At 67.0% G+C, this 57,308-nt stretch carries 49 protein-coding genes and 1 riboswitch (2 of these 50 cut by a window edge); of the genes, 22 read left to right on the top strand and 27 right to left on the bottom strand.

Annotated elements, in window-relative coordinates:
* Together BW38_RS02300 and BW38_RS02305 are read left to right on the top strand one after the other, a co-directional pair.
* A protein-coding gene (locus BW38_RS02300; protein ID WP_032978141.1) for a carboxyl transferase domain-containing protein crosses the window boundary here: on the top strand, positions 1-928 show its 3' portion. 683 nt of this gene lie to the left of the window's left edge; 928 of the gene's 1,611 nt are visible here — the last part of the coding sequence; its start codon lies beyond the left edge, outside the window; the stop codon is at positions 926-928.
* A 26-nt stretch (positions 929-954) separates the two neighbouring features.
* Entirely contained in the window at positions 955-2,937 is a 1,983-nt protein-coding gene (locus BW38_RS02305) for an acetyl/propionyl/methylcrotonyl-CoA carboxylase subunit alpha (protein ID WP_032978138.1), read from the top strand.
* A gap of 45 nt (positions 2,938-2,982) precedes the next feature.
* Here the strand turns inward: BW38_RS02305 and BW38_RS02310 are convergent, their stop codons facing one another.
* Positions 2,983-4,158 (bottom strand): putative peptide maturation dehydrogenase, encoded by a 1,176-nt coding sequence (locus BW38_RS02310; RefSeq protein ID WP_032978135.1) that lies wholly within the window; start codon positions 4,156-4,158, stop codon positions 2,983-2,985.
* A 147-nt stretch (positions 4,159-4,305) separates the two neighbouring features.
* Between BW38_RS02310 and BW38_RS02315 the strand changes: the two genes are divergently transcribed.
* Entirely contained in the window at positions 4,306-4,602 is a 297-nt protein-coding gene (locus tag BW38_RS02315; RefSeq protein ID WP_025875803.1) for an NHLP-related RiPP peptide, read from the top strand.
* Positions 4,603-4,609: 7 nt separating this feature from the next.
* Here the strand turns inward: BW38_RS02315 and BW38_RS02320 are convergent, their stop codons facing one another.
* The 4 genes from BW38_RS02320 to aceB form a co-directional block, all read right to left on the bottom strand.
* Positions 4,610-7,105 (bottom strand): putative peptide modification system cyclase, encoded by a 2,496-nt coding sequence (locus BW38_RS02320; RefSeq protein WP_032978132.1) that lies wholly within the window; start codon positions 7,103-7,105, stop codon positions 4,610-4,612.
* Between the two features lie 15 nt (positions 7,106-7,120).
* The gene (locus tag BW38_RS02325) at positions 7,121-8,161 is read right to left on the bottom strand and encodes a GGDEF domain-containing protein (protein ID WP_025875806.1); all 1,041 of its coding nucleotides are present in this window, start codon (positions 8,159-8,161) and stop codon (positions 7,121-7,123) included.
* Between the two features lie 366 nt (positions 8,162-8,527).
* Entirely contained in the window at positions 8,528-9,829 is a 1,302-nt protein-coding gene (aceA, locus tag BW38_RS02330; protein ID WP_025875808.1) for an isocitrate lyase, read from the bottom strand.
* Between the two features lie 69 nt (positions 9,830-9,898).
* Positions 9,899-11,521, bottom strand: a complete 1,623-nt coding sequence (gene aceB / locus BW38_RS02335) for a malate synthase A (RefSeq protein WP_032978130.1) — start codon at positions 11,519-11,521, stop codon at positions 9,899-9,901.
* A gap of 109 nt (positions 11,522-11,630) precedes the next feature.
* Between aceB and BW38_RS02340 the strand changes: the two genes are divergently transcribed.
* Positions 11,631-12,599: a LysR substrate-binding domain-containing protein gene (locus BW38_RS02340; RefSeq protein WP_025875812.1), complete on the top strand. Its 969-nt coding sequence runs from the start codon at positions 11,631-11,633 to the stop codon at positions 12,597-12,599.
* 325 nt (positions 12,600-12,924) lie between these two features.
* Complete coding sequence (locus BW38_RS02345) at positions 12,925-13,833, top strand: LysR family transcriptional regulator (protein ID WP_032978127.1); 909 nt, start codon at positions 12,925-12,927, stop codon at positions 13,831-13,833.
* 82 nt (positions 13,834-13,915) lie between these two features.
* Here the strand turns inward: BW38_RS02345 and BW38_RS02350 are convergent, their stop codons facing one another.
* Entirely contained in the window at positions 13,916-15,172 is a 1,257-nt protein-coding gene (locus BW38_RS02350) for an MFS transporter (RefSeq protein ID WP_032978124.1), read from the bottom strand.
* A gap of 120 nt (positions 15,173-15,292) precedes the next feature.
* Positions 15,293-15,919 (bottom strand): signal peptidase I, encoded by a 627-nt coding sequence (lepB, locus tag BW38_RS02355; protein ID WP_032978122.1) that lies wholly within the window; start codon positions 15,917-15,919, stop codon positions 15,293-15,295.
* A gap of 233 nt (positions 15,920-16,152) precedes the next feature.
* Between lepB and BW38_RS02360 the strand changes: the two genes are divergently transcribed.
* Positions 16,153-16,554: a hypothetical protein gene (locus tag BW38_RS02360; RefSeq protein WP_032978120.1), complete on the top strand. Its 402-nt coding sequence runs from the start codon at positions 16,153-16,155 to the stop codon at positions 16,552-16,554.
* Positions 16,555-16,557: 3 nt separating this feature from the next.
* Complete coding sequence (locus tag BW38_RS02365) at positions 16,558-17,004, top strand: hypothetical protein (RefSeq protein ID WP_025875822.1); 447 nt, start codon at positions 16,558-16,560, stop codon at positions 17,002-17,004.
* A gap of 358 nt (positions 17,005-17,362) precedes the next feature.
* On the opposite strand, the gene dcp is transcribed toward BW38_RS02365, so the two are convergent.
* From dcp to arfB, 3 genes are all read right to left on the bottom strand, one after another.
* Positions 17,363-19,519, bottom strand: coding sequence for a peptidyl-dipeptidase Dcp (gene dcp / locus BW38_RS02370; protein ID WP_032978118.1), 2,157 nt, complete (start codon positions 19,517-19,519; stop codon positions 17,363-17,365).
* Between the two features lie 111 nt (positions 19,520-19,630).
* Positions 19,631-20,233: a lysophospholipid acyltransferase family protein gene (locus tag BW38_RS02375; protein WP_025875827.1), complete on the bottom strand. Its 603-nt coding sequence runs from the start codon at positions 20,231-20,233 to the stop codon at positions 19,631-19,633.
* Between the two features lie 4 nt (positions 20,234-20,237).
* Positions 20,238-20,669 carry an alternative ribosome rescue aminoacyl-tRNA hydrolase ArfB gene (gene arfB / locus BW38_RS02380; RefSeq protein ID WP_025875829.1) on the bottom strand — a complete coding sequence of 144 codons (432 nt, stop codon included), beginning with the start codon at positions 20,667-20,669 and terminating at the stop codon, positions 20,238-20,240.
* Between the two features lie 134 nt (positions 20,670-20,803).
* On the opposite strand from arfB, the gene BW38_RS02385 reads away from it, so the two are divergent.
* On the top strand, positions 20,804-21,322 hold the full coding sequence (locus BW38_RS02385; RefSeq protein WP_032978115.1) for a DUF2059 domain-containing protein: 519 nt from the start codon (positions 20,804-20,806) through the stop codon (positions 21,320-21,322).
* A gap of 84 nt (positions 21,323-21,406) precedes the next feature.
* Here BW38_RS02385 and BW38_RS02390 read toward each other — a convergent pair whose 3' ends face one another.
* From BW38_RS02390 to BW38_RS02405, 4 genes are all read right to left on the bottom strand, one after another.
* Positions 21,407-22,144, bottom strand: coding sequence for a pseudouridine synthase (locus BW38_RS02390; RefSeq protein ID WP_032978112.1), 738 nt, complete (start codon positions 22,142-22,144; stop codon positions 21,407-21,409).
* Positions 22,145-22,290: 146 nt separating this feature from the next.
* A complete protein-coding gene (locus tag BW38_RS02395) occupies positions 22,291-22,878 on the bottom strand; it encodes a class I SAM-dependent methyltransferase (RefSeq protein ID WP_032978317.1) in 588 nt (195 codons plus the stop codon).
* On the bottom strand, positions 22,875-24,530 hold the full coding sequence (gene ubiB, locus BW38_RS02400; RefSeq protein ID WP_032978109.1) for a ubiquinone biosynthesis regulatory protein kinase UbiB: 1,656 nt from the start codon (positions 24,528-24,530) through the stop codon (positions 22,875-22,877). The genes BW38_RS02395 and ubiB overlap by 4 nt, the downstream gene beginning before the upstream one ends.
* Positions 24,527-25,162 (bottom strand): SCP2 sterol-binding domain-containing protein, encoded by a 636-nt coding sequence (locus BW38_RS02405; protein WP_032978107.1) that lies wholly within the window; start codon positions 25,160-25,162, stop codon positions 24,527-24,529. Before BW38_RS02405 ends, ubiB begins: the two co-directional genes overlap by 4 nt.
* A gap of 370 nt (positions 25,163-25,532) precedes the next feature.
* Here BW38_RS02405 and ddlA point away from each other — a divergent pair, with 370 nt between their 5' ends.
* A complete protein-coding gene (gene ddlA, locus BW38_RS02410) occupies positions 25,533-26,630 on the top strand; it encodes a D-alanine--D-alanine ligase (protein ID WP_032978105.1) in 1,098 nt (365 codons plus the stop codon).
* Between the two features lie 85 nt (positions 26,631-26,715).
* Here ddlA and BW38_RS21625 read toward each other — a convergent pair whose 3' ends face one another.
* From BW38_RS21625 to oleC, 3 genes are all read right to left on the bottom strand, one after another.
* A complete protein-coding gene (locus tag BW38_RS21625) occupies positions 26,716-26,871 on the bottom strand; it encodes a DUF1328 domain-containing protein (protein ID WP_025875842.1) in 156 nt (51 codons plus the stop codon).
* 121 nt (positions 26,872-26,992) lie between these two features.
* Entirely contained in the window at positions 26,993-27,979 is a 987-nt protein-coding gene (gene oleD, locus BW38_RS02420; protein WP_032978103.1) for a 2-alkyl-3-oxoalkanoate reductase, read from the bottom strand.
* Positions 27,976-29,634 (bottom strand): olefin beta-lactone synthetase, encoded by a 1,659-nt coding sequence (oleC, locus tag BW38_RS02425; protein WP_032978101.1) that lies wholly within the window; start codon positions 29,632-29,634, stop codon positions 27,976-27,978. Before oleC ends, oleD begins: the two co-directional genes overlap by 4 nt.
* Positions 29,635-29,736: 102 nt before the next feature.
* On the opposite strand from oleC, the gene BW38_RS02430 reads away from it, so the two are divergent.
* Positions 29,737-30,162 (top strand): YkgJ family cysteine cluster protein, encoded by a 426-nt coding sequence (locus BW38_RS02430; protein ID WP_025875849.1) that lies wholly within the window; start codon positions 29,737-29,739, stop codon positions 30,160-30,162.
* A gap of 100 nt (positions 30,163-30,262) precedes the next feature.
* Here BW38_RS02430 and BW38_RS02435 read toward each other — a convergent pair whose 3' ends face one another.
* The 4 genes from BW38_RS02435 to BW38_RS02450 all read right to left on the bottom strand — a co-directional run bounded on the left by BW38_RS02435 (position 30,263) and on the right by BW38_RS02450 (position 35,760).
* The gene (locus BW38_RS02435) at positions 30,263-31,153 is read right to left on the bottom strand and encodes an alpha/beta fold hydrolase (protein ID WP_032978099.1); all 891 of its coding nucleotides are present in this window, start codon (positions 31,151-31,153) and stop codon (positions 30,263-30,265) included.
* Positions 31,154-31,278: 125 nt separating this feature from the next.
* Entirely contained in the window at positions 31,279-32,295 is a 1,017-nt protein-coding gene (locus BW38_RS02440) for a 3-oxoacyl-ACP synthase III (RefSeq protein WP_025875853.1), read from the bottom strand.
* Positions 32,296-32,397: 102 nt separating this feature from the next.
* On the bottom strand, positions 32,398-32,715 hold the full coding sequence (locus tag BW38_RS02445; RefSeq protein WP_025875855.1) for a DUF4156 domain-containing protein: 318 nt from the start codon (positions 32,713-32,715) through the stop codon (positions 32,398-32,400).
* 195 nt (positions 32,716-32,910) lie between these two features.
* Complete coding sequence (locus tag BW38_RS02450; RefSeq protein WP_032978097.1) at positions 32,911-35,760, bottom strand: pitrilysin family protein; 2,850 nt, start codon at positions 35,758-35,760, stop codon at positions 32,911-32,913.
* A gap of 405 nt (positions 35,761-36,165) precedes the next feature.
* Between BW38_RS02450 and BW38_RS02455 the strand changes: the two genes are divergently transcribed.
* A complete protein-coding gene (locus BW38_RS02455; protein WP_025875859.1) occupies positions 36,166-36,642 on the top strand; it encodes a hypothetical protein in 477 nt (158 codons plus the stop codon).
* A 70-nt stretch (positions 36,643-36,712) separates the two neighbouring features.
* Entirely contained in the window at positions 36,713-37,192 is a 480-nt protein-coding gene (locus BW38_RS02460; protein ID WP_032978095.1) for a tRNA (cytidine(34)-2'-O)-methyltransferase, read from the top strand.
* Between the two features lie 866 nt (positions 37,193-38,058).
* On the opposite strand, the gene BW38_RS02465 is transcribed toward BW38_RS02460, so the two are convergent.
* Positions 38,059-39,222, bottom strand: coding sequence for an acyl-CoA dehydrogenase family protein (locus tag BW38_RS02465; protein ID WP_032978094.1), 1,164 nt, complete (start codon positions 39,220-39,222; stop codon positions 38,059-38,061).
* A gap of 307 nt (positions 39,223-39,529) precedes the next feature.
* Here BW38_RS02465 and BW38_RS02470 point away from each other — a divergent pair, with 307 nt between their 5' ends.
* Together BW38_RS02470 and BW38_RS0120945 are read left to right on the top strand one after the other, a co-directional pair.
* Positions 39,530-41,206 (top strand): electron transfer flavoprotein-ubiquinone oxidoreductase, encoded by a 1,677-nt coding sequence (locus BW38_RS02470; RefSeq protein ID WP_032978093.1) that lies wholly within the window; start codon positions 39,530-39,532, stop codon positions 41,204-41,206.
* A 66-nt stretch (positions 41,207-41,272) separates the two neighbouring features.
* Positions 41,273-41,674, top strand: coding sequence for a c-type cytochrome (locus BW38_RS0120945; protein WP_032978091.1), 402 nt, complete (start codon positions 41,273-41,275; stop codon positions 41,672-41,674).
* On the opposite strand, the gene BW38_RS02475 is transcribed toward BW38_RS0120945, so the two are convergent.
* On the bottom strand, positions 41,668-45,276 hold the full coding sequence (locus tag BW38_RS02475) for a transporter substrate-binding domain-containing protein (protein WP_032978089.1): 3,609 nt from the start codon (positions 45,274-45,276) through the stop codon (positions 41,668-41,670). The genes BW38_RS0120945 and BW38_RS02475 overlap by 7 nt on opposite strands.
* A 75-nt stretch (positions 45,277-45,351) precedes the next feature.
* Between BW38_RS02475 and BW38_RS02480 the strand changes: the two genes are divergently transcribed.
* The 7 genes from BW38_RS02480 (at position 45,352) to pnuC (ending at position 54,249) form a co-directional block, all read left to right on the top strand.
* The gene (locus BW38_RS02480) at positions 45,352-45,990 is read left to right on the top strand and encodes a response regulator transcription factor (RefSeq protein ID WP_025875871.1); all 639 of its coding nucleotides are present in this window, start codon (positions 45,352-45,354) and stop codon (positions 45,988-45,990) included.
* Positions 45,991-46,194: 204 nt separating this feature from the next.
* On the top strand, positions 46,195-47,130 hold the full coding sequence (locus tag BW38_RS02485) for a hypothetical protein (protein ID WP_032978087.1): 936 nt from the start codon (positions 46,195-46,197) through the stop codon (positions 47,128-47,130).
* Positions 47,131-47,237: 107 nt separating this feature from the next.
* Positions 47,238-49,265 carry a peptidoglycan-binding protein gene (locus tag BW38_RS02490; RefSeq protein ID WP_032978086.1) on the top strand — a complete coding sequence of 676 codons (2,028 nt, stop codon included), beginning with the start codon at positions 47,238-47,240 and terminating at the stop codon, positions 49,263-49,265.
* A gap of 248 nt (positions 49,266-49,513) precedes the next feature.
* Complete coding sequence (locus BW38_RS02495) at positions 49,514-49,912, top strand: glycine zipper 2TM domain-containing protein (RefSeq protein ID WP_025875877.1); 399 nt, start codon at positions 49,514-49,516, stop codon at positions 49,910-49,912.
* Between the two features lie 129 nt (positions 49,913-50,041).
* Positions 50,042-51,169 carry a phosphotransferase gene (locus tag BW38_RS02500; protein WP_032978084.1) on the top strand — a complete coding sequence of 376 codons (1,128 nt, stop codon included), beginning with the start codon at positions 50,042-50,044 and terminating at the stop codon, positions 51,167-51,169.
* 155 nt (positions 51,170-51,324) lie between these two features.
* Positions 51,325-51,420, top strand: a riboswitch (TPP riboswitch).
* A gap of 70 nt (positions 51,421-51,490) precedes the next feature.
* Positions 51,491-53,668 carry a TonB-dependent siderophore receptor gene (locus BW38_RS02505; RefSeq protein WP_032978083.1) on the top strand — a complete coding sequence of 726 codons (2,178 nt, stop codon included), beginning with the start codon at positions 51,491-51,493 and terminating at the stop codon, positions 53,666-53,668.
* Complete coding sequence (gene pnuC / locus BW38_RS02510; RefSeq protein ID WP_025875884.1) at positions 53,665-54,249, top strand: nicotinamide riboside transporter PnuC; 585 nt, start codon at positions 53,665-53,667, stop codon at positions 54,247-54,249. The genes BW38_RS02505 and pnuC overlap by 4 nt, the downstream gene beginning before the upstream one ends.
* Before the next feature lie 108 nt (positions 54,250-54,357).
* On the opposite strand, the gene BW38_RS02515 is transcribed toward pnuC, so the two are convergent.
* The 4 genes from BW38_RS02515 to BW38_RS02530 all read right to left on the bottom strand — a co-directional run bounded on the left by BW38_RS02515 (position 54,358) and on the right by BW38_RS02530 (position 56,618).
* Positions 54,358-54,774 carry a TonB C-terminal domain-containing protein gene (locus BW38_RS02515; protein WP_032978314.1) on the bottom strand — a complete coding sequence of 139 codons (417 nt, stop codon included), beginning with the start codon at positions 54,772-54,774 and terminating at the stop codon, positions 54,358-54,360.
* A 160-nt stretch (positions 54,775-54,934) separates the two neighbouring features.
* Positions 54,935-55,909, bottom strand: coding sequence for a Dyp-type peroxidase (locus tag BW38_RS02520; protein ID WP_032978080.1), 975 nt, complete (start codon positions 55,907-55,909; stop codon positions 54,935-54,937).
* A gap of 105 nt (positions 55,910-56,014) precedes the next feature.
* Complete coding sequence (locus BW38_RS02525) at positions 56,015-56,284, bottom strand: hypothetical protein (protein WP_032978077.1); 270 nt, start codon at positions 56,282-56,284, stop codon at positions 56,015-56,017.
* A gap of 7 nt (positions 56,285-56,291) precedes the next feature.
* Positions 56,292-56,618 carry a hypothetical protein gene (locus BW38_RS02530; RefSeq protein WP_032978074.1) on the bottom strand — a complete coding sequence of 109 codons (327 nt, stop codon included), beginning with the start codon at positions 56,616-56,618 and terminating at the stop codon, positions 56,292-56,294.
* Between the two features lie 145 nt (positions 56,619-56,763).
* On the opposite strand from BW38_RS02530, the gene BW38_RS02535 reads away from it, so the two are divergent.
* Positions 56,764-57,308, top strand: partial view of a DUF6624 domain-containing protein gene (locus tag BW38_RS02535; RefSeq protein ID WP_051585134.1) — the 5' portion only. Its footprint extends 385 nt past the window's final position; only the first 545 of its 930 coding nucleotides appear in the window; its start codon is at positions 56,764-56,766; its stop codon lies beyond the right edge, outside the window.

The following is a 57,308-nucleotide window of genomic DNA, read 5'->3' as shown; positions in this document are numbered from 1 at the left end:
GGCCGAAGAACTGGGCGGTGCCGACGTGCACACACGCATCTCCGGTGTGGCCGACCACATGGCCGACAACGACCTGCAGGCGTTGGCACGGGTGCGCGCGATCATCGCCCAGCTCAACTGGCGCAAGCCCGAAGCGGCGATGGCGCTGCAGCCGGTGGAAGAACCGCTGCTGCCGGCGCACGAACTGTACGGGGTGATCCCGGCCGATACGCGCAAGCCCTACGACGTGCGCGAAGTGATCGCGCGACTGGTCGACGGCTCGCGCTTTGACGAGTTCAAGCCGCGCTATGGCGCAACGCTGGTCACCGGCTTCGCCCATCTGCACGGCTATCCGATCGGCATCATCGCCAACAACGGCATCCTGTTCTCCGAGTCCGCGCTGAAGGGCGCGCACTTCATCGAGCTGTGCACCCAGCGCAACATTCCGCTGGTGTTCCTGCAGAACATCACCGGCTTCATGGTCGGCCGCAAATACGAACAGGGTGGCATCGCCAAGGACGGGGCCAAGCTGGTGATGGCGGTGGCCTGCGCCAAGGTACCCAAGTTCACCGTGGTGATCGGTGGTTCGTTCGGTGCCGGCAACTACGGCATGTGCGGCCGTGCGTACTCGCCCAATTTCCTGTGGATGTGGCCGAACGCACGCATCGGCGTGATGGGCGGCGAACAGGCCGCCAGCGTGCTGGCCACGGTCAAGCGTGATGGCATCGAAGCCAAGGGCGGGCAGTGGCCGGGCGAGGAAGAGGATGCGTTCAAGGCACCGATCCGCGACCAGTTCGAGCAGCAGGGCCACCCGTACTACGCCAGTGCGCGCCTGTGGGACGACGGCGTGATCGATCCGGTCGATACCCGCCGGGTACTGGCCCTGGCCCTGTCGGCCAGCCTCAACGCTCCCCCGCAGCAGACGCGCTTCGGCGTGTTCCGCATGTGACCTGTGCCATGACCGAGTCTGTTGCCATGTTCAGCAAAGTCCTGATCGCCAACCGCGGCGAGATCGCCTGCCGCGTCATCGCCACCTGCCGCCGCCTCGGCATCGCCACCGTGGCGGTGTATTCCGATGCCGACCGCAATGCGCGCCACGTGCGGCTGGCCGACGAAGCCATCCACATCGGCCCGGCGGCCGCGCGCGAGAGCTACCTGCGCAGCGATGCCATCCTCGACGCCGCACGCCGCAGCGGCGCGCAGGCCATCCATCCCGGCTACGGCTTCCTGTCCGAGAACGCCGACTTCGCCGACGCCTGCGTGGCGGCCGGCATCGCCTTCATCGGTCCGCCGGCCAGTGCGATCCGCGCGATGGGCGACAAGAGTGCTGCCAAGGCACTGATGGCCAAGGCCGGCGTGCCGTTGACGCCGGGCTACCACGGCGACCAGCAGGCGCCGGAGTTCCTGCGCGCCCAGGCCGACGGCATCGGCTATCCGGTGCTGATCAAGGCCAGCGCCGGCGGCGGCGGCAAGGGCATGCGCAAGGTCGAGCGCAGCGAGGACTTCGTCGATGCGCTGGCCAGCTGCCAGCGCGAGGCGGCCTCGGCGTTCGGCAACGACCACGTGCTGGTCGAGAAGTATGTCGAGCGCCCGCGCCATATCGAAATCCAGGTATTCGGCGGTGGCCATGGCGAGGCGGTGTATCTGTTCGAGCGCGACTGCTCGGTGCAGCGCCGCCACCAGAAGGTGCTGGAAGAAGCGCCGGCCCCGGGCATGAGCGCCGACCGCCGCGCCGCGATGGGCAAGGCCGCCGTCGATGCCGCGCGCGCAGTGGGCTACGTCGGTGCCGGCACGGTGGAGTTCATCGCCGGCCCGGACGGCGATTTCTACTTCATGGAAATGAACACCCGCCTCCAGGTCGAACACCCGGTCACCGAGTTCATCACCGGTACCGACCTGGTGGAGTGGCAGCTGCGCGTGGCTGCTGGCCAGCCGCTGCCCAAGCGCCAGGACGAACTGGCCATCCACGGCCACGCTCTCGAAGCGCGCCTGTATGCCGAAGATGCCGACCGCGGCTTCCTGCCCTCCACCGGCACCCTGCGCCGCCTGCGCCTGCCGACCCCGTCGGCCAACGTGCGGGTGGACACCGGTGTGGAAGAAGGCGACAGCATCACCCCGTACTACGACCCGATGATCGCCAAGCTGATCGTCTGGGACGTGGACCGCGACGCCGCGCTGCGGCGCATGCGCCAGGCCCTGGCCGACTGCCAGGTGGTGGGCGTGACCACCAATGCCGGTTTCCTGCGGCGCCTGGTGCAGACCGATTCGTTCGCCAACGCCAAGCTGGATACCGCGCTGATCGAGCGCGAGCAGGCCGCACTGGCGGTCACCGGTGACGGTGAGCAGGCGCTGTGGGAACTGGCAGCGATCGCCGCCGTAGCAAGCACACCTGCCGCTGCCGCCGATGCACGCGACCCGCATTCACCGTGGCAGGCACAGGATGGCTGGCGGCTGGGCGTGCCTGCCGCGCGCTCGGTGCCGCTGCAGCAGGCAGAGCGGGCACGCACGCTGAAGGTGTGGACCACTGCCGATGGCTGGCGCGTGCAGTGCGGTGACGCCGCGCCGAAACAGGTGGTCGGCCATGCCGATGGCCAGACCCTGTCGGTGCAGATGGACGAGCGTCGTTGGCGGCTGCAGCTGCAGCGCGACGGCGATCAGCTGTACCTGTTCGCCAGCGATGGCCAGCACCGCTTCACCCTGCACGACCCGGTGGGCGAATCCGAGCAGGCCAGCGCCGATGCCGGCAGCCTGCTGGCACCGATGCCCGGCAGGATCGTCGCAACGCTGGTGGCGGCGGGCACGCAGGTCAAGCGCGGCACGCCGCTGGTGGTGCTGGAAGCGATGAAGATGGAGCACACCCTGCAGGCACCGGCCGATGGCACGGTGAAGGGCTATCGGGCCAAGGCCGGCGACCAGGTGGGCGACGGCGCGGTGCTGGTGGATTTCGAAGCAGCGTGATGGAGGGTGGGCCGGGCGCTGCCCGGCCTACCTGCTGCCACGAGGTCAAGGTTGCGGAGCCGGATTCCCGCGCCAGACCTGCTGCAGCGGGTCGAATTCACTGGTGATCTGGGCGTCCGCGCGCCACCCCAGGCCGCATATCATCACCGGGCTGGCATCGATGCCATCCAGCCCCAGCGCCTTCTCCACGTCGATCTCGTTGATCGCCGCGGTCACATAAGCGGCCAGTCCAAGCTCGGTGGCTGACAGCATCCATTGTTGCGACAGGTGCCCCGCATCAAGCAGCACCGCCCGGTAGGCCTTTGGATGGTGGCGGTATTTCCAGAAGCTGCGTGGGAAGCGTGCCACCTGGATGAGGTGCAGCGGGGCGTCGGCGAACCAGTCCTGCCCGGAAACAAAACCCAGCATCAAGGTGCGCAGGTCGTCGGTGGCAACGGCGACCGGTCGCAACGCGTGTTCCATCGGGTGGTAGTGATAGACGCCCGGCGCAAGACCATCGACAGCCAGAGCGACCACATAGGTTTCCAACGGATGCAGACCGCCGCCGGAAGGAATGTGCTTCTTCAGGAACTCCATGCCATCCCCCGGCCGCAATGCGGCGTGTGCCTGCACGGTACGCTTGAGTACCTGCGCCAACAGCGGCAGCGCCAACGTGCGCTGCGCGTCGAAGTTTCGGCAGGTTGCACGCTTTCGCAGCAGCTCGTCGCGCGCATCGTCAGGTGTATAGGGCAACATCAAGGGGTCGGTACCGGGCGCATCCACTGCGGCGGGCGGTGCACCGAACCTGGCATGCAGATCCTGCGCCGTGACCAGCTTGTGCTCGCGCATCTCACGCGCGCTGTTGATGCCGCCCCAGCGTCCCATCCGGTGCTGCAACGCCGACAGCGGCCACCAGTTGGCGTCGCGCACGCGCTGGTCGCGGTCACGATGCGAAGCCTCACCTGGCTCCTGGCTGATCACCAGACCGATCTCCAGCAGGCGTGCCAGCGCGGCGCCTTCGAGGCCGACCTGTGCAGGCTCCACCCAGCGATCCGGCTCGATGCGGCCCAGCACATCGATTTCCTCGATGCTCACCTCCACGGGTGCGTCCAGATGGGCGGCAAGGGCCTGCCAATGCATGCGCGTTACCAGTCCCGCCTGGCCCTGCAGCAGCAGGGAGAGGTCCAGCGAGACCTCGCTGCGGGGTTCGAACATCACGATAGCGCAACGTCGGATCTGCATCTTTCATCATCCACCAGTGGAAACCGTAGTATGCGGGTTGCCCGCAACGGCCGCGGTACTGTGGAGGCGCTTCTGTGCAATGCACACATCGCCCTAAATGCCGAGCGTTGGTGGCCGATACCGTAAGTTCTACTCTGGATGATCGACATGGCTACCGACCCTCGCCTTTCCGCTGAAGATGCCGGCGTACTGCTGGACAACCTCATCAACGATACAGCCTTCCGCGAACGCTTCGCCGAATCGCCGGCCAAGGCCCTCTCCAGCATCGGTCTGGATGCTGCCTTGGGTGAGAAGGACTGCATGAAGATCGACTCGCTCGCCCCGGTGGAGGAGCTTCGCCGCGTTCGCGACGGCCTGCAGAAACACCTCGCCAGCTCGCTGACCGCGATGAATGTGGTGTTCTGCTTCGAAGCGGGCAAAGTCGACGATTGCATCGGCGGCTGATACCGGCTCAGGGCGCGCCGCCCGCCTTCACCGGCGCGGCCCAGCTCGATACATCGTGCACGTTCAGCGGCTGCCAGACCTGCATCGCCGAGACTTCGGCAATGGCCTGGCCACGGTGGCGGGCCAGCCATTCCTGCTCGCGGCGCACGCCTGTTTCATCGCTCTGCGCACGTAGCGCATGCAGCAGTACCACGTGCGCCTGCACCGGCTCGCTGCCATCTAGCATCGGCTCGATCAGGGCCCGCGCAGCGTCCGGCCGTTGCCTCTGCAGTTCGCCCATCGCCGCAACCACGCGCATCCATTTACCGACCATCGGGCTGCGCTGGGCGCGCAGCAGCGCCTCGTTGGCATGCAGCCAGGCTTCGGCAACATCGGTCTGTCCCTGCCGCTGAGCCAGATAGACAAGGGCCAGCCACTGCAGGCTGCGGGCCTGCTGCATGGGATCGTCGCGATCTTCCAGCAGCGGCTGCAGCTGCGCTGCGATGGCCTGCAGTTCGGCTTTGTCGCCCGCCGCGCACAACGTGGTCACGCTGGCGTGCTGCAATCGCTGCTGTACCTGCATGTCCGCAAGCTCAGGTGCCGGTGCGTCCGCGCGCACGGCCGCCTGCATCGACGCGCAATCACCTTGGTCGGCAGCCAGCAGCAGCTGTGCACGCAGCCGCATCCGCTGCGCCAGCGCATCTCCGGTGCGCAGCTTCACAAGCAGCTGGCCGGCCTGTACGTAACGGCGCTGCGCCACAAATACATCGACGCCAGTGTCATCGGGATCATCGCGGCCGCGCAGCCCTTGTGCCTGCATCAGCGTTTCGGCGGCCAGCTGCGGTTGGTTGTGGGCGATCTGGATGCGTGCCAACTGCACCATCGGATACAGCCGCAGCGGATCCTGCGGTACGGACGCCGCATGTGCGTAGGATTCGGCTTCGCTGAAACGATTGTCCTGCAACAGAAGCCAGGACGTATTGGACAGCCCGGCGAAGGAATCGGGATAGACCTTGGCCAGCGTCCGCCATTGCTCCAGGGCCCAGCCGCCCGGTTCCAGTTCTTCCTGCCAGGCCTTCAGGTACAGGCGCTCGCGCGGTGGCAGGCGTTCCTGCTGGGCGAGCGCATGCTGCATCGCCTCGCGGGCCTGCCGCCCTTCTTCGGTGCGCGCCAGCAGCTTGGCCACGCCCATGTAGGCCAGCGCGAAACCGGGATCGATGTCGATCGCAGCCTGGTAGAGATTGCGTGCTTCCTCGAAGCGGCGCTGGCCCAGGGCATTCTCGGCCAGGGCATAGGCGCGCAGAGCACGCAGGTCACGGGTAGAGGCTTTCGGCAGCGGCAAGGACTGCTCCAGGCTGGCCACCGATTCGCCCAGGCCACGGCGCAGACGACCGACGACATCGTCCACCGCGAACATCATCTGGTCGGGGCCGTCGGCGGCGACGGTGAAGCTGCGCACCACCTGCCCGCTGCCGGGGGCCACCACGTCGATTCCCAGCTGATAGCCCCCTGCCTTGGGGCGTACGGTCGGCAGCAGGACCGCTCGGGCGCCTTCGCGCATGGCCACATCGATCGCTGCACTGCGGTTCAAGCGGGTATCGCCGGACAAGCGCGCCATTTCCAGGCTTTCGCGGATCTTGCCTTCGGACAGCACATTCACGTAGCGCGACTGTTCCAGTGCGATCAGGATCGCGTGGCGTGTCGATTCATCGAACACCGGCTCACCGGTGAAATTTTCAAGGTCGGCCAGCACCACCCAATCGCGCTCTGAGAATGCGATGGCCGGCTCCGGGCGCAGCAGGAACCAGCCCCCCACCACCACAGATGCCAGGATCAGGCTTTCCGCCAGCAATACCACCGGCTGCCGCCACAATGGCAGATCACGCCGTGCCTTGGCGTTGGCGCGCGGCGGGCGCAGCGGAGCAAAGCCGATCTCGCCAACTTCAATCACTTCCTGGACGGTCGGCATGCCTTTGAACCGCCAACGCCCGTGCGACTTCCATAGCAAGCGTTGGCCACGCTCGCCCAAAGCATCCGTGGCGCGTCGGGTCAGTGACTCGGCAACTGCCGACATCAGGATCTGGCCTGGGCGCGCCAGGGTCATCAGGCGCGCGGCCATCGGCTTGGCCAGGCCTTCGACTTCCATCGACTTGGCGCCGACCTTGACCGCTTCGGGACTGTTTTCCCAGGTCAGCACATCACCCACATGCAGGCCCGCTCGTGCGCGCAGCTCGACCCTGCGTTGTTCGCCCAGTGCCTGCAGGTCGCGCTGGTAATCCAGTGCAAAGCCGAGCGCATCCACCGGGCGTTCGAACAGCAGGAACAGACCGTCGGAACGGTCGATCAACTGCCCATTCCAGCGATGCTGCAACACCAGCACCAGACGGTCGTGCTCCTGGAACAGGGTGGCTGCGGCAGCGTCGCCGATACGCTCCACCAGTTGCAGCGAATCACACAGGTCGGTGAACAGCAGCGCCCGCAGCTGGGCGTTATGCGGGGCCGACGTTCCGTTGTCGCCATTCATCGCCAGGATCTCCGCTCAGTGTCCATCCGGGCCATTGGCCCACCGCAGGCAGTTGCCGCCTGCGCGCTTGGCTTGGTACAGCGCACGATCGGCGCGAGCGTACCACTCGCTCCAGTCCGCGTCAGGGGCCAGCAGGCTGGCACCGATGCTGGCCAGGCTGACGTGCGGGGTGCCATGGCTGCGCTCGAGCAGGCCGTGCACCGCGCTGAGGATGAATTCAGCCGCGTGCTGCACGATCTCGACATTGGCCCGGCGCAGGATCAGGCAGAACTCGTCGCCGCCCAAGCGGCAGGCCAGGTCATGTTCGCCGGCCATCGAGCGCAGGATGTTGCCCATGCTCTGCAGCACCCGGTCGCCGGCCTGGTGGCCGTGGCGGTCGTTGATCTGCTTGAAGCGGTCACAGTCGATCAGCAGCAGCGCCTGCGGCGGCCCCTCTTCCTGCGTGCGGCATTCCTGCAGGAACAGGGCCAGGCCACGGCGGTTGTGCAGGCCGGTCAGTTCGTCGGTGCGCACCAGCTCACGCGTGTGGGTCAGCTGGTGGGTGGTGATGTACAGGTTGTCCAGCGCGGCTTCCAGGTCATGGTTGCGCCGCCGCAGCTGGCTGATCAGGGCCTGCTCGTTGGTCAGCACACGCAGGATCGTGCGCCGCAGGAAGTAGGCCACCAGCCCCGGGTCGGACTCGACCAGGCGATGGAAATCAGCCGGTCCCAGTTCCAGCACGTGGCAGTCGGCCATCACCCGCGCGCTGGCGCTGCGCGGATGGTCGCCCATCAACAGGCCGAGCTCACCGAAGAACTCATGCCGGCCGAGTGTCTTGAGCACCAGGTCCTCGCCGAAATCCAGCTCGATCAGGCCTTCGAGGATGATGTACATGCACTCGCCGCGATGGCCGCGGTGGAACAGCCACTGGCCCGCCTGCAGACGGCAGGGCTGGGCAAACCGGGCAAACAGGGCGACCTCTTCGTCGGAAAGCAGCGCATGCACGATCTCGGCCATCGCCACCTTGGCGATACCGGTTGTCGTGTCGATGTTCTCGGCCGCACCCCTGCCGGTCATTCCCTGCACCCGCCGCCAGCGTCCCCTGGTGAGCCGCGGAGCATATCAGTGAATCAAACTGTGCGCCGCTTCTCATTTTTGTGAAGACGCGGTGCCCCGCCCTGCATGACTCAACCGTGCCCATTCACACGCGTTGGGCGCAGGAAGAAAGAAAGCCATATCAATAGCTTACGGTGACCGCGACGCCGATTGTCGCAGCAGCCGCAGATACAACAACGCCGGCAGATCCCCCGATCTGCCGGCGTCGTCTGGCCCTTCCCTGGCCACCCTGATCAGTCCGAGCCCTGGTCGCGCCGGCCGCTGGCCGACAGCATCAAGGACTGCGGGAACACAAAGGGTTGCCGGCCAGCGGCCGGCACGACCAGATCACGCAGCCCGTTCGCTGCGCTCGCCATGGAACTGCTCTTCCTCGGTCGAGCCGGTCAGCGCGGTGGTCGAGGACTGCCCCTGCTGGATCGCCTGGGTCACCGCATCGAAGTAGCCGGTGCCGACTTCGCGCTGGTGCTTGACCGCGGTGAAGCCGCGCTCGGCCGCTTCGAACTCGGCTTCCTGCAGCTCCACGAAGGCGCTCATCTGCCGGCGCGCATAGCCGTGGGCCAGATTGAACATGCCGTAGTTCAGCGCGTGGAAACCGGCCAGGGTGATGAACTGGAACTTGTAGCCGTAGCTGCCCAGCTCCTTCTGGAACCTGGCAATGGTGGCGTCGTCCAGGTTCTTCTTCCAGTTGAAGCTGGGCGAGCAGTTGTAGGCCAGCAGCTTGCCCGGGAACTTCGCATGGATCGCCTCGGCGAACTTTCGCGCGAATTCCAGGTCCGGCTTGCCGGTCTCGCACCACACCAGGTCGGCATACGGTGCGTAGGCCAGGCCGCGGCTGATGGCCTGGTCCAGGCCGTTGCGGGTCTTGTAGAAGCCCTCCACGGTGCGCTCGCCGGTGGCGAACGGCTTGTCGTTGCCATCGATGTCGCTGGTCAGCAGATCAGCCGCCTCGGCGTCGGTACGCGCCACCAGCAGGGTCGGCACGCCCAGCACGTCGGCGGCCAGCCGCGCGGCGTTGAGCTTCTCGATCGCCTCGCGGGTCGGCACCAGCACCTTGCCACCCATGTGCCCGCACTTCTTCACCGAGGCCAGCTGGTCTTCGAAGTGCACGCCGGCGGCACCGGCTTCGATCATCGCCTTCATCAGCTCGAAGGCGTTGAGCACGCCGCCGAAACCGGCTTCGGCGTCGGCCACGATCGGCTGCAGGAAGTCGATGTCATCCTTGCCTTCGGCATGGTGCAGCTGGTCGGCACGCAGCAGCGTGTTGTTGATGCGCTTGACCACCGCCGGCACCGAATCGGCCGGGTACAACGACTGGTCCGGGTACATCTGCCCGGCCAGGTTGGCATCGGCCGCCACCTGCCAGCCGGACAGGTAGATCGCCTTCAGCCCGGCCTTCACCTGCTGCATGGCCTGGTTGCCGGTCAGCGCGCCGAGCGCGTTGACGAAGTCGCGCTCATGCAGCGACTTCCACAGCTTTTCCGCGCCCAGCCGGGCCAGCGAATGCTCGATATGGACGGTGCCACGCAGGCGCACCACGTCGGCGGCGCTGTAGTTGCGCTGGATGCCTTCCCAGCGCGGATTGGTGTCCCAGTCATGCTGGATCTGTTCGGCAGTGGGCAGCGTGCTCATGTCTATCTCCAGTTCGGTTCGTGCGGATGCAGCGGGGAAGGAAGCGGCGGGAAAACCGGCATGCAGCGGTCAGTCGATGCGCGCGTACGCCGGCAGGGTCAGGAAGTCGGTCAGTTCGTTGCTGCGGCTCAACTCGGCCAGCAGGGTGATGGCTTCTTCGATGCGGCCGCCACCGGGCAGCGCCGAGGTGTCGCCGAGGCGCGCCGGCAGCTGCGCCAGGGTGGTATCGAGCAGCGCCAGATCGATGGCAGTGCCGTCGTCCAGCTGCTGGCCCGGGGTATGCAGCCACTGCCACAGCTGGCTGCGACTGATCTCGGCGGTGGCCGCGTCCTCCATCAGGTGGTGGATCGGCACGCAGCCGTTGCCATCCAGCCATGCGGCCAGGTAGCGCACGCAGACTTCGACATTGCCTTCGAAGCCAGCGCGGGTGATCGTGCCCGGCGGCCGCGCGATCAGTTCATCGCGACCCACGCGCACATCCTGGCGCAGCACGTGGTGCTGGTTGGGCGTTGGCATGTGCTCGTCGAAGATCGCCATCGCCACCGGAATCAGCGCCGGATGGGCGACCCACGTGCCATCGTGGCCAGCGCTCACTTCGCGCAGCTTGTCGGCACGCACCCGCGCCATCGCCTGCTCGTTGGCGGCGGCATCGTTGTTGATCGGAATCTGCGCGGCCATGCCGCCCATCGCATGTGCGCCGCGGCGATGGCAGGTCTGGATCAGCAGTTCCGAATACGCCTTCAGGAACGGCTGGGTCATGGTCACTTGGCCACGCTCGGGCAGCACGCGGTCAGCGTGGCGGCGGAAGGTCTTCAGGTACGAGAAGATGTAATCCCAGCGCCCGCAGTTGAGGCCGACGATGCGATCGCGCAGGGCGTGCAGGATCTCATCCATCTCGAACACTGCCGGCAGCGTTTCGATCAGCACGGTCACCTTGATCTGCCCGTGCGGCAGGCCGAGCATGCCTTCGATGTGCGACAGCGCGGTCTCCCACAGCGCCGCCTCTTCCATGCTCTGCAGCTTCGGCAGGTAGAAGTACGGACCGCGGTCCCTGGACTGCAGCGCGCGCGCATTGTGGAAGGCAAAGACCGCCGCATCGAACAGGCCGCCGGCGAGGAACTGGCCATCCACGCGCACATGCTTTTCGTCCAGGTGCCAGCCGCGCGGACGCACGATCAGCACCGCCTGCTCCTCATAAGGGCGCAGTGCGTAGTGCTTGCCATTGGGTGCGGTGTACTGCAGGTCGCCGCGCACCGCAGCGGCCAGCGACTGCTGACCGGCCAGCAGGTTGCGCCAGGTCGGCGAGGTCGAATCCTCGAAGTCGGCCATGAACACCTTGGCGCCGGAGTTCAGCGCGTTGATGACCATCTTCGGATCGGTCGGGCCGGTGATCTCGACGCGACGGTCCTGCAGCGCGGCCGGCAGCGGCGCCACGGTCCAGTCACCGCTGCGGATCGCGGTGGTGTCCTGGCGGAAGTCCGGCAGGCCGCCCTGGTCGAAGAATGCCTGGCGCTCGCGACGGGCCTGCAGCCGCGCCTGCCGGCCGGGTTCCACTGCCCGGTGCAGGGACACCAGCAGGGCCAGCAACGGCGCCGGCAGCACGGTGGCCTGGCCCGCCACCTGGGTCGCCAGGGCAATGCCCGGCGTGGCCTTGGCGGCGGTGGAGGGAACAGCGGAAGCGACGGCGGACATGGCAGAACTCCAGCGTGGGGGAACGACTCCACCGTGCGGCCGCAGCCCTGTATTTGGCAAAACAGTTTTTGCAATGCTTTACATAATTTGTGCTAATACTTGTGACGCCATGACCACGCGTAGCCCGCCAAGTCCTCGTTTTTCCTACAAATCCGATCGGCTGAAGCCGCTGCGCGCGTTCTGCCAGACGGTGCGCCTGGGCTCAGTCTCACGGGCGGCTGAGGCACTTTTCGTCAGCCAACCGGCCATCAGCCTGCAGTTGCAGGCGCTGGAGCGTGAGCTGGGGGTCCCTCTGTTTGAGCGCAGCGGCCGGCGCCTGGTGCCCAGTCGCGAGGGCCAGCTGCTGTATGAAATGGCGCAGCCGCTGGTGGAGAGCCTGGACGGCCTGGAAGCGCGCTTCCGCGACAAGGTGCGCGGGCTGGACGCGGGCGAGCTGAACATCGCTGCCAACAGCTCGACCATCCTGTACCTGCTGCCGAAGATCGTCGAACGCTTCCGCCAGCATTACCCCGACGTACGCCTGACCCTGCACAACGCCATCAGCGCCGACGGCACCGACCTGCTGCGCGAGGATGCCGCCGACCTGGCGATCGGCTCGATGACCGATGTGCCGGCCGACCTCAGCTATGCGCCGGCCTACCGTTTCGAACAGGTGCTGATCGCCCCGCACGACCATCCGCTGGCCAGCGGTGGCGAGCTGGAACTGGCCGACATCGCCCGTTACCCGCTGGTGCTGCCGCCGAAACGGCAGATCACCTACCGGCTGGTGGACCAGGTGTTCCAGCGTCACCGCATCGCCTACACCGTTGCGCTGGAAGTGGGCGGCTGGGAGGTGATCAAGCAGTACGTGGCGATGGGCATGGGTATTTCCATCGTGCCGGCGCTGTGCCTGAACGATGCTGACCGCGAACGGTTGGCCGCACGGTCGATGAAGCGCTGGTTCCCGGAGCGGAGTTACGGGGTGATCGTGCGGCGCGGCAAGGCGCTGTCGGCGCAGGCGCGGGCGTTCATCGAGCTGATCCAGCCAGAGTTGTTCAGCCCACGCGATTACGACCAGAGCGGGCATTCGGAGCGGTGAGGGGTTGTCGGCAGGGCTGCGCCCTGCACCTGCCGAATCTACGGCAACGGCAACGGCAACGGCAAAGGCAACAGCGGGGATTCCATGGGATGGCGGGACGGTGTGGGTGGGCAGGACACGCCGTAAACCCGTCCTTGGGGGCTCGATGGCGCCATCCATGGCGCCAACGGTCCTGCCCACCCACACCGCCCCACCTCTGACAGATTTCCGCGATCTGTCAGAACGGCATGGCCTGCTCTTGGTGGGTGTCGACCTTGGTCGACACGGTTGATCCACGCCATGCGTGGATGACGATTCCCGGCGTCGGGCTGGATAGACTGCATCCATGTCCATCGAACTTCGCCACCTGCGCTACTTCCTTGCCGTTGCCGATACCCTGCACTTCGGCCAGGCGGCCGAGCGGTTGGGGATGTCGCAGCCGCCGCTCAGCCAGCAGATCCGGCAGCTGGAGGAACTGATCGGTGCGCGCCTGTTCGTGCGCAGCCATCGGCGTGTGCAGCTGACCGCTGCAGGGGAACTGCTGCAGGAACGTGCGCGCAGCATCGTGCAGCAGGTGGAATCGGCGGTGGATGAAGTGCAGCGCGCGCAGCGTGGCGAGCAGGGTGAGCTGCGTATCGGCCTGACCCGGGCCACGCCGTTGTCACCGCAGATTCCGCGTTCGATCCTGCAGTACCGCCAGCAGTATCCGCAGGTGCGGCTGCAGCTGAGCGAGATGAACACCCTGCAGCAGATCGATGCGCTGCTCGATGGCAGCCTGGATGTGGGCATCATCCGCAAGCGCACGCTGCCGGCCGAGCTGGTGGCGCACAGCCTGTTCGTCGACCCGCTGGCGTTGATCGTGCATGCCGACCACCCTGCCCTGCGTCGCCTGTCGAAAGGCGGGACGCTGGCGTTGCGTGATCTGGCGCAGGAACCGTTCGTGGCGTTCCGCCGTAGCGCCGGGGCGGGCATCCATGACCACATGATCGCGCTGTGCGCGGCAGCGGGTTTCACCCCGCGCATCGTGCAGGAAGCCGGTGAGGCTTCAACGCTGATCAGCCTGGCCGCTGCGGGACTGGGTGCGGCGATCCTGCCTTCGTCGTGCGACCACATCCGGGTGGAAGGTGCGCGCTTCGTGCCGCTGGCCGATGCCGGCGCGCATTCGGAAGTGCAGTTGGCGTGGCGCCGCGAGGGGGTGACACCGTTGATCCGCAATTTCGCCGGGCTGCTTCGCGAGGCGTTTGCGGAAGCGTGAGGTGCATCTCGCCCGGTAGTGGCCAACCTTGGTTGGCCCAGGGCCACAACGCCGACCAAGGTCGGCATCTACCAGGGCAGGATCAGGCGGTCACCGGCTGCGGCGCGCGCTGCTGCAGCGCCCACACGATGCCACCGCCGATCAGGGTCAGCAGCGCGGCGAACGCGCACACGCCCAGCCAGTCCCACGCGGCATAGGCCAGACCACCCACGCCGCCCAGCACGCTCGAGCCCAGGTAGTAGGCAAACAGGTACAGCGCCGACGCTTCCGCACGCATGGAGCCGGCACGGCTGCCGACCCAGCTGCTGGCCACCGAATGGCCACCGAAGAAACCGAAGGTCACCAGCGCGATGCCCACTGCCATCGCCGGCAGCCACGGCATCGCCAGCAGCACGATGCCGGCGGCGATCAGGCCGAAGGAGATCGCCAGGATGCGACCGCGCCCATGGCGCGTGGCCTGCTGGCCCATCCACGCCGAACTGAAGGTGCCGACCAGATACACGCTGAAGATCAACCCGACCACGGTCTGGCTGAGGTGGTAAGGCGGCGCCAGCAGGTGGTAGCCGAGGTAGTTGTAGAGGGTGACGAACACACCCATCAGCACGAACGAGGTGGCGAACAGCCACGGCAGGCCGGGATCGGCGAACAGCGTGCGCCAGCGCGCGGGCAGCTGGCGCAGGCCACTGCGACTGGCCTGGAAGTGACGCGACGGCGGCAGCTGCAGCCACAGCAGCACGGTGCTGGCGATGGCGATGATCGAGACCACGCCGATGCCCCAGCGCCAGCCCCAGTGGTCGGCGATGATGCCGGCCAGCAGGCGCCCGCTCATGCCACCGATGGCGTTGCCGCCGATGTACAGGCCCATCGCCAGGCCCAGCGCGCGGCTGTCCATCTCTTCCACCAGGTAGGTCATCGCCACCGCCGGCACGCCGCTCAATGCCAGCCCCAACAGGGTGCGCAGCACCAGCAGGGTGGCCCAGTCGTCGACCAGTGCGGTGCACAGCGACAGCGTGGCCGAGGCCAGCAACGCAACGATCATCAGCGGGCGCCGGCCGACCGCATCGGACAGCAAGCCCGCCAGCAGCATGGCCACGGCCAGGGTGCCGGTGGTCAGCGACAGCGACATCGCGCTGCCGGCAGCGGACACGCCGAAGTGGCGACTGAACTCGGGCAGCAGTGGCTGCACCGTGTACAGCAGGCCGAAGGTCGAAAAGCCAGCCAAAAACAGCGCCAGCGCGGTGCGGCGGAAGGCCGGCGTTCCCTGCTGGATGCGGGTGTCGACGGGAGCGTGGTCAGTACGGGGACGGTCGGCGAGGGCCGCCGGGGTATCGCCAGTCATGGGAGCGGTGGGCCGTGGGGGCGGCCGGATTGGAGGGGACGGGCCCCAGACTAGGCCCGTCCATCCAGTCGATCCATAACCCGATAGGTCATGATTGATACTTCTGGCATATCGATAAGCTTACAGCTGCTGCCACTCAAAGCCGTCGCCACGGCGGTAGTACACCGCGACTGCGCGGCCATAGATCTTGTCCGCATCGACAAAGCCGAAGAAGCGACCGTCGAAGCTGTTGCCACGATGGTCGCCCAGCACCAGCACCTTGCCGGCGGGCACCTGCAGATCCGCGATGTCCGGGCCACCGCCGCTGTCCAGATCGAGGCTGGCGCGGCGCTCTCCGAAAGCTTCGGTGTCGGCCAGGTCGGCGATCTGCAGCGGCTGGCCGTTGATGCTCAGGTGGCCATCGCGCAGCTGCACGTGGTCGCCGGCCACGGCGGCGACGCGCTTGATCAGGCGGGTGCCATCGGCCGGCGAATCGAACACCGCCACCTCACCACGCTGCGGCGTGCCGGCAGCCAGCAGCTCCTGGCTGGTGAACGGCAGGCGCAGGCCGTAGGCGCGCATGTCCACCACCACCCGGTCACCCGGTTGCAGCGTCGGCTGCATCGAACCGCTGGGCACGACGTAGTGGTTGGCGAGGGTGTCGCGGGCGGCAGCGAGCAGGCCCAGCATCACCAGCAGCGGCAGTGCCTCCTTCTTCAGCCAGGTGAGCGCGCGCTCTGGGAACGGCGGACGGGCTACAGCATCCATGTCAGGCTCCGGGTGGTGGGTGGGCATCAGACCGCAAGGGCAGGCGTGAGGTTCCCGGGCATCATGCCGGTCTCCATGCCCGTGCCGATCAACAGTCGGCAGCCACCGGGTGCATTCCGGCCGGACGTTATGAAGGTTTTACGCCCGGGCCGGGCACTGGGCATCGCACCTTTACGGCCCCCACGCGCATCGTATGCCTACCGCGCCGCAGGGCGCTTTGCGCAAGGTGTTGTATGACCCTCCTGGTGATCCGGCATGCGTCGCCGTCGGTGCCGCGTCCGCTGCTGCCGGCCGAGTTGTCCGGCCATCCGGTGCTGTGCACCGACTGCGCCAGCTTGGCCGATGTGCGCCAGTGTCTGTGCCAGCCGCAGGCGCGCACCGCGGACTGGGTGCTGCTTGATGTCGGCGTCGCCGACGAGGCGCAATGGTGTGCCGAGGGCGGTGCGCTGCAGGCGGCGCTGGACGGTCTGCCGGCGGAGTACATCGAACTGCAGTCGCCGCACCAGCCCGGTCTGGAGGCGCGCCTGCGCCTGCAGCACGGCCCGGCCGCCGTGGTGGTCGACCAGCGCAGCCAGCAGGCGGGTTATCCGCTGTCATTGGCCATCGTCAGCCGTCGCCTGGCACGGGAGGGCTGAGCCATGTCGATCTTCATCATCCGTGGCCCGGAAGCGGCGGGCGCGTTGATCCGCACCGCCGCGCCGCTGCCGGCGCCGGTACTGAAATCACTGGTGCACCGTGCGATCGATGCGGGCACCAGCGTGGCGATCCGCGCCTGCGGTTCGGAGCAGGAACTGCTGGACGCGCTGCGCGTGGCCGACCACAGCCGTGGCGAGGTGACGCTGCTGGATCCGGGCGCATGTGCCGACAGCCTGCGCCTGCAGCGGCTGCTGCCCTACCTGCACAACGCGTACGTGGAAGTGCATGACGATGGCGCCGTGGCCGAGCCGTGCCTGCCGGCCGGTGTTGGCCAGCGCCTGGGCATCGCCGCCGGGTACGGCGCGCAGAGCTATGTACTGGCGCTGGATATCGCGCTGGATCACCTGGGGTTGGCCGAGCAGGCGAACCGGGTGCATGTAGGGACGTGATGGCCGGGCTGCGGCCGGCACCCGGCGGTAGTGCCGGCCGCTGGCCGGCAACCTCAACAACAACAACAGCAACAGCAGAGGCTGGCATTGCGTGGGATGGCGGGGTGGGTCCGGTTGCGGGGGACGCTGCAAGTACGTCCATGTAAGCTCGGTCGCGCCATCCATGGCGCTCACGCCCCCGCAACCGGACCCGCCCCGCCTTCGACAGATTTCCGCGACCTGTCGGAATGGCATGACCTGCTCTTGATGGGTGTCGACCTTGGTCGACACATGGATCCACGCCATGCGTGGATGAGCGACACAACGAAAAACGGCGGGGTTGCCCCCGCCGTTTTGTTTTTCGTACTTCAGGCCGCGCTTACTTCAGGCCGCGGAACTTCAGCAGCGGCTCCACCGACGGGTCCTTGCCGCGGAAATCGCGGTACAGGGTCGACAGCTCCACGCTGTTGCCGCGCGAGAGGATCTTGTCGCGGAATTCCTGGCCGTTGGCGGCGGTCAGGCCACCGTGTTCGGTGAACCACTGGTAGGCGTCATGGTCCAGCACTTCCGCCCAGAAGTAGGCGTAGTAGCCGGCCGAGTAACCGCCACCCCAGATGTGGTCGAAGTAGGTGGTGCGGTAACGCGGCGGCACTTGCGGCAGATCGACCTTGAACTTCTTCAGCGCGCTCGCTTCGAAGGCGCCGACGTCCTGCAGCGGGGCATCGGCCTTCTGCGTGTGCCAGGCCAGGTCGAGCAGTGCCGCCGACAGGTACTCGGTGGTCGCATAGCCCTGGTTGAAGCTGCGCGCCTTGAGGATCTTGTCGACCAGTTCCTGCGGCATCGCTTCGCCGGTCTTGTAGTGCTTGGCGTAGTTGGCGAACACCTTCGGGTCCAGCGCCCAGTGCTCGTTGAACTGCGACGGGAACTCGACGAAATCGCGCGAGGTGGCGGTACCGGCGATCGACGGGTACTTCACGTTCGAGAACATGCCATGCAGTGCATGGCCGAACTCATGGAACATCGTGGTGACGTCGTCGAAGCTGATCAGCGCAGGCTGGCCGGCGGCCGGCTTGGTGAAGTTGCAGACGTTGTAGACCACCGGCTTGGCACCGGTCAGGCCGTCCTGTTCGACGAACACGTCCATCCAGGCGCCACCGGACTTGCTGTCACGCTTGAAGTAGTCGGTGTAGAACAGGGCCAGCGAGGTGCCGTCCTTGTCGAACACTTCGTACACCTTCATGTCCGGGTTGTAGGTCGGAATGTCGGTGCGCGGCTTGAAGGTGATGCCGTACAGCTGGGTGGCGGCGTAGAAGACGCCGTTCTGCAGCACGTTGTCCAGCTCGAAGTACGGCTTGATCTGCGACTCGTCCAGATCGTACTTGGCCTTGCGCACCTGCTCGGCGTAGAAATCCCAATCCGAGGCGGCCACCTGGAAACCACCCTTCTGGGCGTCGATCACCTTCTGGATCTCACCGGCTTCGGCACGCGCCTTGGCGGTGGCGGCAGGCACGGTGTCGGTCAGCAGCTTCAGTGCGGCCGCCGGGGTCTTGGCCATCTGGTCGCCCAGCTGGTAGTCGGCGAAGGTGTCGAAGCCGAGCAGCTTGGCCTTCTGCGCACGCAGCTGGGCCAGGCGCTGCACGGTCTGCCGGGTGTCGTTGGCATCGCCACGCTCGGCACGGGTTTCCGAAGCCTTCAGCACGGCGGCGCGCTGGTCGCGGTCGGTCAGCGAACCGAGCACCGGCTGCTGGGTGGTGTTCTGCAGCGGCAGCAGGAACTTGCCATCCAGCTTGCGGTCCTTGGCGGCGGCGGCGGCATTGTTGACCGCGCCCTCGTCCAGACCGGCCAGCTTGGCCTTGTCGTCCACCACGACCGCAGCCGCGGCGGTTGCAGCCACCAGGCGGGTGTGGAACTGGGTGGACAGCGTGGTTTCTTCCACGTTTAGCTTGCGCAGGCTCGCCTTGTCGGCGTCGGACAGCTGCGCGCCCGAGCGCACCAGGCCGTCGTAGTAATGCTCGACCAGGCGCTTCTGCACCGGATCCAGGCCCAGCGTCTCACGCTGGTCGTACAGCGACTTCACGCGCGCGAACAGCTTCGGATCGAGGTTGATCTCGTCCTGGTGCGCGGCCAGCTTCGGCGCCACTTCTTCCTGGATCTTCTGGCGGGCATCGTTGGTGTCGGCCTGGACCAGGCCGAAGAAGATGCGCGACACGCGGGTCAGGGTCTCGCCGCTGCGCTCCATCGCCACGATGGTGTTGTCGAAGGTGGCCGGCTCGGCGCTGTCGGCGATCTTGCGCACGTCGGCCAGATGCTGGCGCATGCCTTCTTCGAACGCCGGCAGGTAATCGCTGTCCTTGATCTTGTCGAACGGCGGTGCCTGGAACGGCAGGCTGCTGGCGGTCAGCAGCGGATTGGTGGAGGCTTCGGCCGGCTGCTGGGCCGGTGCATTCTGGGCTTCGGACACGGGGGTGGACTCCTTGCCGGAACAGGCCGCCAGCGCCAGGCTGATGGCGGCGGCCAGGACTACGGTACGCGACATGTAAAACGCTCCTTGGGCAGACGGTACGGGATGGCAGCCGTCCACCCTACTCCTGTCACGGGCGCCCGGCATGTGCCGGACGTGGCGTCTACGCTGCCGGCGGCGGCCGGCTCAGACCGTGCCGCGGGTCTTGCCGATCCAGGGCCGGTAGAACTCGCGGATGGTCGCCATGTCTGCGGCATCATCGCCGGTCGGCGTGAACAGCGGGCCGATGCCGATGGTCTTTTCCGGGTAGTGGAAATACGCTGCCAGGATCGGCACGTCGGCCATCCGCGCAATCTTCAGGAAGCCGGCCTTCCAGTCCTTCACGGCCTTGCGGGTGCCCTCGGGGGTGATGGCGAACCACATCTTCTCGTTGTTGCGCAGCAGGTCCACGGCCTGGCCGACAGTGCCCTGCGGCGAGCTGCGATCCAGCGGGATCACGCCCAGCTTGTGCAGCAGCGGGCCCAGTGGCCACCAGAACAGCGAGGCCTTGCCCAGCACCTTCACTTTCATGCCCAGTGCGATCTTGGCGGCCATGCCCCACAGCCCGTCCCAGTTGGACGAATGCGGAGCGATGATGAAGACCAGCCTGGGAACGTTCGGCAGCGTACCGGTCACTTTCCAGCCGCCCATGCGCAGCGTGCAGCGCGCCAGCCAGCGCAGGAAACGGTTGGGCTTGACCTGCGGCATGTTCGGCGGAATGGCCGGCAGCAACGGCGTCGGGTTGTTCAAGCAATCACTCCCAGTCACGTGATGAGCGCCCGCGCTTGATCTGCGCGCGCCCGCGTTTGGCGTCCAGACGACGCAGTTTCGACCCGAAGGTCGGCTTGGTGGCCTTGCGTGGTTTGGGCACGCTCAGCCCGGCCTGGATGAAGGCCGCCAGCCGCTCGCGCGCATCCTCGCGATTGCGATCCTGGGTGCGGAAACGTTGCGCGTCGATGACCAGCACGCCTTCGCCGGTCATGCGCCGGTCGCGCCGCGCCAACAGGCGCTCGCGCAGCGGCTCGGGCAACGAGGGCGAGCCGGCCACGTCGAAACGCAGTTCGACCGCGGTGGAGACCTTGTTGACGTTCTGGCCGCCGGCACCACTGGCACGCACGAAACGCTCGACGATCTCGCCGTCGGGGATTTCAAGCTGCGCGCTGATGATGACCGGTCCACTGCCCATCCGCGCATTGTAGCGGCAGCCGCGTTGCCGTGGCTGCCATCGCGCCCCGTATGCCGCCGATCAGGCACCGAACACGCCGCCTTCGCCTTTGCCGGGGGTATGCTTGCCATCCCGTGTACTGCAGGACGCTCCGCATGATCCGCTTCGTTCCCTCCCTGTTGCGCCGCGCGACCCTGCTGCTGGTGCTGGCCGCAGCCAGCGCGCCGGTGCTGGCCGCAGCCCCCACCGATGGCGACATCAACCGCCTGCTGTCGGCCTCGCGTGCGCAGAGCATGATCGACACCATGCTGCCGCAGATCGAAGCGATGCAGCAGCAGCAGTTCCAACAGGTCGCCGCACAGCGCAAGCTCAACGCCCAGCAGCAGGAACAGCTGCAGCGCATCCAGGCCCGTACCAGCCAGACCCTGCGCCAGGCACTGTCGTGGCAGCAGCTGCGGCCGATGTACGTGGACCTGTACAAGAAGACCTTCAGCAAGGAAGACGTGCTGGCCATGGCCGAGTTCTACGAGAGCCCGGCCGGCCAGAGCCTGCTCGACAAGACCCCGGCGCTGATGCAGAACGTGATGGTGGCGATCCAGACGCGCATGCAGCCGCTGTTCGCCGATCTGCAGAAGGATCTGGAAGCGATCGTCAACGAGCCGGAAAAGAAGTGAGGCGGTAGCGCCGGGCCATGCCCGGCGAGCGCGAAGCGCGGCCGTTTCATCGCAGAAGCCGCCGGGCATGGCCCGGCGCTACCGCTACGGAACGTGCCAGCCGAACAGGTCCAGCGCCTTCTGGAATTCACCGTCGACCGGCGCGCACACATCCACCGTGCCACCATCCGGATGCGGAAAGCGCAGGCGCTCGGCGTGCAGCAGCATGCGGTGCACACCCTGCATGCGGAAGTTGCGGTTGTGCCGGCCATCACCATGGCTGGTATCACCGATCAGGTGATGTGACAGGTGCTTGAGATGGCGGCGGATCTGCCGGAAGCGCCCGGTCAGCGGCTGGCAGCGCAGCAGTGCATAGCGCGAGCTGGTGAACTCGCCCACCGGTACCGACAGTTCGCCGGTAGCCAGGCGCTGGAAGTCGGTGACCGCCGGCTTCTTCACCGGCTTGCCGGGACCGCCATCCAGATCGTGGTCGACCTGCCAGGCCTCCTCGGCCGGCCAGCCGCGGCAGATGGCCAGGTAATCCTTGCTCACCTCGCCGCCCATCAACGACTTGCCCAGCGCACTGGCCGTATCACGGTCGAAGGCCAGCAACAGGCAGCCGCTGGTGGCGCGATCCAGGCGATGGACCAGGAAGATCGGCCGACCCAGCTGCTCGCGCAGGCGATCGGCGAGGAAATCATCTTCGCCACGGGCCAGCTTGCTGTCATGGACCATCAGCCCGGCCGGCTTGTTGACCACGGCCAGTCGTTCATCCAGGTGCAGCAGCTGCAGGGGCGCGGTTTCAGTCTCGACCGCGGCGAGGGTGTCAGGTTCGGTACTCACCGCGCGATTATCCGGATGACGCGCTGAACAGGGTAGTGCCGGCCGCTGGCCGGCAACGTCGAGGTCGCCCGATGACTGCGGTTGCCGGCCAGCGGCCGGCACTACCGCACCAGGCCAGCGACCCGCGCTACCGGGGTGACGCCCGGTCAGGTGTTGCGCAGCGCCAGCAGTTCGCCATTGCCCACCGGCACCAGGCTGGTGGTGAACGCCGCATCGGCGGCCAGCAGGGCGCGCAGCGGCGCCATCTCACCGGCATGCGAGGTGGCGTTGTCGACCACCAGCAGGCCGCCGGGGCGCAGTACCCGACGCAGCTGCGGCCACCAGCCCGCGTACTGCCCGCGATCCGAATCCAGGAACAGCAGGTCGATGCAGCCCTGCTCGGCCTGCGCCAGCCACTGACCGGCATCACCGTGGACCAGGTTGATGCGCTCGCCCAATCCACTGCGGGCGAAATTCGCGCGGGCCATCGCCACCTTGTCGGCAGCGAGCTCCAGCGTGGTCACCTGGCCATCGATCGCGGCCGCCGCTTCGGCCAGCCACAGCGTGGAATAACCGTTGGACGTACCGATCTCCAGCACGCGGCGGGCGTTGCCGAAACGCACCAGCACCGACAGCAGTTCACCGGTGTCGGCGGTGATGTTGAGCATGCGCCGACCGCGCTCGGTTTCGCACGCATCGTTGTCGCTGCCGAACTGCGCGAGCTCCTGTTTGAGCGCGCTCAGCGCATCCATCATCGCCACCACGCACGCGCCAGTGCGAACGCTCCAACCGCACCGGACACCCAGCTCCACGCCGGCACGTCGCCCCAGTACCAGCCCGGCGGCTGCAGCACGTACATCAATGCGGCGATCGCCAGCAGGCCGACGCCGGTGATCGCACCGACCGCATGCTTCTGCAGGCGCTGCACGCTGGCGTCCAGCGCAACCAGATCGCGCGAGCGCATCGCCAGTTCATGGCGACCTTCCACCTGCTGGGTCAGCCAGGCGTGCACCAGGCGCGGCATGTCCGGCGCATGGGTCATGATTTCCGGCAGGCGCTTGCCGATCTCGCGCACCACGCGGCGCGGGCTGTAGCGCTCGCGCAGGATCTTCGCCAGCACCGGTTTGGCCACGGCCCAGATATCGATCTGCGGGTCCAGCTGGCGGCCGACGCCCTCGATGTTGAGCAGGGTCTTCTGCAGCAGGATCAACTGCGGCTGCAGGGTCAGCTGGTAGCGCTGGGCCACGCGGAACAGCTTCATCAGCACTTCGGCCAGCGAGATCTGCGACAGCGGGCGGGTGAAGTACGGCTCGCACACCGAACGCACTGCCGCTTCCAGATCATCGATGCGCACGTTGTCGGGCATCCAGCGCGCCTGCACGTGCAGTTCGGCGATGCGGCGGTAGTCGCGGTTGAAGGTGGCCATGAAATTCTCGGCCAGGTAGTACTGATCTTCCTGCGAGAGCTGGCCCATGATGCCGAAGTCCAGCGCGATGAAGCGCGGGTTGTCGCGGCGTGCCGGATCGATGTCGACCCAGATGTTGCCGGCGTGCGCGTCGGCATGGAAGAAGTTGTCGCGGAACACCTGGGTGTAGAACACCCGCACGCCTTTGGCGGCCAGCGCCTTGCGGTCGATGCCGGCCTTGTCCAGCGCGGCGATGTCATCGGAGGGGATGCCCCACACGCGCTCCAGGGTCAGTGCGCGCTCGGCGGTATGGCTCCAGATCACTTCCGGTACGTACAGGTCGTCGGAGTTCTCCCAGAAGCGGCGCAGCACGCTGGCATTGGCGCCTTCGCGCTGCAGGTCCAGCTCGGCGGCCAGGGTGTTCTCCACCTCGGCCACCACTTCGCGCGGGCGGATCTTGTCGGCGCGCGGATGGGTGCGCTCGACCAGCGTCGCCAGCGAGTTGAGCAGGGCGATGTCGGCGTCGATCTGTTTTTCGATGCCCGGGCGCAGCACCTTGACCACTACCTGGCGGCCGTCGGCCAGGGTGGCCGCGTGCACCTGCGCGATCGACGCCGAGGCCAGTGGCTCGGTATCGAAACTGGCGAAGGCTTCGCTGACCGGCAGGCCCAGCGCTTCCTCGACGATGCGGCGTGCGGTCTCGCCGTCGAAGGGCTTGACCCGATCCTGCAGCAGGGTCAGCTCATTGGCCACGTCCGGCGGCACCAGGTCGCGGCGGGTGGACAGGATCTGACCGAACTTCACGAAGATCGGCCCCAGGTCCTGCAGCGCCAGGCGCAGGCGTGCACCCCGTGACTGTGCCGCGATGGCGGCCGATGCGCGCGGAACGAACGGCTTGGCCAGGCGCAGCCAGCGCTCGGCCGGGGTGCCCTGCAGCAGGTCGTCGAGGCGGTAACGCAGGATCACCCGGCCGATGCGGCTGGCCCGCAGCAGCGCCTTCATGCGGCACCCCGCAGGCGCTGCACGCGTGCGCCGAGGCGCTCGACATCGTCGCGCAGCACGTCCACGTCATCGTGGAAGGCATCCAGCTCGGCACGTGGCACCACGTCGCGCGATTCCTCGGTGATGAATTCAGCGGCGCTGTGGGCGAGGTCGATCGCACCCTGGCGGGCATGCTGCAGGGCGCTGCGCAGGGTGTTGGCCACCTGCACGCCCAGCACGTCGCCGAACACGCTGACGAACGGCTGCTGCCAGTCCGGATCGAAGCCCTTGGCCAGCTGCTGCAGGCGGCGCGCCAGCTCGGCATCGCCGGCCACGCGTACGCGCCCCTTGCCGTTGTCAGCGCCCTGGCGGGCACGCGCCAGCAGCGGCAGCTGTGCCAGCACGCCGGCCAGGCTGCTGCGCACGGCCAGGTCGGCTTCCTGCGCATCCACCGGGCCGACACGCAACTGGTCGCCGTCGACGCTGATGCGCATTGCCAGCGGCGGCGCGTCCAGGGTCAGGTCGATATGGCGACCGTCGAGGCCGGCCAGTGCGTGGCGGGTATCCGGATCCAGCGCCAGCGCGCGGTTCAGGGCGATCTGCAGGGCACGGCCAGCGACCGGCTTGAGGGACTTGAGCAGGGAAAGAGCCATGTGCGCATTCTACCTGCGTGGGTGGGGGGCTTGGGCCGGGCTGCCGCCCGGCATCCGCAGACGCAACGGCAACATCAAAAGCCGACGTCCTGTGGGGAGGCAGGGCGGTGTGGGTCTGCGGGGCCGCCGGCTCACACCCCGCGAACCCACACCACCCGCCTTCGACAGGTTTCCGGTAGCCACGGTGCTTGCGGTAGTGCCGGCCGCTGGCCGGCAACCTCAGCAAGTGTCGACCTTGGTCGACACGGTAGATCAGGGGCATGCGCAATTGACGCGTGCGAAGGGATTTCTGGTTCATCTGTGCCTCACGCGGAAGGCCGATGAAGGTTCATGCTATGGAGCCACGCAACGCACAGGACATCGCATTTCCATGGCACGGACACGGGTTGGCATCATCTTCGGTGGCAGGTCTTCCGAACACGAAGTTTCGCTGCAGTCGGCGAAGAACATTCTCGACGCGCTCGACCGCGAGCGCTTCGAACCGGTGCTGATCGGCATCGACAAGCAGGGCCAGTGGCACCTGAGCCAGCCGGACACCTTCCTGCTCAATGCCGAGGATCCGGCACGCATCGCCCTGCATCCTTCCGGTACCGCGCTGGCGGTTCTGCCCGGCACCGAGCAGGCTCAGCTGCAACCGACCGATGCGGGCAGCGCGCTGGGGCAGATCGATGTGGTGCTGCCGATCGTGCACGGTCCGCTGGGCGAGGACGGTGCGCTGCAAGGCCTGCTGCGCATGGCCAACCTGCCCTTCGTCGGCTCGCCGGTACTGGGTTCGGCGGTAGCCATGGACAAGGATGTAACCAAGCGCCTGCTGCGCGATGCTGGCCTGCAGGTGGCGCCATGGGTCTGCATCCGCCGCCATGAAGCCGATTCGGTCGATGTCGATGCCCTGATCGCGGCACTCGGCCTGCCGCTGTTCGTGAAGCCGGCCAACCAGGGCTCATCGGTGGGCGTGAGCAAGGTCAAGGACGCCGACGGTTTCGCCGAGGCATTGCAGACTGCGCTGCGCTACGACCACAAGGTTCTGGTGGAATCGGCCGTGGTCGGCCGCGAGATCGAATGCGCGGTGCTCGGCAACGAGCGGCCGCAGGCCAGCATCTGTGGCGAGGTGGTGCTGCACGATGAGTTCTACGCCTACGACACCAAGTACATCAACGAAGATGGCGCCGAAGTGGTGGTGCCGGCCGCGATCGACGCGGCGACGCAGGCGCGAATCCAGGACATCGCGCTTCAGGCGTACCAGGTACTGGAATGCGCCGGCATGGCGCGCGTGGATGTGTTCCTGACCGCGGAGGGTCGGATCGTCATCAACGAGGTCAACACGCTGCCCGGCTTCACCCGCATCAGCATGTATCCGAAGCTGTGGGGCGCCAGTGGCGTGGGCTACACGGCGCTGATCACGCGCCTGATCGAACTGGCGATGGAACGGCACGACGCCGATCGCCGATTGCACAGCACGGTGCGCTGACCGCGCTTCGACAGTGCCGGCCGCCGGTCGGCAACCCCGGGTAATCGAGGTTGCCGGCCAGCGGCCGGCACTACTGCTCAAGCGGTCATGTGCGCTTGCGGAACATCGAGATCACCGCCAACACCAGGAACACCACGAACAGGATCCAGGCGATGTTGCTGGCGGCACCGGCGATGCCGGAGAAACCGAGCACGGCGGCGATGATGGCAATGACAAAGAAGATGACGGCGTAATGCAGCATGGTGCTCCTCGCAGGTGGTCGGCCGTGGGTGGCGTTGTGTCCATCCTGCGCATCTGCCGGTGTGCAACCGGTGATGGCGATCTCTGCGCGTAATGAAGGCTTCAGCGCGGTGATGCCGCCGTCATGATGCGGCCTTCAGGCGTCGCAGCCCTTCTTCGATGCTCACCTGCGGCACGTAGCCGAAATCACGGCGCGCTGGCTCCATGCTGTACCAGTGGGGCGTGCACAGCTGCTCGGCCAGGAAGCGCGTCAGCGGTGGCTCGCCACGCAGGCGCAGCAGCGGCCACAGCCGCTCGCAGATCGCGCCGATCCGATACGCCGTCTTGAAGCTGATCGCCTTGTCCACGGTTGGAGCGCCCACCGCCTGCAGCAGCTTGTTGACCAGCTCGCGCATCGGCAGCGGTTCGCCATTGGAAATGAAGTACGCCTTGCCGGCGCAGGCCGCGCCCGGTGCCAGCGCCTCGAAGGCGAGGAAATGCGCGAGCGCGGCGTTGTCGATGTAAGTGGTATCGACCTTGTTGTTGCCATCGCCCACCAGGCGCAAACGGCCAGCGCGTGCACGATCGGCCAGACGCGGCACCAGCTGCTGGTCGCCCGGGCCCCAGATCAACCGCGGACGCAACGCCACAGTCGCCAGGCTCGCGTCATTGGCCGCCAGCACGCGCTGTTCGGCAATCGCCTTGGTCGCCGCGTAGGGCGCCTGGAAATCCTCGCCATACGGCACTTCGTCCGCACCCAGTCCTTCCACCGGGTGCGTGGCGCGGTGGGTCACGCTGGGCGTGGAGGTGTAGACCAGCCTGCCGATGCGATGCGCACGGCAGGCGGCGATGACGTTGTCGGTGCCGACCACGTTGGCCTGGTGGTAGCTGTCATAGCTGCCCCACGCACCCGCCTTGGCACCGTTGTGGAACACCGCATCGACGCCGGCCACCGCATGCAGCACCGCCTGCGGATCGGCCAGGTCACCGCGGATCTGGCCCACGCCCAGCGCCTGCAGTTGCGGGTAGTGGCTGCGGTTGAATGCCAGCACCTGGTGGCCACGTTCGACCAGGCCACGGCACAGCGCCTGGCCAAGGAAACCACCACCACCGGTGACCAGGATCTTCATGCGCGCTTCTCCAGTTCGGCGCGTGCCCAGACGGCGAGCTTCTCGCGGCCGATCTTGGCGTTGTGACGGATATCGACGGGGAACGCCGGATGCATCAGCACGTGTTCCAGCTTCATCTCGGGCAGACGCGCAGCGGCCGTGGCATGCAGCGCCTCGCGCAGAGCAGGGCTGTCGGACTGGCCACGCTGCAGCTCCACGCACAGCACCGGCACCTGCGCACCGGCCGCGCCGACGCCCACCAGCGCAGTGCGTGCCACGCCGGGTACGGTATTGAACACCGGCTCGACCTGTTCGGTGTACAGCGGTCCGTGGGCGGTTTCCACGCGATGGGTCTTGCGGCCACAGAACCACAGCCGTCCCTGCGCATCGAAGTAGCCGACATCGCCCATGCGATGCACGATGCGGACGCTGCCATCGACCAGGGTTTCGCTGATCTTCGCCGCCGCCGTCGCCTGCGGACGGTTGAAATAACTATCGGTGGCGGTCGGCCCGGCCACGGTGATCTCACCGATCTCGCCCACGGCCAGTACGCGCGCCTGCGACCAGTCCGGCAGCGGCGCATCGTCGATGGCGATGATGCGCACCTCGTTCGGTGCGACCACGCTGCCGACGCAGGTGCCGGCACCGCCCTCGGTGGCCGCGCGCGTACGCTCCAGCTCGCGCCCCTCGACCACCGCCACCGGCAGGCACTCGGTGGCGCCATACGGTGTCCAGAACTGGGCATTGGCCGGCAGCAGGCTGCGGATGGTGGCAACCACGTCCGGCGGCACCGGCGCACCGGCCGAGGTCACCCGGGTCACCGTCGGCAACGGCCGCCCGTGCCGCGCCAGCACCCGCATCAGTGCGGGCGAGCCGAACAGCTGGGTCACGCCGAAACGCTGGATAGCGTCATGCAGGCGCGCCGGGTCGGCCTGGGCCGGCCGGGTCGGGTCCATGTCCGGAATCACCGAGGTCAGGCCCAGTGCCGGATCGAACAGCGCAAACGGCGGGAAGGTCGGCAGGTCCACCCCACCCGCCTCCATGCCGAAGGCGCTGCCCAGCAGCTCGATCTGGCCGACGAAGTGGCGGTGGCGGTAGACCACACCCTTGGGCACGCCAGTGGAGCCGCTGGTGAACAGGATCGCCGCCGTGTCCTCGCCATCGGTGTCGGCCAGCATCGTGCCGCTGTGGGCGCCGGCACGCTCCAGCGCGGCCAGCGTGGTACCGCCCCAGCCCAGGCGGCGGCCGACGGTCACCAGGCGGGTCGCCGAAGGCGCCCAGCGCAGCGCCAGCCGCGCCACGTGGGCCAGCGGGATGCCGATGAAGGCCTGCGGCTGTGCCTCGTCCAGGCACTGCTTCAGCGCGCGCTTGTCGATGCCCGGATCGACCAGCACCGGCACCGCGCCCAGCTTGAACAGGGCGAACATCAACAGGAAGAACTCCGGCGACGGCCGCACCATCACCACCGTGCGCACCCCGCGGCCGATACCGTAACCGGCCAGGCCGGCCGCCATCGCATCGCTGCGGGCGTCCAGCTGGCGGTAATCCAGGGTCACGTCGTAGGCCGCCATGCCGTTGCCGGCGCCGCGGCGGCCGGGGCAGCGGATGGCGATCTGGTCGGGTCGTTCACGCGCCAGCTCGGGCAGCCGCGCGGCGATGTTGCAGGATCGGTTCATCCGTTCATTGTCGCCGCTTACGGAATTTCTTGCGCGGCGGCCGCCAGCGTGGAAAATCCGCATCCTCGTCCCTTTCCCGATGCCGCCCGAGGCGGCTTGCCCATGCAACATCCCTGCATGACCTGCGGCGCCTGCTGCACCCAGTACCGCGTGGCCTTCCACTGGATGGAATCGGACGAGGTCACCCCCGGCGGCGTGCCGCACCAGCTCACCGAGGTGCTCGACCCGCACCGTCTGTGCATGCGCGGCACCCATTCCAAGCCGGTGCGCTGCGTGGCGCTGGACGCCCAGATCGGCGTCTATTCGCGCTGCACGATCCACCCCAACCGCCCCAGCGTGTGCCGCGAGGTGGATGCATCGTGGGAGTACGGCAAGGCCAGCCCGCAGTGCGACAAGGCCCGCATCGCCTATGGGCTGGATCCGCTGACCCTGGCCGACTGGCGCTGGCGCGACGGCGCGGACAACGACGACGACCACCCGGACGACAACGGCAACAGCCCCTCGCCACAGGCGCCAATCGCCGCGTAGTGGTAGTGCCGGCCGCTGGCCGGCAACATCATGAACCCGGCGCGCATTGCGCGCTTGCCGGCCAGCGGCCGGCACTACCGGGATCCGACCCGGGAACCGATCAGATCGGGTTCGCGTCCAGGAACGCCCGGATCTCCGGCACCAGCACTTCATGCTTGTCTTCCAGCACGTAGTGGCCGGCATCCTCGAAGGCATGCACCTGCGCCTTCGGCAACCCCGCCTGGAAGCCCTTCAGGAAGTGGTGGTCGAACACGAAATCACGCAGGCCCCAGCCGAGGAAGGCCGGACGATCGGCGAACGACGGCAGCGCCTTGCCGGCGCGCTCCAGCAGTGACCACGCCTTGTCGGCCGGCGACAGCGGAATGTCCTGCATGAAGCGGATGGTGCTGATGCGGTTGGCGTAGCTGTTGTACGGCGACACGTAGGCGCGGCGCACATCGGCCGGCATCTTCCGCTCCACGCCCAGCCACGAGGCACCGGAGGAGAACGCATTGAAGGTGCGGATGATCCACTCGCCGATCTTCCAGTGCCGGCCCAGCGCGATCTGCCACGGCATCTTCTTGGCCGCCGGCATCGGGAACGCGGCGGTGTTGAGCACCACCAGGCGCTTGACCTGGTCGTGGTGCGACAGCGCCCAGCCGAAACCGATCATGCCGCCCCAGTCGTGCACGGCCAGCGTCACCGGGCCGGTGATGCCCAGATGCTTCAGCAGCGCATCCAGATCATCCACCCGCGACTGCAGCGTGTACTCGTAGCGGCTGTCGTCAGGCTTGTCCGACAGGCCCATGCCGATATGGTCCGGCACGATGCAGCGGTACCTGTCCGACAGGCCGGCCACCAGCGTGCGCCAGTAATAGCTCCACGACGGGTTGCCGTGCACCATCACCACCACTTCGCCATCGCGCGGGCCTTCGTCGAGATAGTTCATCGACAGGCCGGGGCGGACCTCGAAACGCTGCGGGTGGGCGGGGTAACCGGGAAGCTGGGACATCGGATCGCACCTGTAGAAAGGGCCGGTAGAACCGGCCCTTGGACACTTGGAAACATCATCGCTGTCCGTCGCGAGCGATTGGCTGGCAGGTGCGGACGGCGCGCAGCAGGTCAGCGGTGACTTTTTTACCAGACCACTTCGGCCATCGAGCAGTTCAGGCCCGAGCCGATGCCCAGAAGCGCGATGCGGTCGCCCTTCTTCAGCTTGCCCAGCTGCTTGAGCTTGCTCAGCACGATCGGCACCGAGGCCGGACCGATGTTGCCGTGCTCGCCGAAGATGGTCATGACCTTCTTCGGGTCGATGCCGAAATTCTTGATGAACGCCGCAGTGTGCGGCTGGCTGACCTGGTGGATGACGAACTGGTCCAGCTCTTCCACGGCCCAGCCCAGTGCGATCTTGGCGGCGGTGAAGGTCTTCTGGGCCAGCTTGATGCCCTCGATCAGCAGCATGCGGGTGTCGGTGACCATGCGGTCCAGGTTGCCCAGGCACAGCTGGTTCCACTCGGTGGCCGAGCGGGTCACGCCACCCTTGTAGCGCGGCGCGTCGGGCACCAGCTCCGAACGGGCCATCACCATCGCGGCTGCACCGGACCCGGTGGTCAGCGCCGCCAGCTCGTTGCGGAAGTCGTCAGCGGTGACGTCCGGCGCGGTCATCCGCTCCAGGGTCTTTTCGTACACCAGGTTGGCGGTCTCGCCATCCACCACCAGCGCATAGTCGATCTCACCGCGCTCAAGCATGCGCGCAGCGATGTCCATGCCGTTGATGAAGGCCAGGCAGGCATTGGCGACGTCGAAGGTCATGCACTCGTCGCTGACACCGAGGTTGCCGGACACGATGGAAGCCGTGGACGGCTCCAGGTAGTCACGGCTGACCGAGGTGTTGATCAACAGGCCCACCTGCGTCGCATCGATGCCTGCGTCTTCCAGCGCCTTGCGGCCAGCCATGGTGGCCGCATCGGACGCCAGGACGCCGTTGTCCCACAGGCGGCGCGCGTGGATGCCGGCGATGTCGCCGAGGACGTCGGTACGGATACCAAGGCGATCCAGCGTCGGCTGCAGGCGTTCGTTGATTTCCTTGGTCGTCAGCGTGTGCGGCGCATCAACGTGAGCCAGGCCGGCAATCGAGACATTCTTGAAGAGCATCGAGGTTAGCGCCAAGGCTCAGGCAAAGGGGGCGCTATTCTATAACCCCCCGGGCCTTCACCGCATCTTTACGAATTCAGCCTTGGCCGTATGGTGAAGGATTCAGCGCGGCGGGCACTGGAAGGCGGCGAAGCGCTGGCTGCCATCGGCAGGGGCCGCAGCGGCCTGCACGGCGTTGGCGCCGGTGGTCGGGGCCTCGTTGCGGGCCAGGGTTTCCAGCTCTTCCTGCACGCGCAGCGGGTTGCGGTTGTAGAAGCCGACCTTGCTCTTCACGGTCACCACCACTTCGCCCTTGGAGATGCAGCCGGCCGGTACCGGGCCTGCCGGCAGCACGCGGGTCGCCTTGCCGGCCGGTTCGATCGGCACCCAGGTGCAGGCGGTGACGGTGAGCAACAGGGACGACAGCAGCAGAACGCGCATGGGCAGGATCCTGGAAGGGAATGTCAGGAGTGTGCCTGAACCGTCTGAATCAGGGATAGCCGGAGAGGGCTGCGGTAGCGCCGGGCCATGCCCGGCGGTTCTTCGAAGGCGTCCAGATGCCGCGCTGCGCGCTCGCCGGGCACGGCCCGGCGCTACCACCAGAGGCCTGCCCGCCGGAGCGGGCAGGCACATCACTTACTTCTTGACCGGGTTGCCTTCGGCATCGATCACGGTCACTTCGCCCAGGTTCAAGGCGCGCACGGCCGCTTCGGTCTGCTTGAGGTCACCCACCACCACCCAGGTCAGCGCCTGCGGCTTGATCTCCGCTGCCGCCTGCTGCACCTGTGCCGGGGTCATCGCTTCGATCTCGGCCTTGCGGCGCAGCACGTAGTCGTCCGGACGCTTGAACTGCACGATCGTGCCGATGGTCGAGGCCACCGCGCTGGCGGTCTCGTAGGCGCCGGGCAGGCTCAGCGTCTGGATGTTGCGGATGCGCGCCACTTCCGCGTCGGTCGCCGGCTTGCTGCCGTTGGCGAACTCGGCGATCTCCTTGCGCATTTCCGCCATGGCCGGGCCGGTCTTGTCGATCTGCACCGGTGCCATCGCCATCCACGGGCGCTGGCCCACGGTGTTGCTGGCGCTGGTGCGGGCACCGTAGGACCAGTGCTTGTCCTCGCGCAGGTTCATGTTCAGGCGCGAAGTGAAGTCACCACCGATCACGCCGTTGGCGATGTCGAAGCGGGTCGAGCTGGCGTCGCTGGACGGCGGCACGACCTGGCCGGCGAACAGGTTGGCCTGCACCGCGCCCGGCTGGTCGATCAGGAACACGCGCGGGCTCTTCGGAAGCGCCACGGCGGTGGTGGCCTTGATCGTCGGCGCATCACCGGTGGCCTTCCAGTCGCCCAGCTGCTTGTCCAGCAGCGGCACGATCTCGGCCAGGGTGGTATCGCCCACCACGATCAGGGTGCCGTCCTGCGGGCGCAGCCAGTCGCGGTGGAAGTCAACCAGGTCCTCGCGGCCCAGGCTGCTGATCGCCGCTTCGTCACCGCTGCCGGTGAACGGGATCGCGTACGGGTGGCCCTTGCCGTACAGCAGCGGCGGCAGCACGCGCATCGCTACCGCACCCGGGTTGACCTTCTCCTGCTGGATGCCGGCGATCCAGGTCGCCTTGACCCGGTCGATCTCGCTCTGCTCGAAGCGCGGCTCGCGCAGCAGGCTGGCATACAGCGCCAGCGACGGCACCAGGTTCTCCTTCAGCGCGGACAGTTCCACATCCACCGAATCCAGGCCTGCGGACGCATCGAGATCCGCACCCAGCGCATCGGCTGCATCGGCGAAGGCCAGCGAGCCGAGCTTGCCGGCGCCTTCGGTCATCAGGCTCATGGTGAAGTTGGCGGTGCCCGGCTTGCGGCCCTGGTCGGCGGTGAAGCCACCCGGGAACTGGTAGCTGAACTGCACCACCGGAATCTCGTGGCGCTCGGCCAGCACCACCTGGGTGCCGTTCTTCAGCGTGGCGCGCTGCAGGGCCGGGAACTTCAGCTGCGGGAACTCGCGGGTCTGCGGCACGCCGGCCTTGCGGTCCACCTGCTCGGGCAGGGTGCTGTACCTGCTGTCGACCGCCGGCACGTTGAACGGCTTCGGCGCCTGCGAGGGGTCTTCCTTCAGCGCCACGCGTTCACCCGGCTCGACCACCAGGGTGTGGCTGCCCTTGTCCAGCCACTGCGCGCCCAGGCGCTTGAGGTCGGCAGCGGTGGCCTTGTCGATGTTGGCCAGCGAGGTGCGGAAGCAGCCCGGGTCGCCGGTGTAGACCGTGCACTCGGCCAGCGCATCGGCCTTGCCACCGAAGCCGCCGATGCGCTCGATGCCACGGATGAACGCCGCGCGCGAGCCGGTCTTGGCGCGTGCCAGTTCTTCGGCGGTCGGGCCCTCCTTGAGCAGGCGCTCGATTTCCTCATCGATGATCTTTTCGACCTTGGCCGGATCCTGGCCCTGCTTCACCGTGGCCATCACCATGAAGTTGGAACCCAGCTGCGAGGCGTAAGCGCCGGCGCTGATGTTGTCCACCAGTTTGTCCTGGTGCTGCAGGCGCTGGCTCAGGCGCGAGGACTTGGCGCCGCCGAGCACATAGGCCAGCAGCTGCAGCTGGTCGACGTCGGTGGTGCCGACCTGCGCCACGTTCCAGGCGCGGTAGATGCGTGCCTGCGGCACCTTGTCGGTCATCACCTCGCGGGTGTCGGCCAGCCGCTTGGCCACGTCCACCTTCGGCTGCGCCATGGTCGGGCCGGCCGGGATGCTGCCGAAGTACTTGGCGGCCTTTTCCTTGGCGGTGGCCAGGTCGATGTCACCGGCCAGCACCAGTACCGCGTTGTTCGGGCCGTACCAGGTGCGGAACCAGGTCTTGACGTCGTCCAGCGAGGCGGCGTTGAGATCGTTCATCGAGCCGATCACGCTGTGGTGGTACGGGTGGCCCACCGGATACAGCGCGCGGTTGAGCTGTTCCCACACCTGGCCATAGGGCTGGTTCTCGCCCTGGCGCTTCTCGTTCTGCACCACGCCACGCTGTTCGTCGAGCGCAGCCTGGTCGATCGCGCCCACCAGATGGCCCATGCGGTCCGATTCCATCCACAGCGCCATGTCCAGCGCGGTGGTCGGCACGTTCTCGAAATAGTTGGTGCGGTCGGTATTGGTGGTGCCGTTCTGGCCGGTCGCACCCACCTGCTTGAAGGGTTCGAAGTACTCGCCGTCGTGGTTCTCGCTGCTCTGGAACATCAGGTGTTCAAACAGATGCGCGAAGCCGGTGCGACCGGCGGGCTCGTCCTTGCTGCCGACGTGGTACCAGATGTTGACCGCAACGATCGGTGCCTTGCGATCGGTATGCACCACCACGCGCAGGCCGTTGGGCAGGGTGAACTGCTCGAACGGGATATCGACCTTGCTGGTCGCGGCCGGCTTGGCCGCCAGCGCGTAGGTCGGCGCGAGCGTGCCGAGGGCAGTACTGAGAGCAACAGCGAGCAGCGCGGCGCGCGGGCGCAGGGTGAGCGACATATCCGGGTCCTTGGTCACGAAGGTGAATCCCGATCCTAGCGCGGGCGTGCGGCCACCGGTATCGGCCACCAGTCACTGGGGGTGATCGGCCCCATCGGCCTTCGTGATTGGCCGTCCCCGGGTCACGAACGGTGGTGATTCACGTCCGGACAGTGTCCGCAGCCCCCCGAATGGACAGGTGTCCGCCCTGCGGACACTTTCGGTGAGTCATAAAACCCTTATGAATCAACGACTAAAAGTTGGCACGGGGATTGCTTCGTACTTCCTGCGCCAGGAAGGGCTTCAGACGAAAGCTGACTGAAGACTGAACAAAAGCAGGAAATCGAAAATTCCGCTTGCATCCCCAGAACTGGTGTTCTACCTTACTACCACACCACTGATCACCAACACTAAACAGGCCCCGTCATGAACGCCAAGACCATTGCCATCGCCATCGCCCTGATCGCCGGCACCGCGGTTGTTTCGTCGGTGCAGGCCTCCGAATCCATCAAGACCCTGTCCACCGTGCAGGTCCGCCCGGCCGCCGACCAGCTGGTCCAGCAGGCCTGGGAACAGGCCAGCGGCATCCCGACCCTGGCCACTGTCGAAGTGCGCCCCAGCGTCGACCAGCTGGCCGAGCGCGACGGCTTCATCGCCAGCCCGGTCGCCGCCGCGCTGCCGATCACCACCCTGGCCTCGGTTGAAGTGCGCCCGAGCCTGGAGCAGCGTGTCGCCCTGGCTGCCGAGCAGGAAGCCCAGCGCTACGCCGCCACCCTGGCAGCGGCCGCCACCAGCGTCGCCAACCAGGTGATCGTCAACCTGCCGGCCCTGCAGGTGCGTCCGAGCGCCGCCCAGCTGCAGGCCTTCGCTGCCGAAACCGCCCAGGTCCTGCTGCGCCCGTAAGCGACCTCCGCCCTGCCCCGCGCGGGGCGTGCGTCGTAAAGGCGGCCGCCGTCGCAGGTACACTGCGCCGATGAATGCCGCGCCCCAGTTCCACGTGATCCTGTTCCAACCGGAAATCCCGCCCAACACGGGCAATGTGATCCGGCTCTGCGCCAACACCGGCGCGCAGCTGCACCTGGTCGAGCCGCTCGGCTTCGCACTGGAAGACAAGCAGCTCAAGCGCGCCGGCCTGGACTACCACGAGTACTCGCGCCTGCAGGTGCATCCGGACCTGGACACTGCGCTGGCGCGGATCGCACCGAAGCGGTTGTTCGCCCTGAGTACGCGTGCCAGCGTCCGCTATGACAGCGTGGCGTTCGACGACGGTGATGCCTTCCTGTTCGGCCCGGAAAGTCGTGGCCTGCCGCAGGACGTGCTTGATGCCCTGCCCGATGGTCGCCGGCTGCGCCTGCCGATGCGGCCGGACAACCGCAGCCTCAACCTGTCCAACACCGTTGCGGTGGTGATGTACGAGGCGTGGCGCCAGCATGGGTTTGCCGGCGGCGCGTGAGGCCATGCTTCTCCCTTGCGCCCGATTGCTGAAGCGCGCGCATGCGTTCATGGGCGTTACTTTTCTTTCCGCGCGGAAAGAAAAGTAACCAAAAGAAACGCGCCGCCATCCGCGAGCCGGTGCTGCGCACCGGTACCCTGCGCTCCTCGGCCCGCCGGGGACGGCGCGGAACTCGCTGCGCTCAGACACCCGCGCCTCTCCGCCCCCGCCGGACCTGCGGTGCTCGGCTCGCTTCAAGGCGGACCCAACAGCCGCGCAGTAGATCCACGCCATGCGTGGATGTCTTCCGCCTGGATCATCAGTTGCGGGCGCCATGGCGTTACCTGGAACGCGTGCGATTGCCCACAGAAGAAAACTCCAGACCATCAATATCAGCATGCGTGCCGCACAATGCCAAACCCGTTGCCGTCGGGTCGATCCCGCCGGATGAGACTCTCAGCGCACCTGCATGTTGCTCGATAGCCACTGTGCCTAGTTCGGACTGATGAATCAGCTTTCCGCCCTCTGGCTTCATGTGCAGCACAAAGGAGCAGACGTGCTGCATCGCCTGGGTACTGTGCAGCTAAACCCTGTAGCCCAGTGATTCTTCGACAATCGACAGGCTGTCCCTGAATCCATCGCGGCAACTACGCCCGCTGCCCGGTTCGGTACACAGATCGCTCGCCTGCGAATAGCTGCCTGCCCATGCCCCATCATCCCTGTTGCCTCCCCACGCCATCTGCAGCACCGAGGCTTGGAAGAGCAGCGGGAGGCACAGCAGCCTTACAGAGGGATTGTTCTTCATTCAGCTTGCATCTCCGGATAGGCGTCCTTTGCCGCCCACCCTACTCGGCAACGCCGGCCAGCGGCCGGCACTACCGGTGCACTCAGAACGCGTTGATCCCGGTCAGCTCACGTCCGATCACCAGCTGGTGCACGGTCTCGGTGCCTTCATAGGTGATCACCGATTCCAGGTTCAGCGCATGGCGGATCGCCACGTGCTCGGTGGTGATGCCGGCGCCACCCAGCAGATCGCGACACTCGCGGGCGATGTCGATCGCCATGCGGCAGTTGTTCCACTTGGCCAGGCTGACCTGCTGCGGTTGCACCTGCCCGGCTTCCTTCAGTCGGCCGAGCTGCAACGCCAGCAGCTGCGCCATGGTGACGCGTCGGGCCATTTCGGCCAGCTTGATCTGCGCGCTCTGCGTGGCCGCCAGCGGACGGCCGAACAGCACGCGCTCCTTGGCATACCCCAGCGCTTCATCCAGGCAGGCGATGGCCGAGCCGATCGGGCCCCAGCTGATGCCGAAACGCGCCTGGGTCAGGCAGCCCAGCGGCCCCTTCAGCCCCTTAACGTTCGGCAGGCGGTGGCTGTCGGGCACGCGCACGTCGTCGAAGAACAGCGCGCCGGTCAGCGACGCGCGCAGGCTCATCTTGTGCTTGATTTCCTGGGTGGTGAAGCCGGGCATGCCCTTCTCCAGCACGAAGCCCTGGATGCCGTCTTCGGTCTGTGCCCAGACGATGGCCAGGTCGGCCACCGGCCCGCTGGTGATCCACATCTTGCTGCCGTTGATGCGCCAGTCGCTGCCATCGCGCACCGCGCGGGTCTTCATGCTGGCCGGGTCGGAACCGCCATGTGCCTCGGTCAGGCCGAAACAGCCGATCAATTCGCCGCGCGCCATCGCCGGCAACCATTCCCGGCGCTGTTCTTCGCTGCCGTAAGCAAAGATCGGGTACATGCACAGCGAGCTCTGCACCGACACGAAGCTGCGCAGGCCCGAATCACCCCGCTCCAGCTCCTGACAGATCAGCCCGTAACTGACCGCGCCAAGGTCGCCGCCGCCGTACTCGGCCGGCAGCGTGGCGCCGAGCAGCCCAAGCGCGGCGATCTCCGGCACCAGTTCCGACGGGAACCGTGCCTGGTCGAAGGCATCACCGATGATCGGCAGCACGCGCTCGTTGGTGAAGCGGGCCACGCTCTCCTGTACCGCGCGCTCTTCCTCGCTGAGCAGGGAACGGACATCGAACAGGTCGTACGGATCCAAAGCCATGGCACTCACACGCAGTCGGGACTGCCGCCATTGTCGGCCATCCGGGCGGAGTTGGTGTGCGGGTAGAGGCCGACCTTGGTCGGCGCTGGTGTTTCCGCTCACGCCAACCAAGGTTGGCACCTGCCAGACCACGCGCATTACGCTGCATTGCAGCAATTGCGATGTGAACATCGGCGATCTAGCTCGATCACGCCCGTCCCGGTACCCTGACACATTCAAACAACCGTTTCGCCCGTGGCTGCACGCGCGATTCCCAGGCAACCGCCGGTGGCCCCGATGCCGGCACTACCCACGAGTCATGCAATCGATGAGTGCTGAAGCCAACGCCCTGCCCCAGCGTGAAGTCATGGAATTCGACGTGGTCGTCGTCGGTGCCGGCCCGGCCGGCCTGGCCACCGCGATCCGCCTGCGCCAACGTGCGATCGACGCCGGCCGCGAACTGTCGGTATGCGTGCTGGAGAAGGGCTCCGAACCCGGCGCGCACGTGCTGTCCGGCGCGGTGATGGACCCGCGCGCGCTGACCGAACTGTTCCCGGACTGGGCCGAGCGCGGCGCACCGCTGAAGCAGAAGGTCACCCGCGACGAGTTCCTGTTCCTCAGCGAGACCGGCGCGCGCACCACCCCGCACGCGCTGTTGCCCGAGTGCTTCCACAACGAAGGCAACTACATCATCAGCCTGGGCGAGGTCACCCGCTGGCTGGCGCAGCAGGCCGAGGCGCTGGAAGTGGCGATCTTCCCCGGCTTCGCCGCCGCCGAAGTGCTGTACGGCGATGACGGCGCGGTGATCGGCGTGGCTACCGGCGACATGGGCATCGAAAAGGACGGCACGATCGGTCCGGCCTTCGAACGCGGCATGGCCCTGCATGCGAAGTACACGGTGTTCGCCGAAGGCGCGCGCGGCCACCTCGGCCGCCAGCTGATCAGCCGTTTCAAGCTGGACGAAGGCAAGGATCCGCAGGCCTACGGCATCGGCATCAAGGAACTGTGGCAGATCGACCCGGCCAAGCATGAGCCGGGCCTGGTGGTGCACGCCGCCGGCTGGCCGCTGGATACCGACACCTACGGTGGTGCCTTCCTGTACCACGCCGACGGCGGCAAGGTCGCCATCGGCTACGTGGTCGGCCTGGACTACAAGAACCCCTGGCTGAGCCCGTTCGAGGAATTCCAGCGCTTCAAGACCCATCCGTCGATCCGCAAGCATCTGGAAGGCGGCACCCGCATCGGCTACGGCGCGCGTGCGATCACTGCGGGCGGCCTGATGTCGCTGCCCAAGACCGTGTTCCCCGGCGGCGCCCTGGTCGGCTGCGAAGCCGGCTACCTCAACGTCAGCCGCATCAAGGGCAGCCATGCTGCGATCAAGACCGGCATGCTGTGCGCCGATGCCGCCTTCGACGCGCTGGTGGCCGATCGCCAGCACGATGAGCTCAGCGCCTACCCGGCCGCCTTTGAAACCAGCTGGCTGCACGACGAACTGAAGCTGTCCAAGAACTTCAAGCAGTGGTTCAAGAAGGGCCAGACCGTGGCCACGCTGATGACCGGCATCGAGCAGTGGCTGCTGCCGAAGCTGGGCGTGCGCAACCCGCCGTGGACCCTGCGCCACAGCATCCCGGACCACGCCTGCCTGGAGCCGGCATCCAAGCACACGCGCATTGCCTATCCCAAGCCCGATGGCGTGCTGACCTTCGACCGCCTCAGCTCGGTGTTCCTCAGCAGCACCAACCACGACGAGAACCAGCCCAGCCACCTGACGCTGAAGGATGCGAGCATCCCGGTGAAGGTGAACCTGGCCGAGTACGCCGGTCCGGAAGCGCGCTACTGCCCGGCGGGCGTGTACGAATTCGTCGGCGACGGCAACGATGCGCGGCTGCAGATCAACGCGCAGAACTGCGTGCACTGCAAGACCTGCGACATCAAGGATCCGACCCAGAACATCGTCTGGGTGACCCCGCAGGGCGGCGGCGGCCCGAACTACTCCGGCATGTGACCGGCGATGGGGCTGCGACGGCCGGTCGCAGCCCCACGGCGCGTGCGCCCGTTATCCTGCTCGCCCATGCGTGCCCTTCGTCTGCTTCCCGCTGTTGCCACGATCCTGGTCGCCAGTGCGTGCCAGCGCCCGCCCGCTGCGCCCAGCACGCCCGAACAAGCGCGCCAGCAGGCGATGCAGCGCGCGTTCGAACTGTGCGCGGGCTGCCATACCGTCAATGCCGGCGGCATCCACCGCTTCGGTCCCAACCTGCATGGGGTGATCGGCCGCCGTGCGGGCAGCCTGCCCGACTACGGATACTCGCAGGGCATGCGCCGCGCCGACTTCGTCTGGAGTGCGCAGACCCTGGACACCTTCCTGCAGTCGCCCACCCATCTGGTACCCGGCACGCGCATGTACAACGCCTTCCCGAGCGCCGAGCGTCGCACGCTGGTGATCGCTTACCTGCAGGAGCACGCGGCTCAGTGAGCCAGGCGCTGCAGCTGGTGCTGCAGGTGCGCCACGAACTCCCCGGCGTCGGCAACCGCCGATGCGACCTCTGCATCGCCCGCAGCCTGCAACCGTTCCACCAGCGCGTTGGCGCGATCGGCCAGGCCGCGTGCACCCACCGCCCCCAGCGCGCCGGCCTGCCGATGCAGGTGCAGCGCGGCCGTCACCCGGTCGCCTTCGTGCAGCGCGCGCTGCAGGGCCGCGATGTCCTCGTTGCTGGCCTTGACCAGGCTGTCGTGCAGCTGCCGGGCGATCTCGCGCGAACCGAAGCGCCGTTGCAGAGTCGCCAGGTCGGGTAGCCCCTCGTCGCCCTCGGGCTCATCGTCGCTGTCCACCGCGGCCTGCTCATCTTCAGCACCCTCGGCGCGCGGCAACCAGCGCAGCAGTGCCTGCCGCAGCGTCGCCAGCGACAACGGCTTGGCCAGCACGTCATCCATGCCGGCTTCGCGGCAGCGGCGTGCGTCATCGTCAAGCACGCTGGCGGTCAGCGCCAGCACCGGCATGCGCGGCTGGCCGTTGCGCCCCTCGCGCTCGCGCAGCAGGCGGGTGAAACCAAATCCATCCAGCACCGGCATGCGGCAGTCGGTGATGACCAGATCGAAGGATTCCTCCGCCAGCCGGTCCAGTGCCTGCTGCCCGTCATCAACCAGCACATGCGGCACGCCCAGCTGCTGCAGGCGCCAGGCCATCATCGCCTGGTTGGTGGGATGGTCTTCAATGATCATCACCCGTGCCTGGCGCAGATCAGGGGGCAGCAGCGCGATCTGCTGGTGCTCGGCCTGCAGCGCGATCACATCCTCGCTGCGCGCCTCCACCAGCGACAGCAGCACGTCAACCCGCGTTCCTTCGCCCAGCGTGCTTTCCAGCTTCAGTTCGCCGTCCATCTTCTGCACCAGGCGCCGGCAGATGCTCAGGCCCAGCCCGGTGCCCCCATGGTCGCGCTGGATGTACGCGCCGGCCTGGGTGAAGGGTTCGAACAGGGTCGGCAGCTGCTCCGGCGCGATGCCGATGCCGGTGTCGGTGACGCTCAGGCGCAGCGGCTGGCTGCCATCCTCGGCAGTAGGCCCCAACACTTCCAGCTGCAGCCGCACCGAGCCCTTCACGGTGAACTTGATGGCATTGCTGAGCAGGTTGAACACGATCTGGCGCAGGCGCACGCCGTCCACCTCATGGGCCTGTGCCAGCTGTTCGTCGATGTCCAGCTGCAGGTCCAGGCCACGCGCCGTGGCCTGCGGCAACAACAGTCGATGCACCCCCTCCAGCAGTGGCCGCACCGGCAGCGGCACCGGCTCCAGGCGCAGCGCGCCCGCTTCCATCCGCGAATAGTCGAGGATGTCGTCCAGGATCTGCCGCAGCATCTGCGCCGAGTCTTCGATCACGCCGAGGATGCGTTGCTGTTCGGCGTCCAGCGGCGAATGCGCCAGCACTTCCAGCATGCCCAGCACACCGCTCATTGGCGTGCGGATTTCATGGCTCATGGTGGCCAGGAAGCGAGATTTGGCTGCCGCAGCCTGCTCTGCTTCGACCTTCGCCGCGGCCAACGCGTCGGCCTGCGCGCGCGCTTGGCTCACGTCCACCCAGTAACCACTCCAGGTTACCGCGCCTGCTTCCGTTGAATACGGGTGCGCCTGGCTGCGCACCCAGCAGGGCGCGCTTCCGTCGCGGTGGATACGGAACTCGAAGGACAGCGGGGCGAAATTGCGCGCCGCCCGTTCCATCGCACGCAGCACCTTTTCGCGGTCGTCGGCATCGATGCATGCCAGCAGCGCCTGCCCGTCCGACTCCGCCTGCTGCCGGCTGATGCCGAACATCGACTGCACATCGCCGGCAATGAAGGGGAAGCTCAGGGTGCCGTCCGCTTCGCGCCGGGCCTGGTAGACGATGGCAGGCAGGTTGTCGGTCACCTCGGCCAGGCGCTGCTCCAGCTCGCGACGGCCAGCCACTTCGCGGCGCAACCGCCAGTGCCCCAGCCCATGCATTGCCACAGCAGTGGTCAGCACCAGCAGCAGGGGAAGGCCCCAGCGCAGCAGGGTGCGCCAGTCCACTCCATCGCGGTATTCCACCGACAACCAATCGCCGCGCAGGGCCTCGCGCCGGCGCGGCCCCATCTGCAGCAGCAGGCGGTCGAAGGTGGTGGCCAATGCCGCATGGCGGCGCTCCACCGCCAGCGCCAGCTGGTCGTTGAACCCGGCTGGCGCGGCCAGTTGCAGGCGCCCCGGGAAGCGGTTGCGCAGCAGCTGGTCGACCAGCGCCAGGTTGCCCACGTAGGCATCGGCCTCGCCATCGGCCAAGCGTTGCAGGGCCTGCTCGGCGCTGCGCGCGGCGACGATCTTCACCGACGGTGCCTGATGCTGCACGTAGCCACGGATGCGCTCGGGATCGGACAACAGCACGCGCTTGCCGTCCAGGTCCGACAGACCCAGCATCGACGGACTGTCAGTGCGGGTGACAATCACATTGGGAACGGTGATGAAGGGCTGGCTGAACACCCATTCCGGCCCGAGATAGTTCGAATCGGCAGGAATGCCGATCACCGCCTGCAGTTCTCCGCGACGCGCCTTCTCGCGCACCTCATACCAGTCATGGCTGTTTTCAACCTGCAGGTTGGCGCCGGCCTGCAGCAGGCGCTGCAGGTATTCGTTGGTCAGGCCACTGGGCTTGCCATTCCTGTCGGCAAACGACAGCGGCGCGGCGTTGGGCGCAAAGCCGATCTTCAAGGGTTGCTGCAGCACGCGTTTCTCGGCCTGGCTCAATGCCAGCTGCGCCGACGCCGACCACTGCGGCGGTGGCAGCCAGCGCTGCGCGAGGGCGTCACGCTGCGCTTCGCTGACGGCGGCAAGCGCCAGGTCCAGTGCCTCGGACAACGGCTGTTTGCTGTTGGGCACACCGAAATGCAACTGCTCCGGGGGCAGATCGCTGGGCCGCAGCAACGCCACACCCTTCAACCCGGTGGCGGCGATCAGTTCCGTCGCCACGTAGGCATTGCCGATGAAAATGTCGGCTTTGTCGTCTCTGACCATACGCAAGGCCGTCAGCGTGTTGTCTGCGACAAGTTGTCGTGCTCTTGGGAACCGCGCACGCACCTGCGGTCCGGTCATGAAGTCCTGCTCGACCACAACGCGCAGGCCATCCAGATCAGGTGCCTCCGAAGCACGCAGGTCCTGAGGACGTCCGACCATGGCCAGCGGTGCTTCGGCATAGGCGGCGGTATAGACCATGCAACGGGTACGCTCGGCGCTGAGCGCGATGTTCATCACCACGTCGATTTCGCCGCGACATGCCGCATCCAGCACAGAGGGCCAGTCCGCAAAACGGCGCGTCTCCACCTTCAGGCCAAGCTGCCGGGCCGAAAGCGTCAGGTAGTCCGGGCCGAGGCCCACCTGCTTCCCGTCCTGGATCGACTCAAAAGGAGGCCAGCCACTGTCATACTGTCCAACAACGACAACAGGATGTGCGGCCAGGTACTCGCGCTGCAGGGGGCTGAGCGGCAACGGCCCCGGCGTGGACGCAGGCTGGGCCAGCGCCGGCAGCGCCAGCAGGGTCGTCAACAGGATCAGTCCACGAGCCGCCCAGCTGCGCATCTGCAACGATCTCCTGGAAGTCCTGCCAGGGACCGCGACGGTCGCGGTCCGGCGTGCCGGTGGCCATACTAGAGCATGACCTTGCGCATCATCATCGCAGACGATCACCCCGTGGTCCGCATCGGTACCCGCGCCGTCATCGAATCCAGCGGCGTTGGCCGAGTCGTTGGCGAGGCCGACAACGCCCAGGCGCTGATGACCCTGCTGACGACCCAGCCCTGCGACCTGCTGGTCACCGACTACTCGATGCCTGGCAGCCCGCAGGCCGATGGCTTCGCCATGATCGGCATGATCCGCCGCCGCCATCCCGACCTGCCGGTGCTCATGCTCAGCGTCTCCAACAACCTGGCGATCCTGCGCATGGTGCTCGACAGCGGCGTGCTCGGCCTGGTCGACAAGAGTTCGTCGATGGATGAACTGCCGCAGGCGATCCAGGCGGTCTATCGCGGCCAGTCCTACATCAGCCGCAGCCTGCGCGAGCGGGTGGAGGAAGCCGGCAGCTGGCGCATGCGCGAGGGTGACGGCAAGCCGTTGTCGCCGCGCGAAGTGGAGGTGCTGCGGCTGCTCGGCACCGGCATGACGGTCAAGGAAATCTCGCTGCAGCTGCACAAGAGCGTCAGCACCATCAGCCGCCAGAAGGGTGACGCCATGCTCAAGCTCGGGCTGAAGGGCGACGCGGAGCTGTTCGACTACCTGCGCGACGGCAGGATCTGAGACACCGTTCGCAGTTCTCTGGCGGGAGGCTCCTCCCTGCCCCCTGTGATCGCCGTCGCATCTGTGCCATCATCCGCGTCGATGGGTTTTCCTATGCGAGGTCGAAGGAATCGACCGGCTCATCACGACGTTCCCCCTCATCGAGGGCGGGGCGTGTTCTGCGTTGGCCTTCCTGCCCGACGCCCGCAAACCATGGAGAGGTGCATGAAGATCCTTCCGGAATCCCGCTTGGCCCGTGTCCGCCCACGCCTGTGTGCGACGTTCGCCGGCCTGCTCGTTGCGCTGCTTGCCAGTGCCTGCACCCCCTCGCCTTCGACCGCGTCACCACAGGGCGCCACCGCGCCACGACAGGATGTTGCCCCGATGCAGAGCTCCGCCACACCCGCCACCACGGCCACCGCCACGCCCCCCGATGCCGGCAGCGTGCTGTATTTCATCTACGACGTCGACGGCGATGGCGCCGTTTCGTATGAAGTAGCCAATGGCAGTGTCGCCACCTTCTGGTTCGGCCATGCCTTCGAACTGGCCGGCACCCGCTATTACACCGGCTTTGCCTGGAACACACCGCAGAAGTACGGCAAGCCCGGCGAAGACGAAGCCGGTCCGGACAGCCAGGTCACCCTGACCGAGGCCACCTTCACCCTGACCGGCGACAAGCCGGATCGTCCCTGGGTGTTCAAGGGCGCCGAACCGTGGATCGGTACCGTCGGCGCCTATGGCACCGCGCCGGACATCGACAGCAAGCGCAAGCCGCTGGAATACCGCACTCCGGCCGGCAAGCTGGTGCTGGCGGTGCCGACCAGCACCTTCGCTACCGGTACCAGCATCGAAAGCTACACCGTGCTGGTATTCAACCCGGACTACGAGAAGTCCGAAGACGGCCAGGTCTGGGCCAGCGCGGGCACGGTGATCACCGGCGAAGACAATTCAGCCGCCTGCGACGAGGGCCAGGTGATGCCGTGCGTCAGCAACCGGGGCGCACTGGCCTTCAGCGCCGTCGCCGGCAGCGACCTGCCCACCATCACGGTCACCGCCACCGGCACCACCATTTCCGGCCCGGGCCAGACCCGTGCGCTGGGTGCGGCCGACGCGCGCCAGTACCACTACGACGCCGCCCGCAAGGCCTACGTCGAAAAGTAAGACGCACCACCCCGCAGCACCTGTTGACCGACATGTTGAAGACTCACGGATGAGTCCGGTTGGCGTATCGCGGCAAAGGCCGCTCCATCAACCCCAGAGGAAGTGTCATGGCACAACGTGACTACAGCAAAAAGGAAGTTCTCGACATCATCGAGCAGGTTGCACAGCGCAAGGGCATCGCCAGCGAGGACTTCCTGCGCTTTGCCCACATCGAGACCGGTGGCCGCTTCAACGAGCGCGCGCACAACGACAAGACCGATGCCAAGGGCCTGTTCCAGTTCCTGCCGTCGTCGGCCAAGCAGTACGGCCTGACCGGCCACGAGTACGACCCGACCCGCAACACCGAAGCGGCAGCGGAGATGTTCAAGCGCAACCTGGTGGACATGGAAAAGCGCCATGACCGCACCGGCCATCCCTACCTGTCCGGTGATGACAAGCCGAGCGGCCTTGACCTGTATCTGGCACACCAGCAGGGTGCCGCCGGCTACGGTTCGATCCAGACCGCGATCGCCACCGGCACGTTCGGCGTGGTGCGCGACGGCCACGGCGATCCGATCAACATGCGCCCGCGCATCATGGGCCAGATCGGCAGTGACGTCGAAGCGCTGACCGGGCATACGCGCGCCGAGATGCGCACGATGAATGATCGTGACCTGGCCAGCACCTTCGCCCAGTACTACGACCGCAAGTACGACGCGATCAGCATCCCGGAAAAGAACATCGCGCCGATCACCGAGGCCCAGGCGCGTCCGGCGCCGGTGCAGGCCGCACCGACGCAGACCGTGCCCCCCGCCGCGCAGGCGGCCGTCGCCGCCGGTGCCGCAGCCATCGCCGCTACCGCCACGGCTGCTGCCGCCAAGCCCGATGCACCCGGCATTTCGCTGGATGCGGCCTACAACGCCGGCGTGAAGTACGACAACGTCAAGTACGCGATCAACATCGAATCCAGCCAGTACTACCGTGGCAAGGGTGTCACCGGCAAGAACGTCGAGCAAGGCTACATCGACTGCTCCGGCTGGGTCGGCACGATGCTCAACAAGACCCAGGATGAGATCAACCAGAAGGCCGGCCATGCGGTGTTCGCCGACGCCGACAAGATCAAGCTGGGCTTCGCCGGCTCCGGCGGTATCGTGCATGACGCCTACAAGGACTCCGGCGTGCTGCTCAAGCGCGACGACATCCTCAAGCCGGGTGCGCTGAAGGAAGGCATGGTGATCGGCCTGGATACGGCCAAGACCAAGCACGAGCACTGGAATGGCATCGACCACATCGTGATGGTGGTGCGAGACCCGAACACCGACAAGCTGCTGATCAGCCAGTCCACCGGCAAGCTGGGCGTGCATACCATGCCGGTGGAGGATTACCTCAAGCAGGTAAAGGACCACCCCAACTGGAAGCTGTTCGCCTCCGATCCGCTGCACCAGGCACGCGATCTGCTGGAAAACCGCAGCCAGGCGCACGAGCAGGCGCAGGCCAAGGGCGCCGCCGAGCCGAAGCCGTCCCCGCAGGAAAAGCCGCAGACCAGCAACGAAGTGCATAAGCAGGGTGCGCACGGCGAGGATGTGCGCAGGGCGCAGGAACAGCTGGGCCACCTGGGGTATGTGGGTGCCGACGGCAAGCCGCTGGTCGAGGATGGAAAGTTCGGTCGCAACACCGAGGCTGCCGTGCGCCAGCTGCAGAAGGACAACGGTCTGGCAGTGGACGGCATCATCGGCCCGAAGACGCTGGATGCGATCAAGGACGCGCGCGAGCGCCCGCTGCTCAATGACGAGCGCCATCCGCAGAACCCGATGTACAACCAGGCCGTGAAGGGCATGGAAGGCCTGCCGGCGGGCACCTTCAAGGACCGCCATGCACTGGAGGCCGCCGCCGCTGCACTGACCAAGGAAGCGCAGGCCAGCGGCATGCAGCGCATTGATTCGGTGGTGCCCAGCACCAACGGCGAGCGCATGTTTGCCGTGCAGGGCACCGCCGGTGACCCGGCTGCCTGCCGCGCGGCGGTGGACACCCGTGCGGCCAGCGAGCAGAGCATGGCACTCAGCAGTGGTGCGGTGCACGGTGCACCGAATGTCCTGCAGCAGCAGGACGCCCAGCAGGAGCAGGTGAAGCAGGCCCAGCGCGCCATGGGCCACTGAGCCAGGCCAGGCAGGGGAAGCCAGGGGAAGGGCCGCGTACTGCGGCCCTTTTCCTTTCTGGCAGCTGAGCGGCCGCCGCGCTTTCAGCCTCGCTTCATGCCGCCTGACGCTAGATGAATGCGCAAGCCGCACGGGGATCGCGCGCAATGTTCCGGCAATGTCCGGGCACCAGCGTGGTCCCTACGGCAGCCGGGGCGCCCAGCGCCCTCCCTGCCCACCGTGGCATGCACCTCACAGGAGAACCCAACATGCTCAGCACTTCCGCACTCAGCTTCCGTGGTCTGGCGATGGCCCTGGCACTTCTTGCCGGCGTGGCCGTGGTCAGTGATGCCAGCGCGATGTCGAGGAAGGACAAGCGCACCGTGGTCGGTGCCGTCGTCGGCGGCGTGGCGGGTCACCTGATCTCCAACGGCGACCCGGCTGCCACCGTCGGCGGCGCGGTTGCCGGCGGCGCCATCGGCAACCTGACCACCTCCGACCGCCATGATCGACGCTACGACGGGCGCTATGACCGTCGCTACGATCGCCGTTATGACCGTGGCTACAACCGCGGCTATGGCTACGACCGCCGCGATGACCGTCGCTGGCAGCGCGAGCGCCATGACAACCGCTACTACCACGACCGCGGCCGCCATCGCGGCTGGTAAGCGCGCCGGCCACAGGCCGCACGTGGCGTCCCTGACGGGCGGGTCGATGACCCGCCCGTTTGCGTCTGTGGCGTCCATGGCGTTGAATGCGCAGCCTTGGATGTTCCATTACTCACCAGCGGCCGTGGCATGACTTCTTCCCCCCATCGCGTGCAGGGCCTCAACAACGACGAGGTCGCCGCCGACTGGCCGGCGATCGACGCCCAGGAGATCACCTGGCTGCGTGGCCACTTTCCGCAGCTGGGCGCGGACAGCACGCTGCGCTGGCACAGCCCGCGTCCGTTGTCGGCCGCGGCCATCGTCGACGGCACCGGCGGTCCGGTCTTCATCAAGCGCCACCACCACAGTGTGCGCAGCGCTGGAAGCCTGGAAGAAGAACACCGTTTCATCGCGCATCTGGCAACTGCCGGCATGCCGGTGGTGCAGGTGCTGGCCAGCAACGACGGCCGCACCGCACTTGAACACGGCCCGTGGACCTACGAACTGCATGCGGTGGGCGCCGGCAAGGACCTGTATCGCGAACTGCCGTCATGGTCACCACTGACCGACATTGCCCAGGCCCACGAGGCAGGGCGCGTGCTGGCCACGCTGCACCGCGCGGCCGCCAGCTACCACGCCCCGCAGCGCAGTACCCATCTGCTGGTGGCACGCGACGACCTGATCCGCGCCGATGACCCGATCGCCGCGCTGAAGGCCGACCTCGGCAACCGCCCCGGGTTGGCCCGCTACCTGGCGCGCATTCCCTGGGAAGAACAGCTGCGCCGCGATGTGCTGCCGTGGCACCACGGCCTGGCCGCGCGCCTGCAGGACGAACCTCGGCTGTGGGCGCACAACGACTGGCACGTCTCCAACCAGCTGTGGAACGACGACGGCACGATTGCCACGGTGCTCGATTTCGGCCTGGCCTCGCCCACCAGCGCGCTGTTCGACCTGGCCACCGCGATCGAACGCAACGCGGTGGCCTGGCTGCAGCTGGAGCGCGGCACCGATGCTGTTCGCATCGACATCGCCCTGGCCCTGCTGGACGGCTATCGGCAGGAACTGCCGCTGTCGCCCACGCGCGTGCACCTGCTGGCCGACCTGCTGCCGATGGTGCATTTCGACTTCGCTCTGTCCGAAGTGGAGTATTTCGAGGGCGTCACCGGATCGACCGCGAACGCCGATGTGGCCTGGCAGCCGTTCATGCTCGGGCATCCGGCGTGGTTCGCCACGGCCCCCGGCCAGGCCCTGCTGGCGGCCCTGCACGCCGCCGCGTGAGCCGCGAGCCACCAAACACGCGGGGTACTCAGTAGATCGACGCCATGCGTCGATGATGCGCTCGGCCGGGGTCAGATCCCTTTCCGCTGGAAAGGGATCTGACCCCGGCTGAAGGGCGGTAGCTCGCAAATCCGTACCATTTGTAGTGAAATGGTCACCTGAAGCGGGGGTGCCTGGATCTGCCAGGCTGAGAGAGTCCCTTGGAACCTGATCCGGTTTGCACCGGCGTAGGGAGCTTTGAGCCGCAGCCACACCCCCGTCATGGGCCGGTGCACCTGCGCGCCGTCGCTTCGTCTCCCTTGTTGTCTGAAGACGAATCGAATGAACCGCTGCCTGCGCCCCACCCTGCTCGCCCTCGCCCTGTGCGCCGCCCTGCCGCTGTACGCCAGCGAGGCAGGCACCGACGCTGCTGATGCGCCCTCCTCGCCCACCGAACTGGCGGCGGTGCGCGTGCAGGCCGGCAAACCGAAGGCCGACACCTCGCGCGTCAACGCCTTCGGCGGCGGCTCCTGGAAGGACACCCCCGCCTCGGTGAACGTGCTGGAGCGCGACTACCTCGACCGCCGCCAGGTGCGTTCGCTGTCCGAGCTGGCCAGCAATGATGCCTCGCTGGGCGATGCCTATGCGCCGGTGGGCTACTACCAGAACATCGCCATCCGCGGCTTCGCGCTGGATGCGGCCACCGGCTACCGCTTCAACGGCATGTCCATCGCCGGCGAGCAGCGCCTGGCGCTGGAGAACATCCAGGAAGTGCAGATCCTCAAGGGCGAAGCCGGCCTCGCGGCTGGCGTGATGGCACCCGGCGGCATCATCAACTACGTGGGCAAGCGCCCGGCGGAAGTGCGCAAGGTCACCCTGGGCACCGATTCGGAAGGCTCGCGCTATGCAGCCGTGGATGTCGGCCACTGGCTGACCCCGCGCTTCGGCGTGCGTCTGAACGCCGCCTGGGATGCCAGTGATTCCTACGTCGAGCATGCCGACGGTCGCCGCAACTTCTATTCGCTGGCCACCGACTGGCTGATCGGCGAACACGGCAAGCTGGAAGTGGATGCCAACTACCAGACCAGCGCGCAGCGCTCGGTGTCAGGCTTCCAGCTGCTGGGCGCGCGCGACCTGCCACGCGGCGTCGACCGCGAACGCCTGCTCGGCTACCAGCCGTGGCAGCGGCCGGTGGACATTGCCAGCACCAACATCACCGCGCTGCACACCTATGACTTCAACGATGCGTGGCAGTCGCGCGTCTCGGTCGGCCACAGCCGTTCGGTGATCGATGACAACGTCGCCTTCGCCTACGGCTGCTACTACACCGCAGGGTGCGCAGACGGCAGCGTGCCGGGCAACTACTTCGCCCCCAACGGCGACTACGACATCTACGACTACCGCAGCCCGGATGACACCCGCCGCAACCAGCAGGCCCGTGCCGAACTGCGCGGCAGTTTCGAGACCGGCAGCGTCGGCCACCAGCTGAGCGTCGGCGCCGACTACTTCCGCCGCACCATCGACAAGCGCCCGAGCGTCAACGAGTACGTCGGCACCAGCAACATCCACGACGTGCAGGTGCCGGTGTTCGAGCCCTCGCCGAAGATGCCGGGTGCATCTGCACGGCGCCTGGACAGCCGGCAGACCGCATTCTTCGCGCTGGACCGGATGAGCTTCGGCGATGACTGGCAATGGCTGGCCGGCGGCCGCTTCGTGCGCCTGGACGAGCGCGCCTACGACAAGCGCGGCACGCCGCAGCGCCACAGCCGCCTGTCGCGCTTCCTGCCGCAGACCGCGCTGGTGTGGAAGGCCACCGACCAGCTCAACGCCTACGCCAGCTACGTGCGCGGCATTTCGCTGGGCCAGGAAGCACCGTTCTGGACGTCCAACGCCGATACCTTCCTGCCGTCGATGCAGTCGCGGCAGCTGGAAGTGGGCGTGAAGTACGTGCCGGTGGACGCCCTCACCCTGGGCGCGGCCGTGTTCCGCACCTCCCAGCCCTACCAGTACGCAAAGCCCGACGGCAGCGACGTCGGCTACACCTTCGTCGAAGAAGGCCAGCAGACCCATACCGGCCTGGAACTGACCGCCAACGGCCAGCTGACCGACGCGCTGCAGATCGTCGCCAGCGCCAGCGTGCTGCAGGCGCGCGCACGCGACACCGGCACCCCGGCCTATGAAGGCCATCAGCTGGTGAACGTGCCGAAGGTGCGCGCCAGCGTGCACCTGGCCTACGCGCTGCCGTTCGTTGAAGGCCTGGATGTGACCGGTGGCTGGCGCTATGCCTCGTCCAACGTGGCCCGCGCCGACGGCGGTGTGCGCGCACCGGACTACTCGGTGTTCGACGCCGGCCTGCGCTTCCAGCACCGCCTGTACGACCGTGCGGTCAGCTGGAACCTGTCGGTGGACAACCTGTTCAACCGCTTCTACTGGCGCGACACCGGCAGCAGCGGCGGTGACTACTACCTGTTCCCGGGTGCGCCGCGACAGGCGCGCCTGTCGGTGACGTTCGCGCTGTGAGCGGCGTCGCGCTCGAGTGGACTGCCGCGCTCTTCAGCATCCTCGGGGTGTGGCTGATGGCAAAGCGACGGCTGGCCGCGTGGCCGGTCGGCCTGCTGTCGGTCGCGCTGTACGGCGCGGTGTTCGCCGAAGCCAAGCTGTACTCGGACACGCTGCTGCAGGTCGCCTTTGGTGGTTTCCTGGTCTACGGCTGGATCAACTGGCGCCAGCACGCCGCCGATGAAGGCAGCATCCGCATCGTGCCGCTGGCGCGCGGCAAGCTGCTGCGCGACCTGGCCATCGGCCTGTGTGGCGGCGTGGCGCTTGGCGCCGGCATGCACACCTTCACCGATGCAGCGTTGCCGTGGCTGGACGCGATGCTGACCGCACTGAGCCTGGTCGGGCAATGGTGGCAGGCACGCCGGCACACGGCCTGCTGGTGGGTGTGGATCGTGGTGGACGTGGTCTACGTGGGCGCCTATCTGTTCAAATCGCTGCACGTGACTGCTGCGTTGTACGTGTTCTTCCTGGGCCTGGCATTGTTCGGGCTGCGGGCGTGGCGCGCCGCCGCGCGCGAGCCGCAGGCAGTACCTGCGCAGTAGAGCCACGCCATGCGTGGCTGCGTTTGGTAGATGCCGACCTTGGTCGGCAGGTGAGCGCCAACCAAGGTTGGCGTCTACCGATGCCCGGCATCCACGCATGGCGTGGATCTACTGGGTAAGGGTCAGCCCCAATCGCAGTGGCTGTCGCATGTCCTTCGGCGGCGCCGCCGGCAACGGCGTGGCCTGCAGCGCCGCACGCAGATCGGCATCGACCTGTGCATCACCCAGGCTGTCGAATTCCAGTTTCGAGATAGCGCCATCGCCGGCGATCCACACGCTCACCACCAACGGCGCCGGCGCATCGGGATGCTCCTGCAGCCAGGCCAGCAGGCGCTGCGCGTGCGGATCCTGCTCCTGCTGCAGACGCTGCTGCAACTCGCCGCTGACGGAGGCGGCATAGGCCATCCAATGCGCAGGCGCGTCCTGTGCGGACACGCTGGCGCTCCCCAGCGCCAACAGGCCCAGCAACCATGCCAACGGGCGCCAGCCACGGCGCGAGGTGCGCTTGTTGCCTGCAGAAGCCATCACCCACGTCTCCACGTCCATCCCAACGCGTCATGGTCGGCGCCGTAGATGACAGGCAGATGGCGGCGCAGTAGAGCCACGCCATGCGTGGCTGTTCCGGGCAACCGGTTGATCCATCCACGCATGGCGTGGATCTACCTGGCTGCCCCACCCGGCGCGATCAGTCGCCCAGGTCGGCCAGCACCTTGCGCGAGGGCGCAAAGAAGGTGACGCCGGTGGTCGCGGTGGAGAAATCGAGGATGCGGTCATGCAGCGGCGCGGGATTGCCGATGAACATCCGCTCCAGCATCTTCTCGATCACCCACAGCCGACGCGTGTAGCCGATGAAGTAGGTGCCGTACTCGCCGCGCCCCGGATTGGCGAAAGGCATGTTGTCGCGCAGGATCTCGTGCTCGCCGTCGGCATCCTCGATGGTGCACAGCGTCTTGTGCGACTTCTGCGCGTCGGCCGGTGCGTCGTCCAGCTCCATGTTGTCGTGCTTGGTGCGGCCGATGATCGCTTCCTGCGCTTCGGTCTTCTGCGCGCGCCAGGCATCGAGGTTGTGCAGGTACTTCTGCACCACCACGTAGCTGCCACCTGCATGGTCGGGATCCTCGTCGCCGACGATGGTCGCCTCCGGCAGTGACAGACCCTCGGGGTTGGCCGTGCCGTCGACGAAATCGAGCAGGTCGCGGCCGTCGAAGTAGCGGAAACCGGCCACGTCATCCACCGCGTCCACCGCATCGCCGAAGGCCATCATCAGGTTGCGCTCGAAGGCCACGATCAGGTCCATCGTGCGTGCACGGATGTGGTACAGCAGGTCGCCCGGCGTGGAGACCGCCGTGTGGGTAGCACCCTTCACTTCCTGGAACGGCTTCAACTCGCGCGGCGGCGTACTGCCCACCAGCGGCGCCCACACGCGGTGGCCGATGGCCACGTTGCAGGTGAAGGTGCGCTCGATCTCGCGGATGGCGGTGTTCTTGATCAGGTCATCGGTGCTGGCCAGCACCTCGCGCACTTTCGCCAGCGACGCCGCATCGTCCTTCACCGTCAGCACCAGGAACGCGGCCGAATGGGTCAGCGGCGCGGTGATCTGCTGCGGCTCGTTGTCGAGCGTGTGGTTGAGGGCGGTGATGGGTGCGGGCTGGGCGTTCACGATGGTTCCTGCTGGCTTGAGGCGGGCACATCGCCTGCGGCAATGTGCGGGCGATCATAGCGGAACGACCTTGCCGGCGACGGAGCGGTTCTCAGTTCGCGGTGGTCAGCCGACGAGCGCCAGCCACTCGTCGGCAAGCACCTGTGCCTGCTGCCCGCTGTCGGTGATCGAGTGCTGTGGCTGCTGCACCCACCACTCCCCCTGCCACTGCGGCCGCATGTGTCCGCGCAGGAACCGCTCGACGCGAAGGCGCTGCCCGACACGAAGGATGCAGGCCAGCCGTGTGCGGTCCTGCGAGACCACGGACACCTGCAGCTGCCAGCCGTCCGCAGCATCGCGCAGCAGATTCGCTCCAGCGATCTCGATCACGTCCATGCTGTGGCTACACCGTGGTCACGGTGAACTGCTGCGGCGTGCGCCACGCAACCCGCAGGTAGGGTCCCTCCAGCGCACCGCCCTCGCGGAGATGCTCGAACACGTCGGCCGGACACCACTCCCTGCCCGCCGAGAAGGCGACGCCGAGATCACGCAGGCGGAGGAAGACGGCGGCCTTGGCTGCATCATCGGGGACCGGCAGGGTGAGGGTGTTTTCATCGCCAGCGGTGAAGCCCAGCGCCTGCAGCGAGGCCCGCGAGCGGCCATTGAACAGCATCACCTTGATGCAGTTGCCGTCGGCCTGCCCTACATAGGCGTCGATGTGCGTTTCCATTGGCGGATTGTAGAGGCAACGCCAGTCCACTCGCAGCGTGCTGCCGGCCGGTCGATCATTTGAGGCCTGGCCATGACACTGCTAGCCTGCGGATGTGCGGCCTGCAGAGGCTCGCCATCCACGCACTTCACGGAGGAAGCAGTCGATGGTCCACTCACCGATGCAATGGAAGCATTTGCCCGTTGCTGCAGCGCTGGCGTTGCTGCTGGCCTCCCCGCTGCAGGTGCACGCCGCAAACGAAAGGTCTTTCTTCAACGCACTTGAGCGCTACGGTGCCGATGACTTCAGCAGCTGTGCGCGCTTGCTGGATGACCTGTTGCAACGTGGAGGCCATTTTCCCGAGGGTGGCGAACTGCTGCTGGTCGAATGTACGGCTGCGGCCGGTGACCTAGGAAAAGCGATGGACCACGTGACCACGCTGCTTCCCAGCGGCAGACTGTCGGCCGAAGACCTGCTGCGCAAGGATCGGCCGGGATTGAATGCGCTGCGCAACGACCCGGCGTGGCCGGACATGCGCAAGCGGGTGCTGGCCGCGGACCAGCGACGCCTCGCGTTGCTAGATGCGCCCCTGCGTAGGGAACTGCTGGCCCGCGCCGAGCGTGATCAGGCCGCACAGCACGCAGCCGTTGACGCTGGCGGCGGCGATGCCTTCAGGGCAGCGGCTCCAGTGATCAGGGCCAACGCCGATTG

Source organism: Stenotrophomonas sp. RIT309 (genome assembly GCF_000632045.1).
GTDB lineage: Bacteria > Pseudomonadota > Gammaproteobacteria > Xanthomonadales > Xanthomonadaceae > Stenotrophomonas > Stenotrophomonas indicatrix.
This window is presented reverse-complemented; position numbering and strand designations above follow the sequence as displayed.

Bases quoted from the DNA above. Each gene is read 5' to 3' on its own strand.
- BW38_RS02305 (WP_032978138.1), top strand. From the start codon at position 955: ATGTTCAGCAAAGTCCTGATCGCCAACCGCGGCGAGATCGCCTGCCGC.
- BW38_RS02470 (WP_032978093.1), top strand. From the start codon at position 39,530: ATGAGTGCTGAAGCCAACGCCCTGCCCCAGCGTGAAGTCATGGAATTC.
- BW38_RS02405 (WP_032978107.1), bottom strand. From the start codon at position 25,162: ATGGCTCTTTCCCTGCTCAAGTCCCTCAAGCCGGTCGCTGGCCGTGCC.
- BW38_RS02485 (WP_032978087.1), top strand. From the start codon at position 46,195: ATGAAGATCCTTCCGGAATCCCGCTTGGCCCGTGTCCGCCCACGCCTG.
- BW38_RS02345 (WP_032978127.1), top strand. From the start codon at position 12,925: ATGTCCATCGAACTTCGCCACCTGCGCTACTTCCTTGCCGTTGCCGAT.
- ddlA (WP_032978105.1), top strand. From the start codon at position 25,533: ATGGCACGGACACGGGTTGGCATCATCTTCGGTGGCAGGTCTTCCGAA.
- BW38_RS02445 (WP_025875855.1), bottom strand. From the start codon at position 32,715: ATGCGCGTTCTGCTGCTGTCGTCCCTGTTGCTCACCGTCACCGCCTGC.
- BW38_RS02365 (WP_025875822.1), top strand. From the start codon at position 16,558: ATGTCGATCTTCATCATCCGTGGCCCGGAAGCGGCGGGCGCGTTGATC.
- BW38_RS02525 (WP_032978077.1), bottom strand. From the start codon at position 56,284: ATGGACGTGATCGAGATCGCTGGAGCGAATCTGCTGCGCGATGCTGCG.
- BW38_RS02340 (WP_025875812.1), top strand. From the start codon at position 11,631: ATGACCACGCGTAGCCCGCCAAGTCCTCGTTTTTCCTACAAATCCGAT.
- BW38_RS02475 (WP_032978089.1), bottom strand. From the start codon at position 45,276: ATGCGCAGCTGGGCGGCTCGTGGACTGATCCTGTTGACGACCCTGCTG.
- BW38_RS02490 (WP_032978086.1), top strand. From the start codon at position 47,238: ATGGCACAACGTGACTACAGCAAAAAGGAAGTTCTCGACATCATCGAG.
- BW38_RS02440 (WP_025875853.1), bottom strand. From the start codon at position 32,295: ATGCTCTTCAAGAATGTCTCGATTGCCGGCCTGGCTCACGTTGATGCG.
- BW38_RS02310 (WP_032978135.1), bottom strand. From the start codon at position 4,158: ATGCAGATCCGACGTTGCGCTATCGTGATGTTCGAACCCCGCAGCGAG.
- arfB (WP_025875829.1), bottom strand. From the start codon at position 20,669: ATGGGCAGTGGACCGGTCATCATCAGCGCGCAGCTTGAAATCCCCGAC.
- BW38_RS02435 (WP_032978099.1), bottom strand. From the start codon at position 31,153: ATGTCCCAGCTTCCCGGTTACCCCGCCCACCCGCAGCGTTTCGAGGTC.
- BW38_RS02360 (WP_032978120.1), top strand. From the start codon at position 16,153: ATGACCCTCCTGGTGATCCGGCATGCGTCGCCGTCGGTGCCGCGTCCG.
- ubiB (WP_032978109.1), bottom strand. From the start codon at position 24,530: ATGAAGGCGCTGCTGCGGGCCAGCCGCATCGGCCGGGTGATCCTGCGT.
- BW38_RS02460 (WP_032978095.1), top strand. From the start codon at position 36,713: ATGAATGCCGCGCCCCAGTTCCACGTGATCCTGTTCCAACCGGAAATC.
- BW38_RS02495 (WP_025875877.1), top strand. From the start codon at position 49,514: ATGCTCAGCACTTCCGCACTCAGCTTCCGTGGTCTGGCGATGGCCCTG.
- BW38_RS02515 (WP_032978314.1), bottom strand. From the start codon at position 54,774: ATGGCTTCTGCAGGCAACAAGCGCACCTCGCGCCGTGGCTGGCGCCCG.
- oleD (WP_032978103.1), bottom strand. From the start codon at position 27,979: ATGAAGATCCTGGTCACCGGTGGTGGTGGTTTCCTTGGCCAGGCGCTG.
- BW38_RS02395 (WP_032978317.1), bottom strand. From the start codon at position 22,878: ATGATGGATGCGCTGAGCGCGCTCAAACAGGAGCTCGCGCAGTTCGGC.
- aceB (WP_032978130.1), bottom strand. From the start codon at position 11,521: ATGTCCGCCGTCGCTTCCGCTGTTCCCTCCACCGCCGCCAAGGCCACG.
- BW38_RS02320 (WP_032978132.1), bottom strand. From the start codon at position 7,105: ATGAATGGCGACAACGGAACGTCGGCCCCGCATAACGCCCAGCTGCGG.
- BW38_RS02450 (WP_032978097.1), bottom strand. From the start codon at position 35,760: ATGTCGCTCACCCTGCGCCCGCGCGCCGCGCTGCTCGCTGTTGCTCTC.
- BW38_RS02315 (WP_025875803.1), top strand. From the start codon at position 4,306: ATGGCTACCGACCCTCGCCTTTCCGCTGAAGATGCCGGCGTACTGCTG.
- BW38_RS02505 (WP_032978083.1), top strand. From the start codon at position 51,491: ATGAACCGCTGCCTGCGCCCCACCCTGCTCGCCCTCGCCCTGTGCGCC.
- BW38_RS02530 (WP_032978074.1), bottom strand. From the start codon at position 56,618: ATGGAAACGCACATCGACGCCTATGTAGGGCAGGCCGACGGCAACTGC.
- BW38_RS02350 (WP_032978124.1), bottom strand. From the start codon at position 15,172: ATGACTGGCGATACCCCGGCGGCCCTCGCCGACCGTCCCCGTACTGAC.
- BW38_RS02480 (WP_025875871.1), top strand. From the start codon at position 45,352: ATGACCTTGCGCATCATCATCGCAGACGATCACCCCGTGGTCCGCATC.
- BW38_RS02430 (WP_025875849.1), top strand. From the start codon at position 29,737: ATGCAACATCCCTGCATGACCTGCGGCGCCTGCTGCACCCAGTACCGC.
- BW38_RS02385 (WP_032978115.1), top strand. From the start codon at position 20,804: ATGATCCGCTTCGTTCCCTCCCTGTTGCGCCGCGCGACCCTGCTGCTG.
- lepB (WP_032978122.1), bottom strand. From the start codon at position 15,919: ATGGATGCTGTAGCCCGTCCGCCGTTCCCAGAGCGCGCGCTCACCTGG.
- oleC (WP_032978101.1), bottom strand. From the start codon at position 29,634: ATGAACCGATCCTGCAACATCGCCGCGCGGCTGCCCGAGCTGGCGCGT.
- BW38_RS02465 (WP_032978094.1), bottom strand. From the start codon at position 39,222: ATGGCTTTGGATCCGTACGACCTGTTCGATGTCCGTTCCCTGCTCAGC.
- BW38_RS02325 (WP_025875806.1), bottom strand. From the start codon at position 8,161: ATGACCGGCAGGGGTGCGGCCGAGAACATCGACACGACAACCGGTATC.
- BW38_RS21625 (WP_025875842.1), bottom strand. From the start codon at position 26,871: ATGCTGCATTACGCCGTCATCTTCTTTGTCATTGCCATCATCGCCGCC.
- aceA (WP_025875808.1), bottom strand. From the start codon at position 9,829: ATGAGCACGCTGCCCACTGCCGAACAGATCCAGCATGACTGGGACACC.
- BW38_RS0120945 (WP_032978091.1), top strand. From the start codon at position 41,273: ATGCGTGCCCTTCGTCTGCTTCCCGCTGTTGCCACGATCCTGGTCGCC.
- BW38_RS02455 (WP_025875859.1), top strand. From the start codon at position 36,166: ATGAACGCCAAGACCATTGCCATCGCCATCGCCCTGATCGCCGGCACC.
- dcp (WP_032978118.1), bottom strand. From the start codon at position 19,519: ATGTCGCGTACCGTAGTCCTGGCCGCCGCCATCAGCCTGGCGCTGGCG.
- BW38_RS02500 (WP_032978084.1), top strand. From the start codon at position 50,042: ATGACTTCTTCCCCCCATCGCGTGCAGGGCCTCAACAACGACGAGGTC.